39 protein-coding genes and 1 tRNA gene (1 of these 40 cut by a window edge) are annotated in these 57671 nt (G+C 69.8%); 17 read left to right on the top strand and 23 right to left on the bottom strand.

The window, feature by feature from the left end; translation table 11 throughout:
• The 3 genes from AA75_RS50540 to AA75_RS42010 all read left to right on the top strand — a co-directional run.
• Positions 1–470 carry the end of an endonuclease/exonuclease/phosphatase family protein gene (locus AA75_RS50540; RefSeq protein WP_033825789.1) on the top strand. The gene continues 589 nt to the left of window position 1, outside the view, so the window shows 470 of its 1059 coding nt (coding positions 590–1059); its start codon lies off the left edge, out of view; its stop codon occupies positions 468–470.
• A gap of 234 nt (positions 471–704) precedes the next feature.
• Positions 705–1343, top strand: coding sequence for a DUF5753 domain-containing protein (locus AA75_RS42015; RefSeq protein WP_051740754.1), 639 nt, complete (start codon positions 705–707; stop codon positions 1341–1343).
• 38 nt (positions 1344–1381) lie between these two features.
• Entirely contained in the window at positions 1382–2245 is an 864-nt protein-coding gene (locus AA75_RS42010) for a protein phosphatase 2C domain-containing protein (RefSeq protein ID WP_033825788.1), read from the top strand.
• 121 nt (positions 2246–2366) lie between these two features.
• On the opposite strand, the gene AA75_RS42005 is transcribed toward AA75_RS42010, so the two are convergent.
• Positions 2367–2858 (bottom strand): hypothetical protein, encoded by a 492-nt coding sequence (locus tag AA75_RS42005; RefSeq protein ID WP_033825787.1) that lies wholly within the window; start codon positions 2856–2858, stop codon positions 2367–2369.
• A 256-nt stretch (positions 2859–3114) separates the two neighbouring features.
• Here AA75_RS42005 and AA75_RS42000 point away from each other — a divergent pair, with 256 nt between their 5' ends.
• Positions 3115–3849, top strand: a complete 735-nt coding sequence (locus AA75_RS42000; protein WP_082527236.1) for a phytanoyl-CoA dioxygenase family protein — start codon at positions 3115–3117, stop codon at positions 3847–3849.
• 510 nt (positions 3850–4359) lie between these two features.
• Positions 4360–4929 carry a GNAT family N-acetyltransferase gene (locus AA75_RS41995; RefSeq protein ID WP_368666638.1) on the top strand — a complete coding sequence of 190 codons (570 nt, stop codon included), beginning with the start codon at positions 4360–4362 and terminating at the stop codon, positions 4927–4929.
• Here the strand turns inward: AA75_RS41995 and AA75_RS41990 are convergent.
• A complete protein-coding gene (locus AA75_RS41990) occupies positions 4901–6088 on the bottom strand; it encodes a hypothetical protein (protein WP_051740751.1) in 1188 nt (395 codons plus the stop codon). The two genes, AA75_RS41995 and AA75_RS41990, sit on opposite strands and share 29 nt — an antisense overlap.
• 239 nt (positions 6089–6327) lie before the next feature.
• Entirely contained in the window at positions 6328–6489 is a 162-nt protein-coding gene (locus AA75_RS41985) for a hypothetical protein (RefSeq protein ID WP_233289437.1), read from the bottom strand.
• Between the two features lie 299 nt (positions 6490–6788).
• Here AA75_RS41985 and AA75_RS48770 point away from each other — a divergent pair, with 299 nt between their 5' ends.
• The 5 genes from AA75_RS48770 (at position 6789) to AA75_RS41965 (ending at position 10756) form a co-directional block, all read left to right on the top strand.
• A complete protein-coding gene (locus AA75_RS48770) occupies positions 6789–7313 on the top strand; it encodes an XRE family transcriptional regulator (RefSeq protein ID WP_199520556.1) in 525 nt (174 codons plus the stop codon).
• A gap of 167 nt (positions 7314–7480) precedes the next feature.
• Positions 7481–7759 (top strand): helix-turn-helix domain-containing protein, encoded by a 279-nt coding sequence (locus tag AA75_RS54220; protein ID WP_082527234.1) that lies wholly within the window; start codon positions 7481–7483, stop codon positions 7757–7759.
• Positions 7759–9000, top strand: coding sequence for a site-specific integrase (locus AA75_RS41975; protein WP_033825785.1), 1242 nt, complete (start codon positions 7759–7761; stop codon positions 8998–9000). Before AA75_RS54220 ends, AA75_RS41975 begins: the two co-directional genes overlap by 1 nt.
• A 345-nt stretch (positions 9001–9345) precedes the next feature.
• Entirely contained in the window at positions 9346–9585 is a 240-nt protein-coding gene (locus tag AA75_RS41970) for a hypothetical protein (protein WP_033825784.1), read from the top strand.
• A 178-nt stretch (positions 9586–9763) separates the two neighbouring features.
• Positions 9764–10756 carry a hypothetical protein gene (locus AA75_RS41965; RefSeq protein ID WP_033825783.1) on the top strand — a complete coding sequence of 331 codons (993 nt, stop codon included), beginning with the start codon at positions 9764–9766 and terminating at the stop codon, positions 10754–10756.
• 214 nt (positions 10757–10970) lie between these two features.
• On the opposite strand, the gene AA75_RS41960 is transcribed toward AA75_RS41965, so the two are convergent.
• The 9 genes from AA75_RS41960 to pglW form a co-directional block, all read right to left on the bottom strand.
• Positions 10971–13733 (bottom strand): RNAseH domain-containing protein, encoded by a 2763-nt coding sequence (locus AA75_RS41960; RefSeq protein WP_033825782.1) that lies wholly within the window; start codon positions 13731–13733, stop codon positions 10971–10973.
• The gene (locus AA75_RS41955; RefSeq protein WP_149030342.1) at positions 13730–17095 is read right to left on the bottom strand and encodes a hypothetical protein; all 3366 of its coding nucleotides are present in this window, start codon (positions 17093–17095) and stop codon (positions 13730–13732) included. The genes AA75_RS41960 and AA75_RS41955 overlap by 4 nt, the downstream gene beginning before the upstream one ends.
• Complete coding sequence (locus AA75_RS41950) at positions 17092–18291, bottom strand: hypothetical protein (RefSeq protein WP_033825780.1); 1200 nt, start codon at positions 18289–18291, stop codon at positions 17092–17094. The genes AA75_RS41955 and AA75_RS41950 overlap by 4 nt, the downstream gene beginning before the upstream one ends.
• Positions 18292–18715: 424 nt before the next feature.
• Positions 18716–20830 (bottom strand): DEAD/DEAH box helicase, encoded by a 2115-nt coding sequence (locus AA75_RS41945; RefSeq protein ID WP_033825871.1) that lies wholly within the window; start codon positions 20828–20830, stop codon positions 18716–18718.
• 38 nt (positions 20831–20868) lie between these two features.
• Positions 20869–22215 carry a BREX system ATP-binding protein BrxD gene (gene brxD, locus AA75_RS41940; protein WP_051740746.1) on the bottom strand — a complete coding sequence of 449 codons (1347 nt, stop codon included), beginning with the start codon at positions 22213–22215 and terminating at the stop codon, positions 20869–20871.
• Positions 22215–24989, bottom strand: coding sequence for a BREX-2 system phosphatase PglZ (gene pglZ / locus AA75_RS41935; RefSeq protein ID WP_033825779.1), 2775 nt, complete (start codon positions 24987–24989; stop codon positions 22215–22217). Before pglZ ends, brxD begins: the two co-directional genes overlap by 1 nt.
• Complete coding sequence (locus AA75_RS41930; protein WP_033825778.1) at positions 24989–28927, bottom strand: DUF6079 family protein; 3939 nt, start codon at positions 28925–28927, stop codon at positions 24989–24991. Before AA75_RS41930 ends, pglZ begins: the two co-directional genes overlap by 1 nt.
• 62 nt (positions 28928–28989) lie before the next feature.
• Positions 28990–32667, bottom strand: coding sequence for a BREX-2 system adenine-specific DNA-methyltransferase PglX (gene pglX, locus AA75_RS41925; RefSeq protein ID WP_368666637.1), 3678 nt, complete (start codon positions 32665–32667; stop codon positions 28990–28992).
• Positions 32668–32812: 145 nt separating this feature from the next.
• A complete protein-coding gene (pglW, locus tag AA75_RS41920) occupies positions 32813–37318 on the bottom strand; it encodes a BREX system serine/threonine kinase PglW (protein ID WP_233289436.1) in 4506 nt (1501 codons plus the stop codon).
• Positions 37319–37498: 180 nt separating this feature from the next.
• Here pglW and AA75_RS41915 point away from each other — a divergent pair, with 180 nt between their 5' ends.
• Positions 37499–38806, top strand: a complete 1308-nt coding sequence (locus AA75_RS41915; protein WP_082527233.1) for a PQQ-binding-like beta-propeller repeat protein — start codon at positions 37499–37501, stop codon at positions 38804–38806.
• Between the two features lie 84 nt (positions 38807–38890).
• Here the strand turns inward: AA75_RS41915 and argS are convergent, their stop codons facing one another.
• Together argS and AA75_RS41905 are read right to left on the bottom strand one after the other, a co-directional pair.
• Positions 38891–40651, bottom strand: a complete 1761-nt coding sequence (gene argS, locus AA75_RS41910) for an arginine--tRNA ligase (RefSeq protein ID WP_033825774.1) — start codon at positions 40649–40651, stop codon at positions 38891–38893.
• 156 nt (positions 40652–40807) lie between these two features.
• A complete protein-coding gene (locus AA75_RS41905; protein ID WP_033825773.1) occupies positions 40808–41191 on the bottom strand; it encodes a DUF4440 domain-containing protein in 384 nt (127 codons plus the stop codon).
• A 332-nt stretch (positions 41192–41523) separates the two neighbouring features.
• On the opposite strand from AA75_RS41905, the gene AA75_RS41900 reads away from it, so the two are divergent.
• From AA75_RS41900 to AA75_RS41880, 5 genes are read left to right on the top strand one after another with little or no spacing between them, the layout of a single operon-like run.
• Positions 41524–41985 carry a cupin domain-containing protein gene (locus tag AA75_RS41900; RefSeq protein WP_051814353.1) on the top strand — a complete coding sequence of 154 codons (462 nt, stop codon included), beginning with the start codon at positions 41524–41526 and terminating at the stop codon, positions 41983–41985.
• 12 nt (positions 41986–41997) lie between these two features.
• Positions 41998–42687, top strand: coding sequence for a hypothetical protein (locus AA75_RS41895; RefSeq protein WP_051740744.1), 690 nt, complete (start codon positions 41998–42000; stop codon positions 42685–42687).
• The gene (locus tag AA75_RS41890; RefSeq protein ID WP_033825772.1) at positions 42684–44243 is read left to right on the top strand and encodes a hypothetical protein; all 1560 of its coding nucleotides are present in this window, start codon (positions 42684–42686) and stop codon (positions 44241–44243) included. The genes AA75_RS41895 and AA75_RS41890 overlap by 4 nt, the downstream gene beginning before the upstream one ends.
• A 4-nt stretch (positions 44244–44247) precedes the next feature.
• On the top strand, positions 44248–45291 hold the full coding sequence (locus tag AA75_RS41885) for an Ldh family oxidoreductase (protein ID WP_033825771.1): 1044 nt from the start codon (positions 44248–44250) through the stop codon (positions 45289–45291).
• A gap of 50 nt (positions 45292–45341) precedes the next feature.
• Entirely contained in the window at positions 45342–46703 is a 1362-nt protein-coding gene (locus AA75_RS41880) for a phenylacetate--CoA ligase family protein (protein ID WP_055731121.1), read from the top strand.
• A 6-nt stretch (positions 46704–46709) separates the two neighbouring features.
• Here AA75_RS41880 and AA75_RS41875 read toward each other — a convergent pair whose 3' ends face one another.
• Positions 46710–47564: an HpcH/HpaI aldolase/citrate lyase family protein gene (locus tag AA75_RS41875; protein ID WP_051740742.1), complete on the bottom strand. Its 855-nt coding sequence runs from the start codon at positions 47562–47564 to the stop codon at positions 46710–46712.
• A 57-nt stretch (positions 47565–47621) separates the two neighbouring features.
• Entirely contained in the window at positions 47622–49328 is a 1707-nt protein-coding gene (locus AA75_RS41870) for a proline--tRNA ligase (protein WP_033825769.1), read from the bottom strand.
• A 505-nt stretch (positions 49329–49833) separates the two neighbouring features.
• Between AA75_RS41870 and AA75_RS41865 the strand changes: the two genes are divergently transcribed.
• The gene (locus AA75_RS41865; RefSeq protein WP_051740740.1) at positions 49834–51042 is read left to right on the top strand and encodes a hypothetical protein; all 1209 of its coding nucleotides are present in this window, start codon (positions 49834–49836) and stop codon (positions 51040–51042) included.
• 87 nt (positions 51043–51129) lie between these two features.
• Here AA75_RS41865 and AA75_RS41860 read toward each other — a convergent pair whose 3' ends face one another.
• The 7 genes from AA75_RS41860 to AA75_RS53865 all read right to left on the bottom strand — a co-directional run bounded on the left by AA75_RS41860 (position 51130) and on the right by AA75_RS53865 (position 57606).
• Positions 51130–51843 (bottom strand): hypothetical protein, encoded by a 714-nt coding sequence (locus AA75_RS41860; protein ID WP_033825768.1) that lies wholly within the window; start codon positions 51841–51843, stop codon positions 51130–51132.
• Positions 51844–52509: 666 nt separating this feature from the next.
• Positions 52510–52583, bottom strand: a tRNA-Pro gene (locus AA75_RS41855).
• Between the two features lie 180 nt (positions 52584–52763).
• A complete protein-coding gene (locus AA75_RS41850; RefSeq protein ID WP_149038695.1) occupies positions 52764–54095 on the bottom strand; it encodes an MFS transporter in 1332 nt (443 codons plus the stop codon).
• A gap of 225 nt (positions 54096–54320) precedes the next feature.
• Entirely contained in the window at positions 54321–55109 is a 789-nt protein-coding gene (locus tag AA75_RS41845; RefSeq protein WP_033825767.1) for a DUF1684 domain-containing protein, read from the bottom strand.
• 101 nt (positions 55110–55210) lie between these two features.
• Positions 55211–56074 carry an acyl-CoA thioesterase II gene (locus tag AA75_RS41840; protein WP_033825766.1) on the bottom strand — a complete coding sequence of 288 codons (864 nt, stop codon included), beginning with the start codon at positions 56072–56074 and terminating at the stop codon, positions 55211–55213.
• Positions 56075–56293: 219 nt separating this feature from the next.
• A complete protein-coding gene (locus AA75_RS41835; protein ID WP_033825765.1) occupies positions 56294–57010 on the bottom strand; it encodes an alpha-ketoglutarate-dependent dioxygenase AlkB in 717 nt (238 codons plus the stop codon).
• Between the two features lie 101 nt (positions 57011–57111).
• Positions 57112–57606 carry a transglycosylase family protein gene (locus tag AA75_RS53865; RefSeq protein ID WP_199520555.1) on the bottom strand — a complete coding sequence of 165 codons (495 nt, stop codon included), beginning with the start codon at positions 57604–57606 and terminating at the stop codon, positions 57112–57114.
• Positions 57607–57671 lie beyond the last annotated feature (65 nt).

Genomic DNA, 57671 nt, shown 5'->3' with positions numbered 1-57671 from the left:
TCCGCTACCAGGCCCGCTTCGACCCCGACAACCCGACCGCCCCGCCCTCCTCCGACCGCTCCGCGACCACCCTCCTGCTCCAGCAGCCCGGCGGCCTCGTGGACACCGCAGCCGTGGCCGACGTGCCGTGGCAGCCCACCACCGGCCACTGGGTCGACGCCGAAGGACGCCGCGAGAGCTTCGGGCCCCGCCGCATCGACACCCTGCGCATCACCAGCGACCTGGCCCCCGCCGTCCGGGCCCACACCACCCACGGCGGGCCCCTCGGCGCCAAGCTCGCCGGCGTCGTCCACCAGCATGTCGCCGACGGCCACGGCTCGATCTCCGAGAAGGCGTCCACGGTGATCGCCGAGCACATGGCCACCGGCACGCTGTCGGCGGCCGAACGGGCCAGCGACCACCTGCCCGTCACCACCGACCTCGACCTCACGGCAATCTCTCCAACCGCCCGGGCCACGCCCCGCCCATGAGCCGGCGGACGCAGCTGGCCATGGGAATGCCGCCTCCTGGGCACCGTCTCCCATGGCCACCGGTCCGGTCACCATCCGAGCCGGTGCGGCGAGCCGGGTCACCGCCGGCCCGGCCGCACCGCCCACCGGCCGAGGTCCCTCACCGTCCGCCGACCCGTACCCGCTCCGCCGCAGTTGCCCCAACCCCGCCCTGCTGCCGCAACCCCGGCCGCACCCACACCACTTGGAGGCACCATGTCCACACCCGGCAGCCCCAACCCCACGTACACCCACGCGGTGCCCGTGTCCGCTCCCGACTGGCAGGGCTTGCTGCAGCAGGGAACCGGCCCGATCCAGGCCGAGTTCCGCCAGCTCGTCGAACAGACCACGCACTACCAGGGGGTCAGCCCCGACCTCGTCTGGGGCAACCTGCAGACCCGCGCATACGCCAGGGAGGTCCTGCGGCTGGTCGCCGACCTGCACGACATTCCCCGCGACATCGACGCCGGAGCCGCCGAGCGCGTTGCCCGTGCCCAGTACCTCGGGCAGGGCGGACGTACTTACCACGTCCTGCTGGGCGAGCAGGCCCTGCTCACCGGCATCGGGGGCCCGGCCGTGATGCGACCCCAGCTCAACCACCTCCTGGAGGCGATGGACCTGCCCGGCCTCACCCTCGGCGTCATCCCCGCCCGCGCCCGGCTCCTCGTGTACCCGGGTGACGGCTTCGGGATCTTCGACGGCGCCCGGGTCGAGGTCGAGGGCTACCGCGGTGGCGAGACGATCACCGACGACCGCGTCCAGATCTTCCAGCGAGCCTTCGACCGGCTCAAGCAGTCCGCCGTGTACTTCGACGACGCCCGCGCCATCATCACCACCGCCCTGCAGAACACCTGACCGCCCCCATCCCTCCAGCCTGCGAAGGACAACTGCCTGTGCCACCGACCCCTGCCCCGTCCCTCCGTACCGGCGAGCGGCCCGGCCGCAACGACCGCCCCAGCGAGGACCGCATCCTGGCCACGCCCTCCGGCGACGCCTTCGTGGTCCTCGACGGAGTCTCCACGCTCTCCGACGACCGGCCTCGCGGCGGCTGGTACGCGGACACCCTCGGCAAGCTGATCGTCGACCGCCTCGCCGCGGGCTCGGGAGCGGAGCTGACCGATGTCCTGCACGACGCGATCTCGGCGATCACCCGCGAGTACGCCCTGGCGCCGGGGGCCTCGCCCGCCGCAACGGTGTCCGTCGTGCGCCTGGGCGACACGGTGGTGGAGGCGGCCGTCCTGGGCGACAGCCCCGTCGTGCTGATCGGCCACGACGGCACGGTGCGAACGCTCACCGACACCCGTCTGGCCGAGCTGGTGGAGACCCGGCCGCAGGCCGCCGAGTACCGGCAGCGCCTGGCCGCGGGCAGCGGCTTCGACACCCGGCACCACCAGCTGCTGGTCGAGCTGCGCGACGCCCAGATGGGATGGATCAACCGGCCGGGCGGTTACTGGGTGGCCGAGGCCGTCCCGGAGGCCGGCCGCCAAGCGGTCACGGCCACCTGGCCGCGCGCCGAAGTCGCCCAGATCCTGGCCGCCACCGACGGGGTGTCCAGCGCGGTCGACGACTACGGCCTGTACTCGTGGACGGAGCTGGCCGCCTCCTGCCGCGCCGACGGGCCGCAGGCCCTGGTCGACGCCGTCCACCGGGCCGAGGAGCAGGACGCCGACGGCCGGGCCTGGCCCCGCTACAAGCCGAGCGACGACAAGGCCCTCGCCCACCTCGACCTCGCGCCAGGCGGGACACCCGCCGGCTGAGCCCGCGCACGCACCTGTCGGGCGCGAGCGACACCGCTCGCGCCCGGCAGGCCGCCGTGGTCGCGTGCCCCCGGCCCGGCCGGCAGGGCAGTAGGCTCCCCGCCGCCCGGGCGGATCGCGGTCACTGCCGGGCCGGCACCTGCGCGCCCCTGTCGTCCAGTGCCCAGGCCAGCCACTCCAGGCCCCACTGGAGCGGGGTTCCGCGCCGGTCGGTCAGCGCGGCCGGGACCTCGAACATGTCGGGCAGCGGGATGTGCTCGCGCAGCAGCGGCTCGGCCAGCTGCGCCAGCCACTCGTACCCGGGTACGCCTGTGTGGCCAGCGACGAACCCCTCGACCACCGCGGCGGCGCGCACCGGATCGGCGACCGTGGCTCGGATCTCCGTCTCGGGCACATCACTCACACGGCCGGCGTGCTCGTCGGCACCGGCCAGCAGGAGCAGCGCCAGCGCCTGCAGCCCGTGGACGGCGTAGGAGTCGTACGGGCCCTCGTCGTCCTCCCAACGCGGCTCGACCAGTTCGGCCCCCCGCCACAGCGCGTCCGACCATCCGGCCGATTGTGTCTGCGCCGCCAGCGCGCCGGCCCTCCACCACAGCCTCTTCTTCTTGACCACTCTCGTCCCCTTCTCGGCAGCCCTGCACTCACTATGCCCGACCTTCCCCCGCCGCCGGTCCGCCCATCCGGCAGCCTCGTGCTGGGGTCAGCGGCCGGGGAATCCGACTGCGCGCCGCACCCCGGCGCCGGGGCCCGGCTGCACGACCACCTCGCGCGGGCCCGTGCAACCCGCGCCTCGACCACGGGCTGCGGCCCTGCACGGGCCTACGAATATTCTGTTGCCGCCACCACCGGCGGCGCGCTTCCATCTACGGATGGAGACAGCAACTCCGCAGCACCTCAACGAGTTTCGCGACAATGGGTACACCGTGGTGCCCGACGCCCTCACACCCGGCCAAGTGGCTTCCTGGCGCGCGTTGGTCGCCCGGCACGTCGACCAGCAGCCGCCCGAGAACGGCCGGACCGGACCGTACTTCCTGTGGCCCGTACTCGCGCAGGACCCCGAACTGCGCGCCCTGTACGGCGGCAATGCCGTCGCCGACACCGTCCGTCCCTTTCTGCGGGAGGGCCTCGCACTGGCGGAGCCGGAGGTCGCGCAGCTGGCGCTCACCCTGCCCCCGCACCCGCGCTATCCCGGCGCCCCGCACATCGACGGCCTCACCCCAACGGGGGAGGACGGCCGACCGGGAACGTTCACCGTGCTCGCCGGCCTGCTCCTGACCGACCAGCGCGACCGCGACCGGGGAAACCTGTGGGTATGGCCGGGCACTCACCTGCGCACCGGGGCGTGGCTGCGCGAGCATGGCGCCGACGCGCTGGCCACCGCGGCGCCGTACCCGCCGGTCGAGCTGGGCAAGCCGGTCCAGGTCACCGGAGCAGCCGGAAGCCTGGTCCTGGTGCACTACCTCCTGGCGCACAACATCGGCGGGCACTTCGGGACCGCCCGCGACGAGCGGCGCGAGACCGTGTACTTCCGCCTGCGCGTAGGCGGCCACCGCGGGCACTGGCGTGAGGCCGTGACCGACCCGTTGACGGAGTTCGCCCGCTGACGTGCGAGGTCCGAGGCAGGACTGCGGTGTCCGCCACCGACTTCCGCATGGCCACCACCAAGCCCTTCAGATCTGCGACCGCCTGACCGTCAGCAGGACCCAGAGCACCAACGTCTGGGGCGCGAGCACCGTCAACGGCAGCAAGGTCGCAGCCTCCGCCGCCGGACGAACCCGGCCCGGCCGCCCCCGCCCGAGGGTAACGGCCGGCGGCCCTTCCGGGTGGGCGGGAGCGCCTTTCTGCCCGGCCGTAGCCGGATGATCCGCCCCTCGACATCTCACCTACCCTTGCATCGGGATGCTGCGCAGGTGCCAGGTCCTGCCCGACCTGGCACCGTCCTGCTGTTCGAGATCGCCACCGGCAAGGCCCTCTTTCCGGCCGCCTCTACCGTCGGCTCATCGCCGAGGGGAACTCAGCTGGCATCTCCTCCCCGCCCCATGTGAGGGGGGCGAAAACCCGTTGCCGCGATCATCCGACCGCGCGATCCTCCGGTCATGGACACTCCACCCGCAGTGATCACCCTGGCCGAGGGGCTGGTGCTCCGCCGCTTCAACGGCGAGGCGGACCTGCCTCAGTTGTTCCGCGTTATCAGCGAGTCCCAGGACCATCTGCGGCCCTGGATGCCGTGGATCGCCGAGCACAGCCCGGAGGCGACGCGCGCCTTCCTACTCACCCGCGCCGAACGCTGGGACAGCGGAAAGGCCTACACCTACGCGATCGTCGCCGACGGCGCCATCGCGGGCACCTGCCAGCTGTTTCGTACCGGCGCCCCGGCGGACGGGATCTTGGGGATCGGCTACTGGCTCCACCCCGCCGCGACCAGCCGCGGCCTGGCGACTCGTGCTGCCCTTGCTCTGGTGCGCGAAGCGTTCGCCCTCCCCGGCGTGAGCTGCGTCGAGATCGTCCACGACCCGGCCAACCGCTCCAGCGGCGCGGTTCCGGCCAGGCTCGGCTTCACCGAGCACGAGCGCCGGCCGGCCGAGCGCCTCGCACCCGCCGAGACCGGCGAGGAGCAGGTGTGGCGGATGCCCCGCGCGCGGTTCGAAGACGGCGCTACGGTGTTTCGAGGAGATCGGCCGTAATCCGGTCCCACGTTGGCCGGCCCTCGCCGATGCGGCGGACCACGGTCAACAGCCGCCCGTTCAGGTGGGTGTCCAAGGCCTGTTCGCGCCGCGCGCTGCGAGTGCGCCGGACAGCCGGCTCGGGCAGGCGGTGGGCGAGAACTCCCAGTAGGACCTCGTGGGTTGCGGGGCCGAGCCGATCCGCCGCCACCCATCGCCCGCGCACCAGGACGCCGCCAACCTGGCCCTCGACCTCACCGTTCGTCTCGAAGCGGCGCGTCAGCGCAGCGTCCGTCCGCGCCTCGGCCCGCTCCAGCTCCTCCCTCAGCGACGGTGCCCCGACATCGGTCGGCAGCGAATGGAGGAGCGGGCCTCCCGCGCCGGTGTCGTCGTCCTCTTCGTCCGTCGCTGGCCCGGCGGGAGCTTCACGGTAGGCGTCCCTGCGACGTTCCGCCCGAATGTCCCAGACCGCATGCCCCGGCTCCTCGATCCAGGACCGGTCCACGCCGCTGTCCAGGCCGTCAGCGGCGGGCAGGAAGATGTCGACGCCCACGCCCGCGTGCCCGATCCACACCCAACTCATGAAGTAGGCATGGCCGGCATGCGCAGTCGACCACTCGGCGAGCTGAAGGAGTCGGCGCCGCTGCTCGGGTGTCTCCTTCCCGGGGAATAGCTTCTTGGTACTGGTCCTGCGCCGTCCGCGCGCCTCCCCGGCGAGCGGGCCGGTGCCCAGCTGGAACAGCAGGTCCGGACGGACTCCACCACCGCCGTACTGCTTCACCAGGTGGCCGGGCAGGACATCGAAACTGTGCAGAGCGTCGCCCTCGGACCACCCGAGCAGGCACTCGCTGGCCGCGGTCATCACGCCCAGGCCAGCGGCTTCCGCGACGAACCGGCTGATGTGCCCGGAGCTGGCGAGGAGCGCAGGAACGTCGGCCGTCAGCGGGGCACCGGGCGTGCTCGAGGTGAGGTAGCTGAGCAGGAGCGCCACCTCATGGTCCCGCACACGCGGATCGACGATCTTCCGCGTGTCGCAGGCAAGGGCGTTGATGTGGACAAGCCTCGAGAGCGCCACGGGCAGCGGCCCCTGGCCGACCTCGGTGGCAACGACGTCCGAGGTGCCGTCCGGATTCGGCTGGACACTGAACTTCCACAGGCGGGCACGCACGCTGGTCGTCATGTCCTCAGCCTACGAAGCGCTACCGACACCCTCTGTGGCAGCCTGCCGAACAGCACACCTACAGCGCACCAGGCCGCCGCGGGCAGCTTGCCCGGCCCATGATGGTGCCACGGTCGGAGCGTCGGTCTTGGGACGGCTTCGTCCCGCCCGCGCGGGAGCGGCCCGCGCCCGGAAGCAGGCAGCACCGCCCGTTGGCGTGATCATCCCGCCGCCGCCACGATGCCCTGCGGCTCGGTGTCTTACGTCGCGCTTCGGGAGGTTCGCGGGCGCAGGAAGTGGAGGAGGTCCGCGGTGATCACGCGGTAGCTGCCGCCCACCTCCACGACGGTCACCGGGTAGCGGCGCTCGCGGGCCATGCGGTACCCCGCGGTCCTGCCGAGTGAGAGCAGCTCGTTGGCCACCGACAGCGGGATCGCCGGCGGGAGAGCAGCGAGAGCCTCCGGGGTATACCTCCCCGACCGGGCAGTCCGGACTGCGTTCACGGCAACATTCCCTCTCGCGCGATGTTCTCTGTGCGAGAAACTTCTATCACACCTGCCCTAGCCGCAGAAGACATCTCATGTATCCTCCCCTCATGGAAGAATCAAGTGAGCACTGGCCGGCCTCACTCACGGCGCGGATCGCCCGGGTCGTCAAGGAGCAGCGCGGTCGGCGAGGCATGACGACGCATGATCTCTCGGAGGCATGCGAGGTCAGGGGGGTGCCGATCGCCGCCAACACCATCACCAAGATCGAAAAAGGGCAGCGGGACTCACTCAGGCTTGAGGAGGCCATCGTTCTGGCCCACGCCCTCGATCTGCCACTCGTTGCGTTGCTCATCCCGTTGGAGGCCCAGGCCGACATCGACCTTCTTCCCAACGTGACCATTCCCGTGTGGGAGGCAGCGGCCTGGGTCACCGGCGAGGACCACCTGGGCGAGGCCCCGCCGCCCGGCTCGGCCCGTGCCGTACTCGGCACCTTCCGTGAACACGACGTCGATGTCCGAACCGCGCTGATCTCCACCCGCGAAGCCCACAGCCGCCGCGTTCAGGCCCGCCAGGCCCTCGGCTCCGCCCGCTACGAGCAGCTGGCCCGACAAGCGGACGAACTCGACCGCATGGCCCATGAGGACTGTGCGCGCCTGAAGACCGTCCGGGACCGGATGCGGGCCGACGGGCTCCAGCCGGCACCGCTGCCGGCCGCTCTCGAGTTCGTCGACGCTCCCGAAAGGCCGGCCTCCGGCTGACTCGAACGTCCTGGCCGGGGCCCGGCGCACACCGCCGCAGCTTCCCCCGGACATCCTTCCCACCGTCACACCTGACGGTCCCCGAGACGGCTTTCGCCTGGCAGCTTCCGTCCGTCCCGGAGACCCAGCCACCCCTTGGCCATCGACCAGAGAGGGCTCGCCCCATAATGCCGCATGCCCGCACACGGGCCGCACGCAGTGCGCTCCCCCCTTCCCCTCCGCCCACCCCAGGCTGCGCCTGCGCGCCCCCGGACGCTTCCGCACTTCTCCACACCGCAGACGAGGCCGCCGCGATCCTCAAGGTCAGCCCAGGAACGCTGCGCCGCTGGCGCCGCGAGAACACGGGGCCGGCCTACGTCAAGGTCGGCGGCCGAGTCGGCTACCGCCACCAGGACCTCGTCGACTACCTTGCCAGCTGCGTCGTGGTGCCGGAGGTGGCGGCCTGATGACGACGCCAGAGCGCATCGACGCCCCGGTCGGCGTCAAGATCTCCACCGACATCGAGTACCGGCCCGGCAACCCGAACCCTTACCGCGCCCGTGTCCGCTGGGTCGACCCGATCACCAAGGCCCGTCCGTCGCGCTCGACTATGTTCCCCACCGAGCCCGATGCGCAGGACTGGCTCGACCGCATCGCCAAGGCGGCCGGGCGCGGCGTCGGCGTCGACCTCGCCACGACGTCGCTCAGCGAGTACGGCGACTCCGTCATGGATCTGGCAATGCGGGGACTCGAACTCAAGACCCATGCCCCGTACATGGCCGGCTGGCGTCTTCGCGTCAAACCGACCGTCGGCCACCTCCAGGTCGTCGGTATCACGGCTGGCATCGCCGACCGCGCCCTCAACGCCTGGATCGCCGACGGTGCCGGAATTTCCACCCTCAAGAACACCATCGCCGTGTGGGTCAGGGTCATGGAGCAGGCCATCCGCGACGGCATCATCGAGATCAACCCCGCCCGCCTGAACGGCTGGCAGAAGCTGATCAAGACCGCCGAGGACGAGGAACACGACCCCCGCGGGCTGGCACTGCGCGACTGGGACACGCTCGACCGCCTCGCCGATGCCCTGGTGACCGCCTCCTTCAACCAGTACGACGGCTGGGGCGACATCGTCCGCTTCGCCGGCGGCACTGGCGCCCGCATCGGCGAGGTCTCCGGCGTCCGCGCCGGCGACATCGACACCGACAAGTGGATCTGGCGAGTCTGCCGACAGACCACCACCGCACCCGGCGGGCTGATCGACAAGGGCACCAAGGGCAAGCGCTCCCGCCTCGTCCCGATCATCCCGGAGCTGCGGCCCAACATCGCCTGGCGGATCTCCCGGGTCGGCAACCGGCCCGATGCCCGGCTGTTCACTGGCCCCCGCGGCGGCCGGATCACCACCGCGGTGCTGCGCGACGCCACCCACTGGGACGATGTCGTCGTCGGCCTGGGCTACGAGTACCTGCGCCGACACGACCTGCGCCACACCGCGCTGACCTGGTTCGCCGACGCCGGCGTCCCGCCCCACGTCCTCATGCGAATCGCCGGACACGGCCAGCTCACCACGACCCAGCGCTACCTCCACCCCGACCTGCGCTCCATCGAACGCGCCGGCGCCCAGCTCACCACCTACATCAACGCCTCCCGGGGCTTGCCCGGCCCGAAGGTCGAGGTCGAACAGATCCGCCAACTCGCCCTGACCGGCTGACCCTGGCCAGCCCCGATCAGCGCGAAGGTCCCCGTCCGACGGACGGGGACCTCTCCAGCGTCGGCATGGCGCAGCCGGTCCAGCACTCAACGTCCCTGACGCCGAGTTCGGGGCGTAGGAGTTGCCATGTCGAACAAGAAGTCGCGGCGCCAGCGGGACGCCCCTCGCGTCAAGGCGAATGAGGTGCAGCGGCAGTGCCTGGGCACCCGAGAGGACTTCCACGAGGCACGCGTCCGAACTACCGAACGGCACCTGACCCCCGCTTCGCGATTTACCCCAACTGCGTGGCGCCATCCTGCGATCATCGATTCGTCCCGGGCAAGCGACACGAACTGAGGCAGCACCATGTGGAACTACGCGGAACTCGCCACGGAGGCCAGCAAGCGTGGCGGCCCAGTCGCGTTGCGGTACTTCTATCGCGGGCAGGGCGTCGTCATAGGCGGCGTCCTCACCGGCGCGGCCGTGGCCGGGACTCTGCTCTACGACAAGTGGCGCGCCCGCCGCACCGATGCTGCCGAGCCGGCGCACGAGAGCACCACGGAGGTGTCGTCACCCGGCGACGCCCCGGCGACCGGGCACGCCTGACCCCCTGGCGGGTCAGTCCTGCTTAATCCGCCAACTCGCCCTGACCGGCTGAAGCTGGTCAGCCCTCACCAGCTGCGGAGGTCCCGTCAGACGGGCGGGAACCTCCCCAGCGTCGGCACGGCGCAAACCGCTGTGCCGCTAGGCTCCCCACAGCCGAGTTCGGGGAAGAGGAGCTGCCATGTCGAACAAAAAGTCGCGGCGCCAGCGGGACGCCGCGCGCGCCAGGGCCGACGAGGTGCAGCGGCAGCGTCTGGGCGCCACGGAGGGCTTTCACGAGGCACACGCCGGAACCGTCGCCGAACGGCACCTGGACCCCCGCTTCATCCAACGCCGCCACACGGACGAGGGCCACGAGATCTCCTGGCACCCGGACACGAAGACCGGCCAGGACCTCCAGGACTCGATCCAGCGCCAGCTCGATTCGTTCCGGGAGAAGTTCGGCCGGGAGCCTGGACCCGACGACCCGCTGTTCTTCGACCCGGACGCTGACGAGCCCCGCCCGATGCCCGAGGAGCGCATCAGCGAGCTGCTCGGCGAGATGGCGGTGATCGCCGAGCAGGCCGGAATCGACCCGGCTTTCATCCACGCCTGGCGGGACCTCGGGTACGTGGTCACCGAGGACACCCGGCACCTGTTCAGTGCCGCCGAGATCCAGGTGTTCTCGGACACCGTCAGGGCGTACCAGAGCGAAGGTGGCTCCCAGCCGGAGGAGCCCCAGGCCGACACCCCGCTGGAGAGCCTGCGGAACGTCATCGACGCCATCATCACGCGACGTGACCCGCGGATCGCCATGCGCGTCGTACTCGGCATCGACCAGGCAGGGGCAACCGAAGGCGAGGAAGCCGCCGGTCTCATGGCCTCCCTCCTGTTCGGCGCCCTCGCGGGCTGGCTCTCCGGCGCCCGCGAGGCCGAGCTCACCCCTGACGACGCCATCGTGGCCGTCGACTGGGTCCGCGAATCACTCGGCACGGCTCACAGCCGCAAGGTCATGCACATCGCTGGCATCCTCGGACACCCCGACGCATCCGGCGCCACCGTCAACGAGGCAGCCGACCAGCTCGGCGACGATTTCCTCCCCACGTTTATCTGGCTAACCGCAGGCGTGGTCGCCACCGCAGGGAAGGGCGACGTCCACTGGCTCAACCAGTTCGACATCTCCCTCGGACGCTGACTCCTACGCTGGCGGGAGTAGTCTCAACGGCTCCCGCCAGCCCATGTAAGCGCCCTCCACGGTGCTGCTGCAGGATCTCTCCAGAGTGCTGGCGCAGACCGAACAAATGGCTCGCGACGAACCCGTTGGTTCGACGCCGGCGTGGCTGCCGAAACGCTGCGATGGCCTGCGCAGTCCAGGTCCCCTGGCGTAGACGGAGAATGCCGGGCTCGGCTCACTCGACGACGGGCACGACTTCCTCGCCAACGGTGGCGTCTTCGACCGGGCCTCCGTCGACATCCTGGTCGGCCTCTGCTGTCCGCCGGTGGTAGGGGTGGCCAGCATCCATCCTGCGGGCAAGGTGCAGGGGGGTTGGGGTGCTCTGACGGACATCCGAGGTAATGCCCTGGTTGGTCAGGACAGCGGCGACGGTCCCGATCAGCTTGCAGTCCACCTCGTCGCGCTGGCTGATGATGGTGTACCGCGTCGCGGTGTGGGCGTAGCCGTTCTTGTTCTGGCGGCTGCTGTCGAAACGCGTTTCGTCCTTCCCAAATCGGCCGGTGACGCTGGCGGAGTAGGTGCGGGGTACGTTGACGAGCATGAAGTCGGGGTAGAGCTGGGTGCCGTCATCGTTGGCGAGTTGGAACAGGCCGTTGGTGGTGTCGGTGGCGCGCCAGGTGCCGTCGGCGGTGCGCATGTAGGCGCCGGTGGGACGGCCGATGCGTACCAGGTCGCTGATAACTCGAACGGTGGCGAGGGGGCGTTGGGCCCGGGGGAGGCTGTGGCCGGGTAGCCAGGAGGCCGGCCGAGGCAGGTCTGCCGGCGGGGTCTGGCCGAGTGCTTCGTCGGTGAGGCCCGTCCAGATGTACTCGGCCGCGTCTCCATCTACGTAGAGCACCGTCGGTTCCTGCGCGGGTAGTTGTGTACGGGCGGCGACGAGGGCTTGCTCGACCAGTTGCGCGGCTGCACTGGCCTGCTGTGTCTCGTTGCCGATGGCGGTGTAGGGGGTGACGTCCCAGGCGAGGTCTGCGGCGTGCAGGGTGGTCGTGGCTGGGCCGTGGGTCGTCCAGTGCCCGGCTTGGGGGCTGTAGGCCCAGATCTGCCAGGGGTCGTCGGGTCCGCAGACGGGGCGCATGGCAGTGAGGGTGACGGTGATCGGTGCGGGGGTGTTGGTGCGGCGCTTTCCGTACGCGCGGCGCTGGGCATGGCGGCGGACATGGATGCCGATGTGCCACCACGGTTCAAGGGGCAACTTGCCGAATGCGGCGCCGAGGCGGTGGTCGGTGGCACCGACGCCGGTGAGGATCTCGCGCAGCACGTTCTCGGTGGAGCTGTCGAGACCGCTCTGGCGGGACTTGACCTTGTCGGCTCGGTACTTCTCGTTGTACGGCTTGCCCTCCCTGGTGTGGGTGGGCACCGGCGGTGGGGCCTGCTTGACGTACTGGGAGGTTGCCCCGATACGGGCGAGGGCCTGCTTGGAGGGCCACTTTCCGTCCTCAGCCTCGGCCGTGGTGCGGGCCTCGACGGTGGGGTACCAGCGGTCGGGGTCCCAGTCGGTCTCGCCGATGACCGCGGTCCTGATGCCTTCGCCGGTGTAGGGGGCGAGCATCTCTTCCAGGATCCGCTGGCGTTCCTCGCTCGTGTGCGGTCCGTGGCTGAGGGCACCGGCCTTGTCGTGGAGGAAGACGACCTTGATACGACCGCCGGCCGCCGGTTCTTCGGTGCCTTCGGCCGCCTTCCATTCGGGGCCGAGGTCCCACTGGTCGGCGATGGCGGCTTTTACGCGGGCCCGGACCTCGTCGGTGCTCCACAGGACGACGACGAGGAGGGTGCTGATGCCGGCCGTGTCGAGGGCTGCGGGGATCCGGTCGGCGGGGATGGGGCCGGTGATGCGCGAGCCGCTCTCGGTCGGCGGCAGCTTGACTCCGGAGACTTCCAGGTAGCGGGGGCTGCGGTGGCTGTACTTCTCGCACTTGGTGTCGAGAAGTTCCTCGATGCGGCGGAACAGCTCCATGCCGTGGCCGCGGCCCAGCCCGGGGGTGCGGGTGCTGACCGGCGCGACGGCCCAGACCGGGCCGGGGGCGGTGTCGGCGAGGGCGTCGTCGGCGAGGTGCTCGGGGAAGGGCGGAATGTTCGCGCTCAGGCGGGGCAGGGCTGCCAGGCGCCGGCTGGCGGCGACCGCGGGTACGTTGAGGCGGCGCTGCCACGGCGGACCGTCGGTACGGGCGGCGACGACGAGTGGCTGGTCTGGGTTGGCGAGCAGGACCGTGGAGACGCCTTTCCAGGCGGTGGCGAGGAGGGTGGTGACGGCGTTCACCGTCAGGGCGTGGCGCCGGGAGTGTCCGGTGGCGGCGGTGCCGATAACAATGCGCGGGAGCAGGTGTCGGATGCGGCCATTCCGGTCGGGTGCGCTGGGCAGTTCGTGGCCGATCGCGGCGAGACGGCCATCGGTGCACAGGGTGAAGCGGACCGGGTCGGCGCCGTTGCGGGGCCAGTCGAGGGCGGCGAGTTCTTCCGCCAGGCGCCAGCGGGCGAGTTCGCCCGGCCACCAGCCGCGCGAGCGCCGTCCGGTGCGCGGTGGTGGGGGCAGTGTGGCGGGGCGGGGTTCGGCCTGGGCGATGAGGTCGGCGAGTTGCTCGCCGAGCTGCTGGCCGGCTGGGCCGGAGACGACCGCTTCGGCCCAGTAGAGGAAGACGTCGCGGCGGTCCTCGGCGCTGATCGGGGCAGCGGAGAGGAGTTCGTGCTGGCCATCGCTCCACTGCCAGCGCGCCCAGGTGCCGACGGCGGCCCGCAGGACGGCTTCGAGCGCGCGGTAGGGCGGCTGTACGTCCAGGCCGGAGCCGACGTTGCGCGTGTACTCGCGGGACAGTTCCTCTGCGAGCTGCGGCGCGGGCGGCGCGGGCCGGTAGGCGAAGACCTGCCCCAGGTCGCTCGGTTCGGTGCGGTAGCAGAGCAGGCGGGCCTGCTTGCGGGTGCTGTCGTCGAGTGGGCGGGTCATACGCGCTCTCCCAGGTGGGTGAGGAAGCCCGAGTGCAGGGCCGGGACCAGGTGCCCTGCGTGGGCGTACTCGGCGATCTCCTCCATGGAGTAGCCGTAGCAGCCGCCGAGCTGGGCGAGTTCGTCCTGGGTGTACTGCCCGAGCAGCCCGCGGATCAGGGTGGGCAGATCGGAGCCCCAGGTGGCGTCGTGGAACGCGCCGTCGATGAAGTGGAGTTCGACGTGGGTCTGCCCCCGGCGTCCGCGGCCTCCGAGTTGGATGGTCTGGCCCAGGAGGGTGGCGACGAGTTCGTGCTTCAACTCGTCGGGGAGGGCGGAGAAGCGCTTGGGTGCGCCGAGGTTGAGGCGCAGGTGCGCGACAGCCAGGTCACGGGCGTGGGCGAGGACGGCTGCGGGATCGCGGCTGGGGACCAGGTCGCGCCAGGCTCGGGCGGCAACGCTGGCGGCCAGGACGGCGGGATCGTCGGCCGGCATGACCGGCCTGATGGCCAGCCCGATCAGGGTGACGGCCGAGACGGCGACGCCGTTGAACACAGTGAGGACGTTCAGTCCTCGCTCGGTGCGTGGCAGCGGTGCGATGAGCACCTCACCGTCGAGGTCGGCGAGTTGCGCGAAGCGGTCGCGCGTGAGCAGGCCGATGCTGTCGCAGACCGGTGGGAGGGCGGGGTCGGGCTTGTCCGCGACGGCGACGTAGATCCGTAGCTTGCGGCCGGCGGCGAGTGCGGTGTCGTGGAGCGCCTGGGCGAACAGGCGGGCCTGCCGGTAGGAGTTGACGGCGATCAGAGCCCGTGCTCGGTGCGCGGTGCGGCGGTCCGCGGCAAGGCGGGTGAGATCGCGAACCAGAGTTGGGGCGTATCCGGTGGCCAGCGCGATGACCCGCTGGTCGCGTTCGTGGAAGGGAGTGCTGCCGACGGCGAGCAGCTTCCCGTCGGCGACGGGGGTGCTGTTGAAAATGGTCAGGCCGCCGCGGAGAGTGTCGGGCATGGCCCAGTCGGGGCGGGCGAGCAGGTGGGTGCGGGCTGCTCCGGGCATGAAGCCGGTGGCGGACATGCCGAGGACGACCCGCTGGTGACCGGTCAGGGCGAGGGCGACGATGTCGCCGAGGTACTGCGTCTCCGTGTGGGGATCGCCGCGCAGGACCTCCATGCGCAGGCTCGCGGGCGTGTTGGGGTCGTCCAGCCCCTCGAAGCGGAACCCTCCCAGCTGTCGGCCCAGCGGGCCGAAGGGTACGACGGTGCCGACGCCCTGATGGCCGATGGCGTCAGCGAGCTTGGAGGCCGCCTCGATGCCGTGCCCCGCGAGTTCGCCGGCCCGGTCCGACAGGTCGAACATGGTGTGGGTGAGGGCGGTGAGCCATGCCTTCATCATCAGCGCGTGCAAGACGCCCGCGGTGACCTCGTCGTGCGTGGCGGCCGAAGCCGGCTTGGCCGCGCTGCTCGCACGCGGGGCCGGGACCGGCACGTCCTCGGGAGTCGTGCGTTCGGTTCCGACGGGGCTCAGAGCCGAGATGGCCGCGGCGAGGGCATCACGCAGCTCGTCCTTGAGGACGGCCAGCTGCCACTCGCCGCCTTCGTCGATCGTGAGCATCCGCTCCAGCAAGTTCGGGACTGCGCGCAGCCGCTGGGGCAGCACAATGGCGGCGGGGCGGTCGGCCGGGCGGGTGGCAACGCGCGGTAGAAGGGCCTGCAGCAGGTCGGTCTGCTCGTCGGTGGCTGTGCTGGAGGCGCCGACGCCGATCAGGTACTCCAACAGGTGGCGGTCCCACTGGTGGGGCTGGTACCAGCGCTTGCGGTCCTGCAGGATCCGGCGGGTACGGCGCGGGTCCTGCCCTCGGGCCATGGCCCGTGCCTGGCCGACCTCGGTGCAGATCTCCTCGCCGGCCACCAGATCGAGCAGCTGCTCCGCCAGGAACACCGCGCGGGTCAGGGTGCGGCGCACGGCGACCGCCAGCCGCGGCGGCGCCCGGTGCAGACCGTCTCGGATTTGCCGCAGCACCGTGTCTGGGTGGGAGCGAGAGGCGAGCTCCAGGTGACCCGACTGGTCGAACGCCTGGGACTGATAGGCGTCGACCTCGTCGATGACCACGAAGGACGCCAGGCGCAGGAGGAACTCGCGCACGCTGATGCTGTTGCGGATCTCGCCGTCGACGTCCACCGGAACCTTGATCATCCCGGACTGGAAGCACGCGTGGGTGGTCACGATGATCCGGGCCGTGGTGGCGGCCTGCACGTGGTCGAACTTGCCGCAGGCCGACACGAACGGGCACAGCGCGCGTTCCGGACGGTCGAAGAAGCCTGATTCCGTGACCGTGCACGGCTCCTTGCCTCCCTTGAAGGCGTCGCGGCCGTCGAGCTGGGACTGCACCGCGCACCCGTAGGCGGAGTGGTCGAGGCGGAAGGCGATGTCGGCGGGGGCCTGTGAGAGGGGAGCGCCGCTGCCGTCCATCTTCGCGGCCGTGCGCAGCGCGAAGTCGTAGCGGCTGTTGGGTGCGATGAACGGGGTGGCCGTCGCCTTGACGCCCAGAGCCCGAAGCTCAGCCTGCAGGGTTGCGGCCTCCCCGTAGACGTCGCCGTTGTCGCTCACCACCAGCACGGTGGTGTACCCGAGCCCCGCCTGCTGGATCGCCAGTGCTCTGCCGAGAACGTTCTTACCCACGCCGGTGGGTGCGCTCATGAGGTGGATGCGCCCCGGCGGCAGGACGCCCGGGTCGCGGGGCCGTCGTCCGCCTCCGATGGTGCCGCTGAGCAGCAACGCGATCTGCCGATCGCGAAAGGCGGGACCCTCCATGAACAGGTCGGTGTCCCGGCTCTGCCAGCCGAGCTCGTCGGCGTCGAGGACCAGGTCAACGGGTGGCGCGGTCGTGATCCGGTGCGGGATGTACTCGCTCTGCTCGTCGGGGAAGGTGAGCTGGACCAGGCCACGGGAGGTCACCGCCGACCAGCCCGGTCCACGGGCGGTCCGCAGCGGCCGGCGCCGTCGGGCCGTTGCGAGAAGGCGGTCCGCGACATCGGCCGGAGTCTGGCCGTGGCCCGGCACCATTTCCAGGGCCCGTCCCCGCTCACTGCGCGCGACGCTGTAGAGGGCCAGCAACGGGTCATCGGCCTGGGGGTCCTGGAAGATCTCGTGAACGGCTCGCTCGATGTGGTGCAGCAGCGCTTCCTCCCGGCGCCGCACGCGCAGCAGCGCCCCGACCCGCTGCTTGTCCTCGTAGGACCACAGCTCCCAGTCCTCCACGATGCGGGGGGCATGGCCGGTGAGCAGGGCATGGGCATCACGGACGAACACCACTCGCTGCCCGTTGCGGAAGCGCGCAGGTAGGAGGTGTTCGGTGAGCGCAAACGCCGCCGCCAGTGCCGTGCTCAAGCCCTCTTCACCTCCGCCAGCAGGTCCGTGTCAGTCAGCACCCGCGCTCCGGTGCCCTGCACACCCCGGCGAAGGACGGACAGGTAACCGCGCAGGTGCTCGGGCACCACGATGCACAGGTCCCCGGGGTCGTCGGGGTCGTCGCGCAGATTCTGGGCCAGGCCGTACGGATCGGCCCACGTCTTGACGTCAATGCGCCACCGCCGTGGGCTGCCGGGAAGGGTGACGTGCAGGTCGTAGGAGTCGCCGAACGGCCACAGCTCGACCGTCGCTGCCATGGCGACCAGTCGGTCGTGCAGGTCGATCTCCAGCAGGCCCGGCAAGGTGACCCACAGCCACAGCGCATACGGCAGAGCTACGTGGCCGTCCACGGGCAGCAGTTCGGGCACCGTGCGAAGCTCGCCTTGCGCGGTGAGGCGCCAGCCCTCCGCCGAGGATTCGGCCCGGTAGCGTGCACCCAGGAGGCCGTGGCGCTCATCCTCGCATTCCAGTCCGACAGTGCCGTTCGGCCGGTAGGTGGCCCGCATGGTCCACTGGCACAGAGGGCAAGGGGCCCAAAAGCCGTCGAACTGCCTCGTCGGGGAGATGGCGGTGTACGCGCCCAGCTCGGTCAGGGCCGCGTTCCGGGACAGGGCGCGGCGGCGCAGGACAGGTGTCCGCACCATGGCCTCGCGCCCACGGGTGTACTCCTCGAAGCCGGCGGCGCGGAGCGCACGAAAGACAGCGTGCTGGACGGTCTCGCCAGAGATCCGGGACAGCCGGGCGCCTTCCGGAAGCAGGCCGACGGCGCGCAGGAGGCTGTACATGTGGCGGATATCGGCACCGATTCCCGGCGCCTGATACCCGTGCTCGCTGGCTTCCACCGCCATCCGGTTCAACGCCGGGCTGGGCGTGCCGTCTTCTTCGAGCAGCCGCAGCTCCCCCAGGGCGAACTCTGATGGTCTCCGCGGTAGGAGGTCCGCCAAGTGGCTACCGCGAAGCCGCTTAACGAACGTCGGGTACGGCGGCGCCGGGGTGAGCACGCCGAACGCAGCCACATAGCGTCCGAAGCATTCCATCAGAAGCCGGGCGCGTGCCTCGCTCTCACCCTCAGGACTGCTCAGAGCCAGCGCCGCAACCACGCATGCGTCCAGCGCCGCGAGCTGGTCCTCGTCCAGCTCTTGAACAGCCGCAGCTGCAGCGGCAAGCGCCAACACCTCAGGCCTCCTCATCGCGACTGGTGGACTCACCCTCAGCAACCGGCAGACGGGGTTCCAGACACGTGGCCCTGGGGAAATTCACACGATCTGGCTACCACCCAGGTCGTTCAGCGGCGTTCGATGCTGAAGCCGCTGCTAGCAGAGCGTCGGTTCACACGGACCGGTCGAAGCACTTGGTGATGTCCGACTTGATCGAGGTGATGGTTGCCATCCGGGCCTCCCAGTCGTAGCTGGCGTCCCCGCGAGCGCCTTCGCACCCCTCGCACCCGTCCTCTCCGTGGAGATGACCGACCGTCCAGGCGTTCAACCCCGACACGCGTTTGGCAGCAGCACCAGTGCCGTGGCCGATGCCATGGACGCCGTGACAGTCACCGCCTGTCGGGAGAGCTGCTCCCTGACCCCTCCCGGGTCCGAAACAGTTCTACTCTGCTCGAAGTGAGAACCTGACCGGTCCGGACAACACAGTCGTCGCCGAGTCGAGGTCTGCCAAACGAGTCGCGAGCGTGGCCATGGCCAGACGTTCGGGGAGGGCCTCGTGAAACTTCAACCCGCGCATCGCCTTGACGTCGACGTCCGGAAGGCACAGCCGTGAGACCGCATCCGCCGTGCCGGCCTTCCACATCTGCGGTGTGAGGTCGGTACGCAGGCGCAGGTATTCGTCGGAGAAGCGCTGGCGCTCGTCGGTGACTCCCGCGAGGGTGGCGGTGAGGGTGGCGTTGGCCCGGTATCCGGCCCAGGTCCACCACCGGATGTCGTCGCCGGCTCGGGTGATGACGGTGCCGCCGGGGTGAACGGTGTCGACGTTCTGCTCTCGGACATGGGCGAGTTGCTGGGTGGCGCGTCGGGTGAGTTTGACCTGCGGGTCGGCTCCGAGCAGGACGTCCCGGGCGGCCTGGTTGAGGGCGTAGGAGGTACCGCTGTACCCGGTGCCGAACCAGCGCGCGCGGCCGGTGAGGTCGGAGGCTTCGACGTAGCAGCGGCGTCTGGTCCAGTCGATCCAGGTGACCTTCCAGCTCCTTCCGCCAAGGAGCAGGACCCGTGGTCCGTCGATCTTCTCGGTGAGGAGCATGGGGTCGGTGCGGCCGATCTCCTGGCGGCCGGCGAGGACGGTGAACTCGGGTGGGGCGGTGAAGACGGCGGTGATGCCCATGAAGTGGCGGCGGCCGAACTTCTCCTCGGCGGCCGGGCCGATGAACAGCAGTTCACCGTCCTGGTCGAGGAACCCGTGGTCGACGAGGTGTCGCAGGATGGGTTCCGCGCTGCGGTCGAAGGGGGGAAGGCCGCCCCAGCCCTCGTCCCACAGCCCCTGGGCGATCTTGTGTTCCTGCAGGCTCAGGGCGAGGAGCTGCTGCGCGACGATGTGCCTGGGCTCGGGCGGCGCGGTGACGGGTTCGACGTAGCCGCGGCCCCAGAGGACGAGGAGGGCTGCGGCGCCGAGGAGGGCCTCGTGGCTGCGTGCGAGGAACAGGCAGTTGCGGTTGGAACCGGGGCGACGGCCTGTACGGCCGATGCGTTGGAGGAAGGAGGCGACGGTTGTGGGGGCGTCGATCTGGATCACGCGGTCCAGGTCGCCGACGTCGATGCCGAGTTCGAGTGTGCTGGTGGAGACGATGACGCAGTCGCGGGCTTCGGCGAAGGCCGCTTCGGCTCGGCGTCGTTCGTCCAGTGAGAGGGAGGCATGGGAGAGGAAGGTGGTCACGCCTGCGGCCCGGAGTGCGGCGCCGAGCTCCTCGACGAGTTGCCGGGAGTCGCAGAAGACCAGCCGTTTCTCCCCGCGGTGCAGGGCGGCGATGACCTTGGCCGCGTTGGACGTTGATCCGACGTAGTCGAGTTCGATGTCCCCTGGCGGCGCCGCGACCTCTGCGCCGGCGCGTGGTGTGAGGTCGACGCCTGGGGCCACGACGTGGGCGGGGCGCTGTCCGCGGCCGGATCCCTGGAGCCAGTGGAGCAGCTCGTCGGGGTTGCCGACGGTGGCGGACAGGCCGATGCGCTGGATGGGCCGGCCGGCCAGGCGTTGGAGGCGTTCCAGGACGGCGAGCAGGTGCCAGCCCCGGTCGTCTCCGGCGAAGGCATGGACTTCGTCGACGACGATGGCGCGGAGGTTGGCGAAGAGGCGGTGCTGGTCGACCTTGGTGCTCACCAGCATCGCTTCGATCGACTCGGGGGTGGTGAGCAGGATGTCGGGTGGGTCGGTGAGGATGCGGCGCCGTGCGGTCTGGGGGATGTCGCCGTGCCAGAGTGCGGCGCGGCGCCCCAGCCATCCGGCGTACGTCTCCAGGCGCGGCAGGAGGTTGTTCAGCAGCGCCTTGAGTGGGCACACGTACAGCACCGATAGGCCCGTCCAGCGCCCCTGCTCCATCGCGGATAGCAGCGGGAAGGACGCGGCCTCGGTCTTCCCGCCGGCGGTGGGGGCGAGCAGGACGGCGTCGGCGCCGTCCATCAGCGGGGCGATGGACTCCTGTTGGAGGGGGCGCAGGTCGCGCCAGCCGAGGGAGTTGACGATGTGGTGGACCAGCGCGGGCTGGAGCCTGCTCATCGCGGCCGGGCCGCCAGGTCCGACCGTGCCGGCGCTGCTCACAGGTCGAGCTCGATGTCACCGGCGGAGGCAGCACTGCGTTCCGCCTCGCTCAGCTCCGTGGCGGAGAGGGTGAGTGCGTAGTGCTGTCGGGGGTCGAAGTCCTCGAAGTCGTCGACGCGGTCGAGGATGTCGGCGACGAGCTTGCGCAGGAACACGCGCGGGGCGATGCCGACCTGGCCGCCGAGGCCTCCGGTGACGGCGGTGGCGAGCTCGGCGATGTAGGCGTTGTCGACGCGCTCGCCGATCCGGTCCGGGTTGCGGGCGGCTCCGGCGTAGAGGTCTCTGACGCTGCGGCCGAGTTCACCCAGCCGCTCCAGGTCGAAGCCGGCAAGGCGCAGTTGGACCGCGCGGGGTGAGTCGAAGCGCGGGTCAGTCGTGAAGTCGGTGGCCAGGCGCTGGGCCAGCGGGGGAAGCCGTTGCGCACCCTGCTGTCCGTCGTAGAAGGCGGGCGTGCCGGTGATCACCAGGAACAGGCCGGGGAAGCGCCCGGCGTCGATCTCGTCCAGCAGCTGCCGAAGGGCATTGAGGCCCTTCTCCCGGATGTCTCCCCGCACGCGCTGGAGGGTCTCGATCTCGTCAAGAACGAGCAGCAGCCCGGGGTGGCCGCAGTCCCGCAGCACTGTCAGCAGGCCCTGGAGGAAGCCGAGGGCAGCGAAGTGGTCCAGGTCGCCGCGAACGCCCGCCGTCCGGCGGGCACCGGCGGCTACGGACTTCTGGCCGCCGAGCCAGGCGATGAGCGCTTCGGCGGTGGCGGCGTCGCCTGCGGCCTTGGCGTGGCGGTAGCCGCGCAGGGCTGCTGCGAACGCGGGGGTGGTGCGGGCGACCTCGGCGAGGCGGGATTCCATGAGTGCGTCCACGGCCTTGCCGAGGGCTTCGGTGTCGTCCTCCGACACGTCGTCGGCGTCGAGGACTTCCTCTTCCAGGGTGTAGAACCAGGAGTCGACGATGGCGCGTAGGGCGCTGGGGGCGTGGCTTGCGGTGGACAGGCGTTCGGTCAGGCGCCGGTAGACCGTCTCCAGCCGGTGTAGCGGCGTCTCGGTCTCGGAGATCTGGATCTCGGCCGTGGCGAGGCCCATGCGCTTGGCCCGCTCGGCCAGCCATCGGGCGAAGAACGTCTTGCCGGATCCGTAGTCGCCGCGGACGGCGTGGAAGGCGGCGCCGCCTCGAGTGACGACGGTCAGGTCGTCGTCGAGGGCACGCTCGAAGCGGTCAAGGCCGACGGCGAACAGGTCGAGCCCGAACTGGGGCACCGTGCCGCGGCGCAGGGCATCGACCACATCGCGGCGGCGGGCCGCGCTCACGGTAGCCGCGTGACCACCGGAGGGGGGCTGGATGGTGCTCATCAGCTGTCCACCTGGAACTGTTCAGCGGCGAGCGGCACGTTGAGCCGCAGCCTGGTTCCGTTGTCGCTGAATTCCAGCACGGGGTAGCCCTCTACGTTCATGAGTCGTTGCAGTGTGGCGGCGAAGCCGTCGGCGTTGCGTCCCGCCTTGCCCGCTGCCGCCGCGACAGCCGTCAGGGACAGAGCGCCGTCTGCCGCCACCAGCGCGTCGACGACGGCGGCCATGACCTCGGGCTCGGGCGGCTTGCGGACGTACTTCCGCTGGAAACGGAAGGTCTCGGACGCCACCAGCTTCGCCCCGAAGGAAGAGCGGTCCGCGGTGGTACCCACCGTGGTGGCTTCACCTGTCTCGTCCGCAGCCTCCTGGCCGCTCGTGTGGCCGGCCGCGCTCGACGGCTGTTCGCTCTGCTCGGCGGTACGTACCGTCTGGCCAGCGGGGCCGCCTGCGTTCCACCAGCGCGGGGTGATGTCCTCCGGTGCGAGGAGGTGCCAGTCCCTGGGCGGGTCCGTGTCCGCGGGCAACAGTGCGAGGACCGGCACGGTCATCTCGGCGAGGGAGGCGCCGCCGTGGTAGCCCGCCTTGCGGGGCGTGTAGCGGATGTCCTCGCGCCAGGGCGCGACGATGCGGCCATCGCCTTCGAGGACGCGCGGCCCGGTGAGCAGGACCTCGCCGGCGTCCGGCTCGCCGCGGCGCCAACGCGCGGCACCCGCGTTACCAGTAGCTGTCGGGGCGTCGAGTCCCTCGCCTCGTTCGAGGACATGGCCGTGGTCGGCGACGATGACGACGGGCCGGCCGTAGAGGCGGGCGGCGGCGAGGAGCTCCTCCAGGTAGGTCACATCGGACAGGCGCCAGCGGGTGCGGTCGCCCTGGGCCGCGTGATCGAGTGAGTCGTCGACCGTGTTCAGCACGACTCCGACGACCGCTTCGCCAGCCAGCTCTCGCTGCAACGGGTCGGAGAGCCGCTGCCCGGCTGCCCCTCCTATGTCCGCCTTGTGGAAGAGCACACCTGACCGGCGCTGCCGGGACCAGAACGCCTCGAAGCCGGGCTTCTCCACGGACTGGCCGCCCTGAGTGAGGCTGCCGGTGAGGAGTGAGGCCCGGCTGATGCGGGTGAGTGAGGGGATCGCGGCGACTGCGGCCGTGCGGCGGCCCCGCGTGGGGCCGGTCTCCAGCCAGCCGCGGCGGGCGAGTTCTTCGCCGAAGCCGACCGCGACCTCGCTGCTCATGCCGTCGACCAGCAGGATCAGCGGTGCCCGGCCCGACTTGCCGGCGAGCTTGACCGCGATGGTGTCGAGCACGTTCTCCACCAGGAGCGCGCCGCCGGGCGTTTGGCTGGAGGCGGTGCGCGTCCAGTCGCGCAGGTACCGGGCGAAGATCTCGTCGATCACTGCGCGCCGCCCACGGGCAGCGTGATAGATGCTGTGGTAGGCGGCAGTGACCGGTTCCTGGGCTTCGGCGTCGCCGGCCCACAGGACAGTGAGAGCAGCATCCACCCAGCCCCAGTCGGCGAGGTGCTGCTCGACGGCGCCGGCGACAGAGCTGACCGTCGGGTGAGGGCCGGCCAGCCAGCGGGCGAGACGCACTGCGGCCTCAGCCGTGCGGACACGTGCGCCCCGCAGGCCCGCGAGATGGTGGCGGCGCAGGTCCTCGAGTGCCGCCTCAACTGCGGCGAGGTCGTGTGTGCGGGTACCTGATTGGTCGAGGACGGAAGCCAGTGCGGTGAGGCGCGCCTGGAATCCGGAGGGAAGGTAGGCGTTGCCCGCGAGGGCTTCGGTCAGGCCGGCGTCCTGGGCCTGCCGGTCTGCCTGTTCGAGGACGTCCAGAGCCCGGTTGCGGGCCGCGTGCTGGTCCGGGCCGGCCTGCTCGGCCTGCAGCAGCCAGCGGATCAGCGTTCCTTCGACGGCGAGAGTGAAGGGACGCAGATCGGCGGGCTTGATCCGGATGGTGCCGAAGAGTCCGCCGAGCGCGAGGCCTGTCTCGGCCGACGTGGCGGGGCCGGCCACCGCGGAGCCGACGACGCCGAGGGCCATGGCGTCCTGGCCACGGCCTGCGGCGCAGAGGTCGAGCAGCAGCGATGCCGCGCTTCCGGCGACCTTGGTCAACCAGGCCTTGATGCCCTGCTGCTCGTCCGTGGTCAGTGCCGCGTACGCGGCGGGTCCGAGCGGGCTGCGCGACCACGCCAGCAGGGTGTCAGCGTCCAGCGGGGTCTCACGCCGTGCTTCGCCGCGGGTGCCGGCCATGTCCGGGGACGCTTGGCTGATCGACAGCCTGGCCTCGACGAGTGCGCGCATCGCCGCGTCCAGGGTGAGCACGGAGCCGAACCGCGGCCAGCCGCCGTGGGGCTCGCCTTCGAGGAGGGCGTTCACGAGCCAGGATTCCGCGCGGATGCGCGGGTCGAGGCCGGTGGCGCCGAACCGCAGCCTGACGATCTCCGCCCGGTCGACGCTGAGGACCTGGCGGCGCAGGGCGTGGCCGAGGACATCCCAGCCAAGCTGCTCGTCCTCGACCGTCGTGGCGACCACCAGCACCGCGCCCGGGACCGCGGCTTCCTCCTGGTAGCGGTGCCAGGCGTCGGAAATACCGAGGACGGAATGCTCCTCCATAACCTCGATCCGGCGCTTGTCGTCGGCCACGGAGCTGGTGAACTCAGCTGCCGCACCGGCTTCGTAGCGTCCGTGGACCAGGACGAGGCGGCGCTCCGGTTCGTTGGGGAGCTCCAGGCGCAAGAGCGCCTCGATGACCCGGCGGTTGACCAGGGGTGGCTGAGCCGACATCAGTCCGCCGTCCTTTCGCTCACGGTACCGCCCGTTCCGGGCTCGTCCGCAGGCCTCCACCCGATCTCGATCTCCGTGTCAGGGTTGGTGGCGGCAAACGCCCGGATCTCGCCGAGCAGATCCGCCAGCGCGCGTTCGAACACGGTCTCGCCGGCGCGGGCTGCCACCCTGCGCGTGGAGCGACGCGGCACACCGGTCCCAGGACCAGCCGGAGTGGTCGTGCCGGCGGGAGCGGTAGGGCTGCTCGGCTCCCCGGGGGACGTCGGCAGAGGAGGCTGGCCGTGGAACGTCAGACTGACCTGCCCGGCCTCGGTCGGCGCCTCCTGGGGAGCAGGCGAGGTCACGGGCGGCGCGGCCGGGGGTGCCGCCGGTGCGGCCACGGCGGCCAGCCGGGCGGCGTCCCTGATGAGTGCCAGCGCCTGCGGCTGGATCCCGTCCAGGACAGGCGCGAGCTGACGGGCGAACTCGTCCTCGTGAGCGGCCCGCTGGACCTCGGCAATCAGCCGCTGTGCGCGGTCGCCGATCCCGTCAGTCCGCCCGGTGTACTCGCGCACACTCTCCAGCAGGTCCCACTGCGTACGGTCGAGCGCAGAAAGGACGGTCTTCGCCGAGCCAAGGGCAGCCCCGAGCTCTTGGTCGGTGATGTCGTAGGCGACCGCGGCAAGTTCCTTCACCAGCGGAGTGTCGTCCTGATGCCGCGTCAGCCGCTGGACGAGGTCAGCAGCATGCCGGGCCGCCAGCAGACGGGGCGCACGCGGGTCGGTCAGGCCCAGCGCCTCGGCGCGCTGCGGCTTGCCGAGAGAGCTGCGCACTCCCTCGACGGACTTCTCCATTTCCTCCGCCTTCGTGCGCACCGCAGCCGCGAGCTTCGCGACGTTGCGGGCGAACAGCACAGGCGGCACGCCCGAGACGCCGAACAGGGCAGCCGCACGCTCCCGCGCGGTCGCGAACTCGGCCTCGCTGGGCTTCTCCTGGGCCCGCAAGACATGGCCGGCCCCGATCGACTGGAGGGGAGGTGCCGCCGATTCGGCCTTCCCGTTGTAGACCCAGGACCGGTCGGCCAGCAGCGCGTAGGTGGCGATCAGCAGACTGCTGACCTGCTTGTCCAAGCCAGTCCAACCCAGCTTGGCGATCCACTGGCGGATGTCCTCCACCTTGTACTCACCGGTGACCTGCTGCTGAGCCGCGTACTGGTCGATCCGCCGGCGCCACTCGGTGCTGAGAGTCAGCGGACCGTCGTGGACCTCTCCGAGCTCCAGCGGGTGCACGATCTTCTTGACGACGGCCATCTGCCCGCGGTCGAGTTCCACGCGCCCGGAGCCGTCCTCCATGGCCTTGGTGATCCAGCCGAGCACGGTTTTCAGCTCGGCCGGGGTGATCGCCTTGCGGTTGCCGGACGGGTCGAAGTTGGGGTGCTTCGGGTACAGCTCCTGGAAGACCCCGTCGGCAATGCGGAGCATGTTGCCCGCGAAACCGGCCGCGGCCTCCAGCCGGGGCCGGTGGCCAGGCAGCATCGACAGCAGGTGGCCGTCCTCCCCGACCGGGGCGCCGGCGTTGGCCTCATCCAGGCGGCTGATGCCGTACAACTGGGCCAGCGTGACAGTGATCTGGGACGTGAGATTGTCGCGCTGCGCCTGGAGCTGGTGGCGCATGCGGATGCGGTCCTCGGTGGAGTAGTTGACCGCGAGGTCATCGAGCCGTTCCCGCTCCAGCAAGTAGTTGATCTTCAGGAGGCGCCCGAGCTGGCCGGCCCGCTGACGCGAGAGGTGCGCCGGCAGCCACACCACGGTGGGCTGGCGGTGCCGTTCGTCCCGCAGCAGCTGACGAACCCGTGCAGCGTCATTGCTCGGGTACTGACCTGCGACATCGAACGGGTAGTCGACGACGAAGCGCACCCGGCCGTCCACCGAGGGGATGAAGTGGTCGTCCGGGATCTCCTGGGCGTCGCGGACGTTGCCGAAAACGAACTCGGCGGTGCGCTTGGTGCCGCGCCACACGATCTCGTGCTCGCAGACGAAGCCCTCGGTGTCCTGGATGCCCAACGCGCCCCAGAGGGCCTCCTTGATCCACACACGCCGAGCGCTCACCCGGTCGACCTCACCGACAGCATCCAGCAGCGGCTCGACGTCGAGGTCGGACAAGTGCAGCGCGAACACCGGGTCGTTGCCGCCGTCCGAACGCAGCTCCCCGCCGAACTCTCCCTGCAGCTCCTCCAAACGCGCCAACGCCACCTTGTCGTCGGTGATCGTCCGGGTGCGCTTGACGGAGCCGTGATTGAGGTCCGCCAGCCGGCGCGCGGTCAGCCGGGCCAAGGCCGGGACCTCGGGCGTTAGGTAGGCCAGCAGGAGGGTCTTGACGAGCCGGTCGGTGGCCCTGAATTCGGGGCTCTCCTCACCCTGGTAGCGCTCCAGCATCCAGAGGCGGACCTTGCCGTAGAACCGGTTGGCCTGCTCGCCCTCCTTGCGGAGCTTCTCGGTGAACGCGTCGCCCATGCCGCCGGAGAGGACGTCCCACAGGTCACCGAGCGGGATGATCTGGCCGACCTTCATGTCCCCGCGGCGCCGCCACAGCAGCTCCTGGAGCAGTTTGAGACCGGTCCGCTCACGCTGCAGCGCGCCGGACAAGGCCACGAGGACGTTCAGCAGGGCCGGCGTCAGCGGGTATACGTCGCGGAAGTCGGACCAGTCGGCCTGCGTGGCGCCCTGGGAGTCGAGCAGAGCGTCCTTGACTCGTGCGTTGGCCTGCTCGAAGTCGGCGAACGCCGCATCCAGAGCGGCCCGCGCTTCCGGGGATCGGGGCTTCAGCACGCGCTCCTTGATGATCGCCGGGAGGTTCCTGTCCTCCAGGCTGATCACGTCGAAACGCTGGGCGAGGTATCCGACCTGGGACTCCAGGTTCTTCACCTCGGCGCCGGTGACGTCCTCGCCGACGAGCTGGGAGAGGTTCCTCTGCCGCGAGACGAAGGAGATGATCGGCACCGGCCGGTCCGCCACACCCGATTCGATGATCTTGACGAGCTTGCCGACCTCGGTCTTCACGAAGTCCTGGTCGCTCATCCTGGCCTGGAGCCAGAGGACCAACTCGTCGAGGAACAGCACAATGCCGTCGTAGCCAAGTGACTTCGCGTGCCGGCTGATGACGGACAGCCCGTCCTCCAACGGGATGAAGGCGTTGGCATCACCGCTGGCACCGCGTGCGTAGGACTTCATCGGACCGCTGAGCAGCGCGGAGACCAGCGCCTCGCGGAGCGGATCACCGGCTGGTGCCGTAAACGCCCGGTCCAGGTCCTCGCTTGTCCAGCCGGCAGCGGGCGCCTCGGCTTCCTCCAGCGGCACCAGGTCGTCGTCCGCGGCACCGGGGTGGACGTTGCTGTCACCGACAGCGCGGTCCCCGAGCTTGCGGATGAACAGCTCGTCGCCCTCGATGTTGCGGTTGTAGCGGGCGTCATCCAGCATCGCATCGGCGCGGTATACCGGCGGCGTCGGCGCGTTCGGGTCTATGCGGCGGATCGCGCGGACGTATCCGCCGAGCAGTGCGGAGTCCAGGTCGGCTGCGCCGACCAGGTGGTACGGGACCATGAGGAATCGGCGGTCGCGCAGCCAGTCGTCGTGCTCGGCGATGACCTCTTGCAAACGCGGCTTGGAGCGGGCAGCCGGCTCGTTGTTGAGCACCGCGTGGAGCACCGACATGAAGTGGCTCTTACCGGAACCGAACGAGCCGTGCAGGTATGCGGCGTTGGACGAGCCGTCGCGGACGGAGCTGCGGACGAGGGTGAGTGCCTTGCCGAAGGCTTCCTTCAGCTGATCGGTGACGACGTACTCGTCGACCAGGCGCTGGGTCTCCTCGAACCCGCCGGACAGCTCGACCTTGAACTTACCGGCGAGGACCGCGTCGGGGATGTCCAGGACGTCCCGGAGGAAGAGCTCAGTGCTGGACATCGCGGGTCGCGGTTCCCTTCGTCGTGGAATTCATGTCGGTGCGATCGTGCAATGGCTGCACGTTACTTGGCCGCGCCCCTGCTGCGCTTGGGCGCGGACGGACGCCAGGAGAGCAACGCATCCGTCGTGACGCCGTGCTCACGCTGCTGGGCTTCCAGCCACTCCTGGCAGTCGGTCGCGGGAACGCCGTCCCAGTCGGGATCGAACCCACCGTGCCACTGCTTCAGCCACGGCAGCAGCTCCAACATCCCGGCAAGGAGCGGAGCCAGTTGCTCACCCTGCCAGTTGTCCCGCTCCACGCGATCGGCCGCGAGGTTAATGATGGCCTGTGCCTGGTCACGGTGGTCCCAACCAGCCAAGCCGAGAACCAGCTTGGGATCAGCCTCCGGTCCGGCATCCGGGTACGAGATGAACCGCTCCTTCGGCATGTCGAGTTTGCCCCGATTCGACCAGTACGACTGCTTCAGGAAGTCCGCACTGGAGTACTTCGGCGGCACAGCGATGTCCAGCCGCTCGCCAATCCGGTCCTCCTCGCGCTGCCGCTCCCACACCTTCTCCCACTGCTCACGCTTGCGAAGCCCAGAGTCCTTGTAGCGCAAAGCGGAGAGGTAAGGAACGTGCTCGTCGGCGACGATCTCCCGAAGCACATCAGCAAGCCGGAGATCCGGCTTACCGAGGTGATCCGCTGCATAGAGCTCAGCAACGGCGTGAACGTCGGAATCACTGGTGAGGAGGTCCGCCAACTGAGCAGGGGTAAGCGTCCTAGGCTGGCGCATGCCATCGCGGTTATGGAACCAGAGATCCTCTCGCTCACAGCGGCCCAGGAGCCATGCCTTAAGGGCCTCGGCTTCCTTCTTCTCCCAGCTCTGCGGCGACCAGCGCCGCTTGCATTCCGGCCGCTCGATGAGCGCAATATCGCGGCGCTTCTTGATGGTGTCAATTCGACGCTGAACGATCTCCCGGTACCATTCCGGCCACCGGGCAGGGATCTCCAAGCTAGGCATGGAGCCGTGCCGATCGAACCAGGCAGAATCCGCTTCACTGTCGATCCCCCTCTGAGCGAGGAAGATCTCGAAGGCGCGCTCACCCAGGGCAACGTCGGGGACATCATCAATGTTAGCGACCACGAGGGACTCGGCTTCAGCGTCCGTGAGTAGCCCGTAGGACCCGTAGACCTGCCAGTCCAGTTCCTCCTGAAGCGCGATCATGCGATGGCGAGTCGCAGTGTTCACGGCGCGAGCACTGTTGAGATCGGCACGAGTCGGTACTGCAGAGGCTGCGGCCACGGCGGCGGCCTCATGGCCTACAAGCTGCTGGGCAAGCGAGTCCAATACGCCACCCAGTTGAACCGGGAGCACCGTAGGGAGCGGCAATTCCTGGAGTTTTGCTCCAGTGAACTCATAATACTCTTCCCACTCCCATCGGCCCGTTGAGCGCTCCCCGCCCCGGTTGCCCTTTCCTTGGCAGACCTGCTTCAACCAGAAACACGTCGCCGACGAGTTCAGTAGGCCAACCAGCGCCAGGTGCTCCTCCTCCGATGCCCCATCAGGCAGCTTGATCACTGGCGCATGAGCATCGAAGACCTTGCCTCCCCGATCAAGCGCAAAATGCAAGTGAGTGGCTACATTCGAAAACACGATGGAAAGAGGGGTTGCGTACGCCGATCGAGTGTGCTGCATGTACTCCCACCACGCCCGGCCCGCGTCTTCCATTACCCCCTGAAAAGTTCTGCGTGCTGCTAGGTGTGTGCGAAGTGACCAGAGCTCATTCCGAAGATCATCATGAACTGAACCATCCTTGGCATACGGATACCAGATCAGCCCAAGGCCGGAGATGCCCCAGTCTCGAACATTTTCGCCGCGCACGATTGGCCGCAACGCTTCAAGTGGAGCCCGCGCACCCGCCATTGATCGATTTGGTCGACTAAAAGCCTCATCGGACCCAATTCGAACAGCGCGCCCGATGGGTGGATCGATCGCCTTCGTGAGAGCCTTATTCGATCGCCCAATGGTCCGCATGACATCAGTTGCGACACCGCCGCCGAGCGTCCACGGGTGTGCGGTGAAACGAATCCGCGAGACGTCTTCAGTAATCACCCAATCTGTTTCAACCGGCGGCCTTTGGGCATTCTCCACAATCGCGCGCCAAACTTTGCCTTCTGCGGCTACCAGCGGCTGCCCTGACTCCCCACGTACGCCCATCACCGATCGAACTGGCTCCGCCCAGCCCCGATCCGTGTTTCGACCAATGAGGATCACGGTCGGGGTTCCATGTCCGGGAATAAATGCCCCCGAGGTGTCAATGACATGGGTGAGCTTCACTGTGCGAAAGAAGTCCTCGATGAGCTTCTTTCCGAACTCGCGCTTCATGAATGAATTTGCGGTGATCTGACCAGTGAATCCTCGATCACCTCGCGTGGCCAACTCGAAGATTCGCTGAGCAAATGGCACCGACAATGCATAAGTTCCCGCACAAGCGTCGTAGATGCCCCGATAGTTCTCGTTCTCTTGCTTGTCCTTGACCGTGATGTAGGGCGGATTGCCGACGACGACGTGGTACGAGTGTTGCCCCAGCAGGTCGCAGCTACGGACGAACTCGTTCACATCCTCCGTCGAGTACGCGAACGCCCCCTCCGACTCCTCCTCATTCCCGTTATCGGCCAGCCCCATGGCCGAGAATAGGTCGTCTTCCGACTTCCCCTTCTGCTTGCGCCTGCCGACCCCCCGCCCGTGCAGCAGTGAGTCGCCGACCGCGACGTTGATCGGGAACTTCGGCGCCTGGTCCAGCTGCTCGACCCCGGCCTCCTTCAGCGCCGCAACCAGCAGCCGGAAGCGGGCGATGCTCACCGCGAACGGGTTCTTGTCGCATCCGTGCACTGCCTCCAGTGCGGCCCGCACGTTCGCCCAGTCGTCGACGCCCGGCCCTGCCTCTTCCCGGTACTTCGCCAGCAGCCGCTGGAACATGCCCAGCAGGAAGTGCCCGCTGCCGCACGCCGGGTCGATCGTCCGCAGCCCCCGCCGCTCAACGACACGCGACTCGCTCTCGCGGATGGTCAGCTCGGGCCAGAGCCCGAACTCCTCCACCGCCGGCTCCAACGTGAGGTCGAGGATGAACTCCTCCACGAACTCAGGCGTCTGCAGCAGCGCGTACGTCTTCCGGGCGTGCTCACTGAGGTTCTGGTACAGGTCGCCGAGGAACCGGGTATCCCAGCCCTCGCTCCCGAAGAGGTGGACAGCCTCGCCGTCCTTGTCCCTGCGCCGCCAGAACACCAGCAGCGCCCGCGCGGCCTCGTAGCTCGGTGTGAGCCCCCACAGGGGGTTGTGGTTCCGATCGAAGAGCCCGCCCGCCGTCTCGTTCGACGCCGCGAGGTGGTCGAACGCGGCGATGATCCAGTCGCGGTCGTTCTGTTCCGGGTTATCGCGGAAGTAGGCCTCGTGGCGCTCCTCCGCGATCTCCAGCCGCTCCCCAGGGCCGGCGAGCCACGGCCATTCGATCAGCCCGTTGTCCTCGCAGAAGCGGATGAACACCGTGCCGAGGACCCAGGCGACGGCGGCCTGGGTGATGCGCTCCTCGCGCCAGCTCTCGTAGGTGGCTGCCGTGCGCTCAGCTGCCCGAGCGCGTTGGTACTCGTCGTCCAGCTTCTCCGCGAACTCCGGTACGTCTTGGCTGCGCTCTCGCAGGTCGTCCTCCAGCGCTGCCACCTGCTTGCGCAGGTCCTTCAGCAGCTCGTTCTGGTCCACTCCCCGACCGGTCACAGCGCCCGTCCTTTGTCCGTCCATCCGTCGGTCCCGGCGGACCGTGCGGTTCCCCATTTTGCCAGTTCGGCGCACCCGAACGATCGGCCGTTCCGAAAGGTCGATGTCCCCTCCGCCGCGGCGCGTCTCGTCAGGCTGCGGTACGCCGTGCTCGGAGCTCGTCCAGGAAGTCCTTGATCAGCACGGCCCGCTCCGCCTCACCGAGCACCTCAACGATCATGCCGTCCAGTTGCGGGCTCTCGTGGGGCGCCTCCTGCGGGCAAAGCAGCCACAGGCCGTGCGGGGCATCGAACTCCCGACGGGCCGCGTTCTGCAGCGTGACCAGCAGTTCCCGCCCGCCGGCATCCTGGTATCGAGCAGCCAGACCGGCATCGTGAAGGAACAGCACGCCTGTCGGCCCAGCAGTCTCGAGTCGCTCGCGCAGGCGTTCACCGACGCGGGCCCAGGTGCCCCTGACGTACGACGCCAGCCCTCGCGGCAGTTCGCCGGACTCGGTGAACTTGGTGTCGATGGTCAGGACACGTCCCCAGTCCGTGCCGTGCTCGGTGGCCAGCGCGCGGAACTCACGGAGGAAGAGCCCGCCCAGCGAGACCGGCTCCACGCCGTACGCGGCGGCAAGGAGGTCGGCGGCCCCGGGGAGGTGCTTGCCTCGCAGAGTCAGAGCTAGAAAGCCTCCGCGGCGCAGGGCGTCGTCCAGCTTGGCCCCGAGGAGTGCCTTCGGGTCTCGGCCGGCCGCCGCCGACGCTGCGGCTACGCCGGCCGCGCTCGGGAACAGCGTGGTCGCGGTCGCCGATGCGGTCATGGAGCGGACGCCCTCCGGAACCGGCGCGCGGAAACGCTTGGTTTCCGCGTCGTATTCGAGGACGAATCCCGCGTGCTGAAGCGCCTGCTTCATCGCCTCGGCCAAAGCCTCTTCCAGCTCGACCGCGGTCGGCTCGGCCAGATCCAGATCAGGGAAGCGGAGTCGCACCTTGGCGAGCAGCTCATCCGCGGTTGCACCCCGGTCGCGCCGGATACCGGCGGCGGCCTGCGAGATACGGATCGCCTGAGCGAGGCCGAGCCCTCTCGGGTAGAGCTCGAGACGCGGTGAATACAAGGCGTCCTGCGCGGCTGCCGAGGCAAGTGCCACCAAGCGCCCATCCGACACCGGAGTCATGCCCGACGGCACCGGTACGGACCGCAGGTCGCGAATCACGACGGCGCGGTCCGGCAGTGGTTCGGTCTGGGCGAGCCGATCTGCCTGCTGTCCGAGCGCCCGTGCATAGTCCGCGAGCTCGGGAGCGCTGGGGTCGCTGGTCCCCGAGAGGGACTCGCACACGATGAAGACACGTCCGCTGCGCCGGAGCACGGCGAGCCGCGGCTGGTCGCCGTCTGCGTCGTCAGGCGGCCAGGCTTCTGCCTCGACGGCCGCGCGCACCACGGCGAGCGCCAGTGCCTCGGCACGCTGCGGGTCCTGCTCCCGAACGCCCTTGCGGATTCGCAGGTCGGTAGCCGCTTCCTGTGCGGTGACCACGCGCCCTGCCCCGGTGACGAACGCGACAATTTCCTCCCTGAGAGTCGTCAGGAGAGGGTCAGCCACCCAGGACTGGATCGCGGCCACGTGGCTCCGCGAGACGGTCGCCTGCGAGATGGGCAGAGCCTTGGCGATATCCGTCTGGGAGCACCAGGGCGGCAACGTGGAGGGCGCTCCGTCCACGCCGGGCAGGCCGAGCGTGAGCCGGATGATCTCGCGCCTGCGCGAGCCCTTGCTGTTCGGGCCCGGGTCAAGGTGAGCAGCGATCTCGTCGATACTGGCGCGGGCAGCAATGTCCACCGGCAGCTTAGCCAGGTCCATCCGCGGGGCCGTGGACGCACTCTCCGCATTCCCGGCGGGCTTCGCGGCAGGTGCTGCGGCCTTGCGGAGCTTCGCCGTCCACTGCTTGTGCCGACGGTTGAGCTCCTTGCGGATCACCGCGCCGGCGCCACGTGCCCGGGCAATCTGGTGCAGCGGAACGTTGAGAAGCTCCCCGACCGTGGTCGCACCGAACGAGTTCGCGACGGACTGCGCGCGCGGCGAAAGACCAGCGTCCTTGAGCAGGGTGTCCGGCGCGGCCTGCGCGGCGACACGATCGCGAGCGGCCTGCAGGTCCTCCGTCTCGTCATCCTCGTCATCCGGCGCCATCGCATCGGCCTTGGCGAACACGGACTCCCAAGCCTCGTGCATCTGCCGCAGGGTGTCGAAGCGCCGGTCGGCGTCGCGATGAAGCGCCCGCCGGAAGAACGCCGTCAGTCCGTCCTTCAGGGCAGGCTCGAACACATCCTCCGCGATCACCGGGTACTCGTCGTCGGTGGTACGGGGATCGGTCATCTCGTCGCCCCAGCGAGGGCGCTCGCCGGACGCCATCTCGTGCAGGGTGACCGCTGCGGCGTAGTACTCGGCGTGGTTGTCGAAGACCGATCGGCGCGGTGTGTCGAGGAACGGGTCAAGGTAGCCGCGGGTACCGGCCTTCACATCCCGTTCCGACACCTCCGCAAGGGAGAAGTCGAAAAGCACCAACTGCCAAGACCGATCGGCCCGTTGGAGCACGCCGAAGTTGTCGGGCTTGAGGTCACGGTGCCACACCCCCTTGCCGGCAAGCTGGTCCAGGGCGGTGAAAAGGTCCCGGCCGAAGCGCTCCAACTCGTGATAGGTCAGGCGCCCGTCTCCACGCAGTCGGGCTCCGAGTGAACGCTCGCCTGCGTACTCGAGGTCCAGTACCGTCCGGTTGTGGATCTTGCGCGGGCCTGCGAGAAGCCGCACAACGGCGCCCCCACCGACCTTGGCCAACGCGTCCGCCTCGGACTCCAGGCGGTCGTCGCGGGTCTCATCCAGGGAAACCTTGAGCACGCGTCGTTCGACCCGGATCGTGCCGCCGAGATCTTCCACTTCGCGCTGGACTAGCAGGGCTCTGGCCGTGGCGCCGGTGCCGAGGACCTTCTCGACGCTCCACTCCGCGTCAACGCTCTGTCCCGCCATCGCGATAAGCGGGTCCACGCCAACGGGTGCCAACGCTTCCGTGGCCGCTGCGTGCTCGATTCGGTCGAGCTCGTCCAGGAACCGGTCCACCGAGTCGAGCCGTTCGGCGACGTCTGCCCGGGTTGCCTGATACACGAGGCCGTCGAGCTCATCCGACACGGCGTCCGACACAGCCGAGGGGCGCAGCCCACCGTCGTTCGTCAGCCGCTCGATCATGGCGCTGCGGCGCTCGGCCGGCGGTTCGCCGCTCAGGATCAGGTGGGCGAGGGCGCCGAGGCCGAAGATGTCCAGATCGACTGGGTCGGCGAATTCCATGTCGAACTCCGGCGCCAGGTAGACCTGGGCGGCGTTCTCGACGTGGTCGCCGCCCGCGCTCGGGGTCCCGAGAGAAGGGTGCGAGGAGCTGTCGAAGTCGCGGGCGGCGACCTGCCAGTCGACGATGCGCACGACCGGGCTGGACCCGTCGGGCTTGCAGGAGACGTACACCGACCGGGCCGCGAGAGCGCGGTGGTAGAGCGAGCGCTGGTGGGCGTAGCGCAGCGCGTCGGCGATCTGGCGAACGAGCTCGAGTCGGGTCTCGTGGGTCAGCGAGGCGCCGTGGGTGGCCAGGTAGGCGTCCAGGCGCAGGTCGGAGGCGCGGTGGTTGAAGAGGATGGCCGGGCCACCCTGGTGGTCGCGGAACTCCCGGGCTTGCGCGATGCCGCGGTGGCTGATGCCCTGGAGGACCTGGTACTCGCGCCGGGCTGCTCGTTCGACCGAGTTTCGGGTCTCCGCGGTTGCCTGGAGGCTCACCAGGTAGACGCGGACGCGGCCTTCCTCGCGGATGGGCTGCTCGCGGATGGCGAGACGGTCCTCCCACGTGGGGCCGCCGTCGAGGGGGCGCCCGGCGAGGTTCCAGCCGTCACCAAAGCTCAGGTGGGCAGTGGATGCCCGGACGCCGATCCTCTTCATGAGGTCGGGCAGCGCCCGTGCCAGGTCGAGTCGCTCGCGCCGGGCAGCCTCGGAGTCCCGCTGCGGGGGCAGGCCGAGGAAGTCCTGCCAGATCCGGGGCAGGCCGCTGACGCCGTCGTCGCGGCCGTAGACGTTGGTCTGCTGGACGGTGTCGAGCTCGGATCGCAGGCTCGGAGCGGACAGGAACACTGCCGGGGAGATCCACGGGATGCGCACGCCTGCGTTGGAGGTCTGTGCGGCCCAGGTCAGCCGGGCCCGCAGTTCCTTGGACTTGAGGTCGGTCAGGTGCAGGGGATTGTTGATCGTGCGGACCCGGTCGGGGCCGTGGAAGTTCCAGGTGCTCCCGTTGTTGACGAGGCGCCCCGGGTGCGCCTTGAGCTCCACGAGGAACAGGCCGCGCGGCACGAGGATGAGCAGGTCGCACTCGTTGGTACGCCCCGAGGCGGCCGTGAACGAGAAGGTCGCCCAGGCCCGGAAGGGCTCCGCCTGCGGCATCAGTGCCTTGACGTGGTCGAGCGCTTCCTGCTCGTGCGGGAACGGGGAGGGGCGTTCTTGAAACCAGCGCTGCACACGCGGCGGTGCAGGCTTTGGCCGACGCGCCCCCGAGTTGCCGTCCTTGCCCGCTGCCGACACCCCTGTACCCTCCTGGTCCTTGCTGCCCGGCCGCGGACGAACCATGGCCTTCTCCACGGCCTTGACCCTATCGGTCGGGGCCGACAGGTGGAGGCGTGTAGTCCTTCCCGTGATCAAGCGGGCCATGGATCACGGTGCGCCGGCGCCCTGGGTCGTCCCCAGGCATGCGGCATTTCGGAGCCAGCTGATCACTGTCAGGTACAGTCTGCACTGCTTCGGTGATCAAGCAAAGGGGGAATGGTGATCTTCGCAGCTCGCGGGCACTGCCAATGGGTCGGCGCTGCCGGCCTGGTCTTGGCACTGGTCGGCTCGTTGTCCGCCTGCAGCAGTTCAACTCCGTTGTCCGCGGACGGGGTCGCTCCTGCTGCTTCCCGGCATCTCCAGGCTTTCGACCCACCGACGTCATTCGACTTCGGCGATGGTCCGGGCACGGGGGACGCACTCGACGAGGGGGTGCAGCCCTCGACATCAAGCCCCACGCGGCAACGTCCGGCGATCTCTCTGAAGGACACGACCGCGTTCGTGACTACCGAGGATGGTCTGAAAGCCGTCGATGTCGTCACCAGGAACACGCTCTGGAGTGCGGTCAGCACCATCCCCGCTTCGAAGAGCGGCTTCGGCTCCGAGACGGCCGCGCCGCTGCCTGCCCATTTCCACGGCATTGACGCCGTGCTCGTGGCGTTCTCCCGCTACGTCCCGGGCACCGGGACGGGCCGGGGTCGGAACGTGATCGAGATCCTGGCCGCCGACTCCACGACGGGCAAGACGGTCTGGAGCGCGCAGGTCGACCTCGTGGAAACGCCACTGAGCCAGCAGGCTGTGACCCGCGACGAATCGCTGCTCGCCGACGGCATCAGGGCGGCCCAGGTGGTGGCGGTGGACGACCAGAACGTGGTCGTATCCGACGACGAGACGACCTACGTGGTCGACGCGGGATCCGGGCAGCTCCGATGGACCAGGGCGAATTTCCACGCGATGCAGCTTGTCGATGGCATCGTGGCCGGCGCCGAGGCTCCGACGTACGGCGAGCGTCAGCTCGCAGGCTACGGCGCATCAGACGGCAGTCCCCGGTGGTCAGCCGTCCACACGGAAAGCCGAGCGGTCGCATCTTCCGCCGGCCCCGGCCTGCTCGCGATGTCGGCCTCGGACGGGTTCGTCATCGTTGACGCCCGTACCGGAGCGGTCCGCGCCCACCCGGGGCCAGGGGCGTATGTGCACCCCTGGCACTGCGACTTCGATGGAACGTCCGTCATCCTCTGTAACGACCAGTTGTTCGGCCAGACTCACTCGATCGCGGCCTTGGACGCGACGTCGATGAAATGGCTCTGGTCAATCACTGCCTCGCAGGGCGGGCGACTCGTTCCGCAGGTCACCGCGGTCTGGCACGGATTGGTCTACGGCAACACCACCAATGGGAATGTCATCCTCGACGCGCGCACCGGAGCTGACCGGGCAACCCCGAAACTGGCTCCCTTCCTTGTCAACGCCTACGTCGGCATCGAGAACCGAGGCCGCAGCGTCACCCTGATGCGCACCACTGGGTAGCAGTACACCAGCCCAGGTGACCCGCTTCGACGCCGAAGCCTCCGGGTGGGCGGCCAGTGGCCGCTCACCCGGAGGCTTGCCCGGCTACAGGCGTTCGGGCGTCCCGATCCCGAGGAGGTCCATGCCCTGCCGGAGGGTCTGGCCGGTGAGCTGGCACAGCAGCAGCCGGGTCTCCATGACCTCGCGAGTCGGCGCCTTGAGGACGGGGCAGTGCTCGTAGAAGGTCGTGTAAGCCGATGCCAAGTTGTGTAGGTAGGCGCAGAGGCGGTGGGGTTCGAACGTCTCGGCGACGAGGTCGACGGTGGCGCCGAACTCGTCGAGGAGGAGTCCGAGGGCGCGTTCGGCCGGCTCCAGGGCCAGGTCCCGGTGGGCGGTCGGGGTGACACCTTCGGGGGTCTTGCGCAGGATGGACTGAATGCGGGCGTAGGCGTACTGGAGGTAGGTGCCGGTGTCGCCGTTGAGGGAGACCATGCGGTCGGCGTCGAAGATGTAGTCGCGGGTGCGGGAGGTCGACAGGTCGGCGTACTTGACCGCGCCGATGCCGACCTGCTTGGCCCGGTCTTCGAGTTCCTCGCTCGCGAGCTGGGGGCTCTTCTCGGAGACGACGGTGCCGGCGCGGTCGACGGCCTCGTCGAGGAGGTCCATGAGGCGGACAGTCTCGCCGGAGCGGGTCTTGAAGGGCTTGCCGTCCTTGCCGAGGACGGTGCCGAACCCGAGGTGCAGGGCGCGCACGTCATCGGGGAGCCAGTCGGCGCGCCGGGCAGTCTCGAAGACCATCTGGAAGTGGAGGGCCTGGCGGCTGTCGACGATGTAGAGGAGCTGGTTGGCGCCGAGCATGCCGACGCGGTCGCGGATGGCGGCGAGGTCGGTGGTGGCGTAGCCGTAGCCGCCGTCGCTCTTCTGGACGATGAGCGGGGTCGGTTCGCCGCCCTGGCCCTTGATGTCGTCGAAGAAGACGCACAGGGCTCCGTCGGAGCGGACGGCGACACCGGAGGCTTCCAGGTCGGCGCACACGTCCGCGAGCATGTGGTTGTAGTAGCTCTCGCCGATGGCGTCGTTGTCTTCGAGGAGGACGTCGAGGTTCGCGTAGACGGCTTCGAAGTACAGCTTCGATTCGTCGACCATCCGTTGCCAGGAGGCGACGGTCTCCTCGTCGCCGGCCTGGAGGTCGACCACGCGCAGACGGGACCGGTTGGCGAACTCGGTGTCGCTGTCGAACAGAGCACGCGACGCCTTGTAGAGGCGGTTGAGGCGGGACATCGACGGACCGGAATCGGCCGACTCCTTGCCTTCGTCGAGCTCGCCCGGGTGCTCGAGGAGGTACTGGATGAGCATGCCGAACTGGGTGCCCCAGTCTCCGAGGTGGTTGCGCTTGATGACCGTCTCGCCGGAGAACTTCAGGATCCGCACCAGGGCATCGCCGATGATCGTCGAGCGCAGGTGGCCGACGTGCATCTCCTTGGCGATGTTCGGCTGGCTGTAGTCGATCACCGTCACGCCAGGTGCAGCGCTGCTGCCGACGCCCAGCCGGGTGTCCGCCGCGCGGGCGGCCAGCCGCTCCAGGATCGCGGCATCTGTGACCGAGACGTTGATGAACCCCGGGCCCGAGACCTCCAGGTTCGCGATCACCTCGTCCGCGGCCAGGTTCTCCAGGACGCGCACGGCGACCTCACGCGGATTGGCCCGCAAGGGCTTGGCGAGGCTCATGAAGCCGTTGGCCTGGAAGTCCGCGCGGTCACTTCGTCGCAGCTGAGGGTCGCTGTCCGCAGCGTCGGGGAACGCGATGGAGATCGCCTGCGCGAAGCGCTGCTTCACCGCGTCGGCGATGGAGAGGACCGTAGCCATAGATCGAAGGACCGCTTCCTGAGACGTGTTGGGGCCGCGTGTCGGTCGCCGAGCTGCATCACGCCTGCGCGGCGACCGGAGCTGCAGTCGAGCATCTCATGTTCGTATGCGGCCGAGCTCCTGAATATTGCTCACCTGTGGGAGCTGACGGCGATGTCAGCCTTGTTGGGACGGCGGCACAGGGGTCGCCTGGTGGTAGTACAGCTTCCATTGGTGCCCGTCCGCGCTGCGACGCCAGAGGGAGCTGCGACGCGCGCGGTGCCCCGATCTGGTCGTCTGATAGGTCAGGTGCACAAGCCCCGGCGCAAGCAGCACACCGGACATCTCCGTGGCCAGGTAGGGGTCGTCGCCAGCGCCCGGTAGATCGGGTAGGGCCGCGAGCATGTCAGTGCGACTCCAACGCCGCCCGGACGAGCCGACTTCCACGAAGTCCGGGTCCAGCAGCCCTGCCGCCTGCTCGCTCGACAGGCGTACGTGTGGATCGATCAGGCGCAGCTCTGAGCGGATTGCCTCGTTCACATCATCCGCGGCGTTGTCCATGCGGGCATGGTCGCATGGACAACGCCCGCTGGGCAGTGCCGGTCTCGGAGCGACGGCGTCAGCGGCCTGTTCGTGATCGACGCCCGTTGGCGAAGCGGGTCAGCGGGGAGCTTGGACTCCGAAGCTCGGCGTCCTGCCGGGGCCGGTGGCGGGCGGGCGGCTGGTCGGTCCGCTGCAGGTCGGGCAATTCGCTAATTGCCTCGAACGCAGGGTCACCGAGCGGCTACGGTGGCATACCTTGCTGCCTCCCGTCGCGGGCTGGCAGCGGTCTGCCTCACGGCACCACCAGTGAGGCCACTACGTGCGCTACGACAGAGCGAAGGAGTGGCATCATGGTCAACTTTGACCCCGCGCGGCACATTCGGAACGTGCTCGCCGAGGCCAGCACCGTACTGACCCAGTCGGATGGCACTGTCCTGGAGGGCATCAGCGGTCGGCCGGGCGCCGGCGAGGAAGCTCTCGCCGGGATGCGCATTGGAGTCGACCGGATCGTCCTGGAGCCTGGTAGCGAGTTTGAGCTCCACACCCATGAGGGCGACCACATCCTGTATGTCCTCGCCTCGGAGGGCTTCATCCATGTGGACGGGACGGACTTTCGGATGCGGGCGGGCGACACCGTGTATGTGCCAGCGAAGTACCCGCACGGCGTCAAGACGGACCCTGCGGTCGAACTGCCCCTGGAAATCCTCGCGTTCGGCGTTCCGCACGCGCCCCTGGACTCTCCCCATCGGATGACACTGGTCGGCAATGGCGAGATCCGCGAGTCAGCGGGTCACCCGGACGCGCAGCGATAGGAGCCGGGCGACGTGACCGAACATGTGCGCATCGCGGTGTGTGGGATCGACGGGGGTGGCAAGTCCACGTTGTGCCAGGCGCTGCAGACGGAGCTCGAGACGCGGGGCACGCCTACGCGGGTCGTCGGGAACCTGCCCCGTGCTTACCGGCAGAACAACACCGGCATCATCGATCCCAGCGATCCGTTCCTTTCGTCCTTCTTCTTCAACTACGCGGCCGAGCACCACGGCGATCCCGGAAGTGCCCGATTCGCCTTTGACGCTCGGTATGTCGACTACGTGATGGCGCTGGAGGAGGTGCGGCTCGACCGCGCGGCGGCCAGGACGGTCGGACCCGGGACGGTGCTCCTCCATGACCGACACCTCCTCGACCGGCGGGTCAACGCCTACCGGGCCGGGTGTCCCCGTGCCGACATCGACGTGATCTTGAGCCACGCTCCGGCTCCGGACCTCACGGTCGTCCTCGATCTTCCCGCCGAACTGGCGGTCGAGCGGGTTGCGCTGCGCGGCCGACCAGGGCGCGATGAAAACGTCGCGGACCTGGCCGAGTACCGCGAGCTGTACCTGTCCTGTGCACAGGCCCAGCCGAACGTGATGGTGGTCGACGCCGCCCGGAGCCGCGAGGAAGTGTTCGAGGTGGTCATATCCCAGGTCGAGGCGGTCTTAGCCAACGCGGGCGCGACGTCCGGGAGCCTGCGGTGAGCGGGCCACAGGTCAGCGCCGCCGATGTCGAGACACTCTGGACCGGCGATTGGGAGCCGAGCCTGTCTCTTCAACCGCAGGGTCGCCTGGAGTGGCAGGAGCCGGCCCGCAGCACTCGCCAAGTGCTGGCGCGGGGGCCGTTCAACGTCGGTGACTTCACCCGGGTGCTGCGCGAGGCGCAGATCCTGGACAACCGCGCGATCGATGCGACCGGTGCGGCGGTGGTCCTGCCGTACGGGGTGGCGCTGATGGAGCGGTTCCGGCACCTGGTGCGGGCGGCGTACGAGGACGCGGGCCTCGCCGAGCACGAGTACCCCCACACCGTGCCCCTGTCCGTGGCGGAACCCACCCGGGAGGTCGTGGACCTCCACGACAGGCTGCTCCTCGTCGGCACGGACACCGACCTGGCACAAGGCAAGCCCCGGCTGGTGCTCACACCGACCGGGGAGATGGTGATCTACTCCCACTGGTCTCGGGCCGTCTCCGGACGCGGTGATCTTCCGATCCGGATGTACCAGCGCGCCCGGTACTTCCGGCCGGTGCGCGGTGGGCGGCACGGCGGCCGGGGAGTGTTCCACACCACCGAGCACGACGATGTCTTCGAGTTCCACTGCGCCCACGCCGACCGGGCGGCGCAGCAGCAGGACCTGCGGCGGCTGAGGGACATGGTGGCAGGTCTGATCGGTCGCTTCCACGTCCCGGTGGTGTGGAGCACGCGGCCTCCGTGGACCAATCGGGCCGAGGTGGCGGACCTGGCGGTGGCGGCCGACGCGCCGCTACCGCTGGGGGCGACGGGCCAGATCGCGTGCCTGTACGACCAGGGCACGCGGTTCTCCCGCCCGTACCGGATCGGCTTCCGGGAGCAAGGCGCCTTCCACCTCAGTCAGCAGCTGGCGGGGTACACGTCGCGGCGGATGCTGATGGCCCACCTGATGCTGGGCCTGCATGGGCGGCAGCAGCTGTTCATCCATCCCGATCTGGCGCCGGTCCAGGTGCTCATACTCGTGCGCGCCCAGGCCTCGTCGCCACAGGGCGGCAGCGCCCTGGCCCGCGGTCTGGCGGGAAGTGGGGTCCTCGTCCGGGAGGTCGTCTGCGAGAGTGCGGGTGCGTTGACGAAGGCTCGGCGGGAGTGGCAGCCGCGTGGAGTGCCGGTCATGGTCCAACTGTTCGAGCCGCGCACTGCGGGCGAGCAGTGGAAGGCGGTGATCAGGCGCGCCGACACCGGCGAGGAGTGCACCGTCCATTGCGGCGATCCGCTGGAGGTTTCGGCAGAGCTGCGGGCTCTGCTCGCGGACCTGGGTTCCGCCTTCACAGCAGGCGCGTGGGAGTTCGCTCGCAGCCGCCTGGTGCCGGCTACGGCGTCCGACCTGCCCGAGGTGCTGGCTCAGCGTCTGGTGGCGGTCTGCGGCTTGTCGGTCAGCGAGGAGGCCGTGCGCGAGGTCGCGGCGCTGCGCCGCGGCGAGGTGCTCGGCTTCTGCCGCACCGGCCGGTCGCAACCGTGCGTCGTGACCGGTAAGCCGGTGGAGACGGTCGCCTTCGTCTCGCCTCGGATGTGAGCGCATGAGCGAGATGTCCGGCGAGCGGCCGGAGACGATCGAGCTGCAGCCGCGCGAGGCACTGGACGTCGGGCGGCGTGCGCTCCTGCGGATAGGGACACCGGCCGACATCGCGGAGCGGGTGGTGGGCGATCTCGTCGCCAACGAGGTCGGCGGCGTGCGCTCGCATGGGATTCTGCGGCTGACGGACTACGTGCAGGACGCTGCGGCCGGCCTGCTCGATGTCGCTGCCCGCCCCACCGTCTGCGCGCACAGCAGCCAGGTGCGGGTCGTCGACGGGCAGGGCGGGTTCGGTGTGCTGGCCGCGGACGCCGTGACGGCGAACCTGTCTGAGCTGCTGGAAGCCCATCCCTTGTGCGCGGTTGCGTTGGCCGGCGCCGGGCACATCGGGCGCCTGTCCGGGATCGGCAGGGCGGTGGCCCTGCGCGGGGGCGCGGTGCTGGGCTTCGTGAACTACCTCGGGGCCGGGCAGCGCGTCATGCCCTGGCAGGGCGAGGACGGGCGCTTGTGCACCAACCCTCTGCTGATCGCCGTACCCGCCGAACCGGACCCGTTCGTCCTCGACATGTCGACGAGCACCGTCTCCGAGGGCAGGATCCGGCAGCACTGGCTCGACGGAACCCCGGTGCCTGGCGAGTGGCTCGTCGATGCGGCCGGGTCAGAGGTGACCGACCCGGGGCGGTTGTACAGCGACCCTCCGACCGCGTTCATGACCCCCCTCGGCGGCACCCACGGGTACAAGGGCTTCGCCCTCGGGGTAGCAGTCGAGCTCCTCGCCGGGGTGATCTCCGGGGCTGGCTTCGTACGGGACGACGCCGACAAGCGCGGTAACGGCGGCCTCTTCATCGGGCTCTCGCCCGCTCTCGCGGGCCGCGCCTACGAGGAGGTTCTGCAGGACATGCAAGCCGTCCGCTCCCACGTGGAAGCCTCCTCTCCCACCGTCCATTGGCCCGGTAGTAGTCGTGCCGACCTCGGCGAGACGATCCGCATGAGCCAACGCCAGTGGCTGGCCCTCCTCGACCTTGCCGACGGAAAGGACCTCCTGTGAACCCCCTTGCGCCTGACGCGGCCCGCCTCCTGTACTGGACTAGCCAGGCCATGCGGGGAGACTCGGACGTGCGGCGGCGCCTCGCGCTCCTGGAGCACAGCCAGCGCTGGGAGCCGACCAGGGTCCGCGCGTTCCAGTTCCGCAAGCTCCAGGCGCTTGTGGCGCACAGCTACGAGAACGTTCCCTACTACCGGGCGCTGATGGACCGGCACGGCCTGCGCCCGGAGCGGATCCGTGACGCCGAGGACTACCGGCGCCTACCCGTCCTGTCGCGGGCAGCCCTGCGTTCCGCGGGCAGGACCCTCATTTCAAGCACCGCAGCCAGCAGCCCGTTGCAACGCAGGCAGAGCAGTGGCTCCACCGGGGAGCGGGTGGAGTTCTGGCAGGACCGCGACTTCGACCGGTGGTGCCGGGCCCACCAGCTGCGCACCTACGCCTGGTGCGGCAACTGGCGCCTGGGAGAGCCGTTCGCACTCGTGTGGGGAGCGCCCACCTACTTCGAGACCCGAAGCCGGCGCGACCGCCTCGACAATGCCCTGACCAACCGGATCGAGCTCAACGCCTTCCGGCTCGACGACGAATCCCTTCACCGGCTCCTCGAGCGCCTGGTCCGTCACCGGCCGACGTTGATCAGCGGCTACGCCACCGCCCTGTACCTGCTGGCGCGCCTCGCCCGCGCGCAGGGCGTGCGGCTGCCGGGCCTGCGAGCGGTCCAGCCGAACGCTGAGCCCCTCAACGCGGTGATGCGGGCCGAGATGGAGGAGGCATTCGGCTGCGAGGTCTTCGACAAGTACGGCAGCCGCGAGACCAACATCATCGCCCACGAGGGACGCGACCACGCGGGCCTGCGGATCCAGGCCGAACACAGCTACGTCGAGATCCTGGACGACACCGGGCAACCCTGCCCGTCCGGAACGGCCGGCCGGGTCGTGGTGACCACGCTCAACAACCGCGCCATGCCGCTGCTGCGCTACGACACCGGCGACCTCGCCACGCCCCTGGCCACTCCGGCGACCGCCGACTGCGCACTGCCCTCCATGTCGCAGGTCATCGGGCGCAGTCAGGACCTGCTGTGCACTCCGGAAGGCGGCCTGGTCCACCCCCAGCTGTTCTCGAACGTACTGCGCCAATTCCCCGACGTCGACTGGTTCCAGGTCGTCCAGCACCGCGAGGACGCGCTGCTGGTCCGCATCGTCGCACACAGGGCTGTGGACGACTCCGTAACGATGCAGGTCGCCGGCCTGATCCGGGAGCTGGCCGGTTTCCCCTTCCAGGTCACCTTCGAACGGCTCACGCAGATGCCGTCCTCGACAACGGGCAAGTTCCGCCTGTGCATCTGCGACCTGCCCGTCAACAGGCAGGACCGCGGCTTCGGCGCGCTGAACGCCTTGCGGCAGACCGATCCCGGTTGAGCGGTGTCAGTCTGCGCCGCCCGACCCTTCGGGCAGCGCCGGTCCGCCGGGCGCGCGAACCGCCGCGAGAGTCTGCTCGATACCCTCGCGCAGGAGCTTGATGTCGTTGCCGACGGCGATCATGTCGAAGCTCTCCGCCCGGTACCCCCGGGCCAAAGGAAGTGAGTAGGCGAACGCCCCTGCGAGCTTGCCGTGCCTGCGGGCGGCCTTCAGGACCTGTGCGCGGGTCTCGTCCATCAGCGGGCCGGTCGTCACCCCTGGCTGGCCAAGGTCCATCGCCAGGTCCCCCATCCCGAGGAACAGGCCGTCAATGCCCGGTACCGCCGCGATCGCCTCGGCGTTCTCCACTGCCGTGCCCGTCTCGATCTGCACAACGCACAGAACCCGTTCGTTGGCCTGCTCGAAGTAGCCGGGCAGGTCACCGAAGTAGCCGGAGGCACGCACCGGGTTGACCCCGCGGTGCCCTGCCGGCGGGAAGCGCGTCGCTGCGGCCACCGCCTCGGCTTCCGCCAACGTACTGACCTTGGGCACCATCACGCCGTCGGCCCCGATGTCCAAGGCGTGCTCTATGGCCTGCTGGTCATGTGAGGGGACTCGCACCAGAACCGACACTGGCCGACCTGCGATGGCCTGCGTCATTCTCAGGACTTCGGGCCTGCCGAGTGCCCCGGCCTCCATGTCGATCACGACGAAGTCGAGCGGGAGCAGGCCGCACAACTCGGCGATGCCGGGCTCGCTCCAGAGCAGGAACAGGCCGAGCAGGCCCGCATTCGCTCCGTCCCCTGGCTGCGGCTGCCGAAGGAGCTGTAGCCGGCTCAGGAGCCCGTTCGGTGCGCTGTGATGTTCAGACAGGCCAGTCACCCGCTGGACGCTACCAGCGGGTGACTGATCATCAATCTTCTTTGACGAAAGGTGCTTCTACTTGGCCGAGTCGATGCCCTTGCGCACGCAGGCGGCGATCTCGTCCAGCGGGATCCGCTGCGTCTCGCCCGAGGCTCGGTCGGTGAGTTCCACGACGCCGTCGGCGAGTCCGCGCTTGCCGACGGTCACCCGCAGCGGGATGCCGACGAGCTCGGCGTCCTTGAACTTCACGCCCACGCGCTCGGTGCGATCGTCGATCACCGTCTCCACGCCCGCGGCGAGGAGCTGCTGATAGACCTGCTCGCCGGCCGAGGCAGTCGCCTCGTCGTCGGGCTGGGCCACGGTGACGACGGCTTCGAACGGCGCGATGGAGACCGGCCAGACGATGCCCTTGTCGTCATGGTGGCACTCGACAGCGGACGCGATCGCACGCTCGACGCCAATGCCGTAGGAGCCCATGATGATCTTCTTGGGCGTGCCGTCAGTGTCCAGGACCGTCACGTCGAAGGCGTCGGTGTACTTCGTGCCGAGCTTGAAGATGTGCCCGACCTCGATAGCCTTCTGCACCTGCAGCGGCTCACCGCACTGCACACACGGCTCCCCGGACGCGACCTCACGCAGGTCGGCCCAGGTGGAAACGGCAATGTCCCGCTCCACGTCCACGCCCCGCAGGTGCACGCCGTCCGCGTTCGCGCCGGTGAACATGTCCGTCCGCCCGCGCAGGGCCTCATCCGCGAGGACGGTGAGCGACGTGACACCGACTGCGCCGAGGCTGCCCGGCAGCGCGCCGAGGGCTTCCTGGATCTCCTCCGGACGTGCGGGCCGCAGTGCGTTCGCCCCGGTGGCATCCGCGAGCTTCTGCTCCGCCAGGGCGTGGTCGCCACGCAGCAGAACCAGCGTCAGCTGCTCGTCCAGCACGTAGACCAGCGTCTTCACCTGCCGGTCCGCCGACGCGTCGAAGCGCGAGACCAGGTCCTCGATGGTCCGCACACCGGGGGTATCGAACCGCTCGGGAGCACCAGGGCCGGCGGCGTCCGCCGCCGAGGCCAGCCGGGAAGTGGCCTTCTCGATGTTGGCCGCGTAGCCGCAGGAGGGACAGTGGACGACGAAGTCCTCGCCGACCTCGGCCGGGCACATGAACTCCGTCGATGCCGACCCGCCCATGCTGCCGCTCGACGCCTCCACCGGAATGGCGGGAATTCCCAGACGGGCGAAGATCCGCACATACGCCTCGCGGTGCAGGTCGAACGAGCGGTCCAACCCGTCCTGGGTGAGATCGAAGCTGTAGGAGTCCTTCATCGTGAACTCCCGGGTCCGCATCAGGCCGCCCTTGGCACGCGGCTCGTCACGAAACTTCGTCTGGAACTGGTACCACATCTGAGGAAGCTCGCGGTACGACTTCAGCTCCGCCGCCAACGACGTGAAGATCTCCTCATGGGTCATCCCCAGAGCCAGATCAGCACCCTTGCGGTCCTTGAGGCGGAACATCTCATCGCCCATCACCTCCCACCGGCCACTGCGCCGCCAGATCTCGGCGGGGTGCATGGCCGGCAGGGTGAACTCCTGCGCTCCGATGGCCGCCATCTCCTCGCGGATGATGGTGATGACCTTCGAGCGCACTCGGACGGCGAGCGGCAGCAGAGAGTAGTGGCCCGCCATGAGCTGACGGATGAAGCCCGCGCGAAGCAGCAGCTGGTGGCTTGGCGCGTCAGCTTCCGCCGGGTTCTCACGAAGGGTGGGGATGTGCATCTGAGACCAGCGCATGACCAGCAACTTTCGTTCGAGCAGCCGATGGATTGGGGCGACCGTCGCCTAGGGCTCTTGGCAGGACACGGATTGTAGTGCGTTGCGCCTGGGCGCGGCGGCCCATTAGCGGCTGCCGGTCAGCCCCAGCCGGCGCCCACTGCGTGACGACTCGCGAGCCCGACCCACCGGATCAGCTGAGGATCTCCACGGCAACGACCGGACGCACCGGGAGAACTCACGCCGATTCTAACTGCCCATCAGCTGAGAGCCGCTCGCCATAACAGTGCAACGGTTCGACGGCCCACCGGCATGCCGAGAGCGGCGTCGTCGGCGTCGTCCGCACGTTTCTCGGCTCGACCTCGCCTTGCCAGCCTCGGAGGTCGCGCAGCTGGCGCTCACCCTGCCGCCATACCTGCGCCACCGAACGGCGGCTCGGACATAGCGAACGATCAGCCCGAAGAAGTTAGCTGGTTTCCCACGGAGCTGGCGCTCCTCGGTGGGAGCCGTTGGCTAGCCTGCACCCATGCCCCTCGACCCACGCAACTACCGCCTGGACCTCGGCCGCGTCCTCAGCACCGACGTGCCGCTCGGCCCCTTGGCGGGCATCCCTCTGAGCTGCTTCACGGCCTCTTCCCGGAACGGGAAACTCCACGGGAAGAAGACCTGCGGATCGCTCCGTTCCTCCCGGACCGTCGAAGCAGTAACGGTGAAACTGGGCGAGGCGGCGGAGCGGTTGTGCGGCACCTGCTTCTGGCCGATGCCTTTCGGTGATCCGCTGGTCACATTTACTAACGCGGTCCGGGACGTACTGGGAGTGACGTCGTATACCGGCCCGGATCCTTCGCCGGACGTGGACTTCGACCCCTCCAAGGAGGCTGACGCCGCTGCCGTGCTCGCCCAAGGCGACTACCCCCGAGGAGACGAGCACGACGAGGCGGAGTCGGACCGGTACGCACGCGCCCGTTTCATCCGCGAGCGTCACCACGGACACTGGCGCCACCTCCACGACTCCATGCTTGAGAGCAACTCCGCCGTGGCGGCCCACCCTTGGCTCGCAACATGGGCGAAGCCGACCCTGGACGCGCTCGCAGCCGTGATCGAATCCGAACGGCATGCCTTCGCCGCGCTACTGCGCCCCGACGCCCTGCTCGATTCCGCAGCCATCACCCGACTTGAGCCACCTCACGACCTCGCGTCGAAAGAAGGCTTCACCGGCTTGGGGGATCAAGCCGCGCCAGTACTGCGGAGGGCCTGGGACGATTGGGCCGCGGACACGGCCCGCTCGTGGCTGGCGCTCGAGGACGACCGATCCTCAGCGTCACTGGTCCTGCACGGCGCCTTCGGCCAACGCCGCAAGGGCCGCGACGAGGCATACGCTGCGCTCGACGAGCTGGTCGCGTCCTGGTGCGCGCAAGCCCGCTCCGTAGTCGACATGCACAAGGCGGCGCCCCGGCGGCTACTGGCCGTGTCGGTACCGCCCACGACGTTCGACAGCTACCTCGGCCGCTCCCGGGATCCGCTGAGCCAGTGGGAAGCGGGGGTTCTCGCCATGTACCAGGTGGCCACGAACTGGCCGGACGGAACGGTGGCCCTGCTCGTCCCGCAGCTGATCGCCGAGCGGCTCATCTCTGACACCGATATCGCTATGCCAGTCACTGCGCTCGACACCAGAGAGGCAGGGTTTCCAATCGACCGTTTGCTCGTGCAACTGGGCCCTGCGGCAAGCTGGTAGGCCGTGGCCAACGCCCGGCCAAGGTCGGCGCGCAGTCGGCGAAGGAGCGGGTGGTGTGGTGCTTCACGGCGACCTGGCCTGCGATCATCACCGCTCAGGGGTCGAGCCTGCCCAGGAAACGGCGCCCGCGCGTAGGTGGTCATCGCCCGCTCTGACGACCCCCGGACGGCGCCACCGAGCCAACCGAGGTGTCTGCGGTTGGCGTAGGTCGGCATACCGGACCACTGCTTGAGGGCCGGCCGTGCGCACCCACAGCGGAGCCCCGACAATGATCCGCTGGGTGCCTTCAAGGTTGGTGCCGTCGAAGTCCCACCGCTCGGGGTCGAGCGTGACGTCGCTGTAGATCACCGCGAGCCATTCGACGTCGGTGGCATGACCGAGGGCCCACGGGCGTGTCCACGGTTCTTCCGGCGAGCCGCCCTGGGCCCCTTCCCTGCCCCCGAGTGCGATCTTCAATGCCTCGATGGCGAGTCCTGGCTCGTCCCACTGCGAGGTGGTCCGGGTGCCTCGGCTTTCGAGGAGTTGGGCGACGGCGGACCAGGCGGACGAAGAGCTCCCCTCGACCGCCTCGCCGGCCCGGAAGTCGACTGTGTTGTCCACGCTGCCGAACAAGCACAGGTCGACCCTCCGGCCAGAGCTGCTCTCGGTACGGGCATGGAGCACGACACCCTTCTCCCGGGCAGGTCCGTCCGTGAAGGCCGAGAACGCGACCCTACCCAGCCCGCTGGCAAGCAGCACCTGGGGCTCGTCGTAGGTGACGGCGATCTGATCTCGCAGTGCCCTTACGAGCCGGTCGGCCACGTGCTTCCGACTCCGTTCGCGGCCTTCCGCGTGCTGGAGGCCGACCGCGGGAAGCGAGATGCCGAATAGGGAGGATGGGGTGCTTGCGGTGGAAACTGCCACGCGGCCTCCAGGCGGAGGCCATTGTCCCGCCCAAGGGCGCGGATCTGCCGTTCCGACCAGTACCGGTACCTCGTGACCTCACTGACCCGTCGCACTGACACCTCCTCAGGCCACCGCGAGCCTACCGAGAACTTCCACGGCCACCCCGCCTTCGGCGCCTTGCCCCGTTCGGGGAAGAGATCATCACAGAGAGCCACCAGCCCATGCACATGGCGCGCCGTTGGGGTCGCCCGCGCTAGTCGGGCCGGGGGGATTGTGTCGGGCTAGACACGGTCACGCCACCTGAGGGGCGGTCAGGCGTGGCCAACTTTCGCCACACAAGCCTGATTTCCGCCAAGAACGTGACCGAAAATCGACTATTACGGCTTGACAACGGTCACTTAGAGTAGCCAGGAAAGCGGGCATTTCGGGCCCACGCGCACCCGCCGGAAGGGCTCCAGGCTCCGCTGGTCCCAAAGTGGTCCCAAACAGTACGCGAACCAATTCCCTTGGTTCCTGACGGGTCGTCATGCAAAAGGCCGCTGACCTGGGTGTTAACCCGGCCAACGGCCTTTCCGACTTACGTCGGGACGACAGGATTTGAACCTGCGACCCCTTGACCCCCAGTCAAGTGCGCTACCAAGCTGCGCCACGTCCCGTGGTCTTGGCGCCTCCGGTCACCTTGCGGTGATCTTTGGCTTCTCGACCTTGTCCCCGGTCTCCCGGCGACGTGGAAAACAATACAGCACGTGGAGGGGTGCTCGCTGCCAGGTTTCCGTGGGCCCGGGTGCGGCGTGGTGAGGGTGTCGCCCGGGCCGGGGTCTGGGGGAAGGAGCAGGTCAGGGGGTGGGGTGGCGGGCGTCGTAGCGGAGGAAGGCGGGGCGGCGGGCGGCGAGGAGGAGGACGGCGGCGACGCAGGCGAGGCCGCCGGTGACGACGGAGACGGTGGGTGACCAGAGGGAGGCGACGGTGCCGGACTCGAAGTCGCCGAGGCGGGGGCCGCCGGCTACGACGACGATGAAGATGCCCTGGAGCCGGCCGCGCATCTCGTCGGGGGCCGCGACCTGCATCATCGTGTTGCGGAAGATCATGCTGACGGTGTCCGCGCAGCCCGCCGCCGCGAGCAGGAGCAGCCCGAGCCACAGCTCGCGTACCAGCCCGAACGCCGCGATCGACAGCCCCCAGGCGCAGACCGCCGCGAGGACGGCCAGCCCGTGCCGGTGCACCTTCCCGATCCACCCCGAGAACAGGGCGCCCGCCAGCGCGCCCACCGCCGGTGCGGCGACCAGCAGGCCGACGGTCCCCGGGCCGCCGCCGTAGAAACCGACGGCGATGGCGGGGAACAGGGCGCGGGGCAGGCCGAAGATCATGGCGGCGAGGTCGGCGAGGAAGCTGGTCCGCAGGTTGGGCTGGTCACGAAGGAAGCGCAGCCCGTCCAGGACGGAGGCCCGCCGACGCTCCCCGCCCGAGGCGTCCGCCGCCCCGCCGTCGGCCCTCCCACCGTCCGCCGCCCCGCCGTCCGCCGCCAGCGGTCGCATCGCCGGCAGCCGCCACATCGCGTACAGCGTCGCGCCGAACGCGACCGTGTCGACCAGGTAGGCCGCGCGGACGCCGTACGCGCCGATCAGCATGCCGCCGAGCATGGGGCCGACGGTCATGCCGAGGTTCATGCTGATGGTGTTGAGAGCGTTGGCGGCCGGCAGTTGGTGACGGGGGACCAGGCGCGGGATCATCGACGACCGGGCCGGGGAGCTGAGCGCGAAGAAGGCCGCCTGCACCGCCACGGCCGCGTACAGCAGCGCGACCACGCCCAGTCCGAGCAGTGCCTGCGCGGCCAGGAACGCCGAGACCACGGCCAGGCCGGCCGAGCCGATCAGGCCGAGCTTCCGGCGGTCGACGCGATCGGCGACGGCGCCGCCGTACAGTCCGAACGCGACCAGCGGGCCGAGCGAGAACAGGCCGACCAGGCCCGTGGCGAAGGTGGACCCGGTGAGGTCCCACACCTGGACCGCCACCGCGACCGCGGTCATCTGCTGGCCGATGGCGGAGACCGACTGGCCGAGCCAGACCCGCCGGTAGTCGGGGTTGTCGCGGATCGGGCCGATGTCCGCGAGGGCGCCGCGGGCGGCTGCGGAGAGCCGGCCGGTGCGTGGGCGCCGGTCGGCTGTCAGGTCGGGGTGGGCCCCTGGTTCCCCGGGGCCGGCAGGGGCCGCGGGTTCGGGGGAACCGGCGGGGGTCTCAGCGGCGGTTGGTTGCTCTGTCGACACAGAGACTTATGTTCGTCCACCCGCCCATCGGCGCCCACGCCGGGGTCGTCCCGGAACGACGACCCGCAGCGCTCGGCCACCCCGGACGGACCGGAACCGTCGCGGACACCCCGGCCGCCCCGCCCGCGGTCACTTCGAGAGCACCTGCTTCTCCCCGGCCTCCACCGCGACCGTCAGCCGGTTCCCCGGCGGCGGGAAGGGGCAGACGAAGTGGTCGGCAAAGGCGCACGGCGGCAGATAAGCGTGGTTCAGGTCGAGCACCGTGCGGCCGTCGGCATCCGGGGCCGGGAGGGTGATGAAGCGGAAGCGGTAGGTCTCCCGGCCGCTGGTGCCGTCGGCGATCACCCCGGACAGCCGGTCGCCGGAGCGGCTGACCGTGAGGGTGTGGTCCTCCCCCGCCAGGCGGAACGCGATCCGGCCGGCCACGTCCAGCGGGCGCTCCCGGCCGTCCGCGTTGGGGACCACCACCGCCTGCTGGTCCTCGAACGGAGTGAAGACCGCCTGCACCGCCCACTCCGGCGCGTACGGGTACACGGTGATCCCGGCGAACGCCGCGCGGGCCGGGGAGGCGGGGTCGAACACCCGCAGCGCCAGCTCGCCCTCCCGCTCGATCGGGACGAGCCGGATGTCGCCGTAGGTCAGCGGCTGGGACCCGGGATCGGTGTCCGGGAGCAGCGTGACCTCGCCGTCGAGGGCCGGCCCGTCCTCGGCGGCGCCCTCCGGCCGGATGCCGTCGGCGGCGGCGAGGCTCACCTTGACCGCTCCGTCGGCGGCCCACCAGCGGCCCGGCAGCCCGGGGATCGCGGCCGGTTCGGGCTCGAGCCAGTGCGTCCCGGTCAGCGCGAGCGGCCCGTGCGGTGCGCCGGCGGCGGCCGTACGGGCCTCGGTCCAGTGCTTCCAGTCCTCGGCGGCGGTCATCGGACCATCCCCTCCCAGCTGTGGCTCGATCGGTTGGACGGATTGCGCGGGTGCTCGGTCTGTACCTCTCCGGCGCCGGCCCTGACCCCGGGGGCCTTGGCTCAGCGGCCGGCGAGCGGCCGGAACAGCCCTTCCTGCATGACGGAGACCACCAGCTGCCCGCTGCGGTCGTAGATCTCCCCGCGGGCCAGGCCACGGGCGCCGTGCGCGATCGGCGACTCCTGCTGGTACAGCAGCCAGTCGTCGGCCCGGAACGGGCGGTGGAACCACATCGCGTGGTCGAGCGAGGCCATGTCGAAGTTCCGCTGGCCCCACAGCGGCTCGACGGGCGCGCGGACCGCGTCGAGCAGCGTCATGTCGCTGGCGTAGGTGAGCGCGCAGACGTGGATCAGCGGGTCGTCGGGCAGCGCTCCGTTGGTGCGCAGCCAGACACCACTGCGCGGCTGGACGCCGACCAGCTCCTCCTTGGTCCATCTCAGCCGGTCGACGTACCGGATGTCGAAGGGCTGGCGGCGGCTGATGAACGGCGGCAGCTCGCCGAGCTTGGAGCCGACCTCGTCCAGCGCGCTCGGCAGGTCCTCGGGCGCGGGCACGTCGGGCATGGCGTCCTGGTGCTCGATGCCGCCCTGCTCGGGTAGGTGGAAGTCGGCGGTGAGAGCGAAGATCGAGCGGCCCTGCTGGATGCCGAGGACCCGGCGGGTGGTGAAGGAACGGCCGTCCCGGATCCGGTCGACCTGGTAGACGATCGGCACCCCCGGCACGCCGGGGCGCAGGAAGTAGGCGTGCAGCGAGTGAACGGGTCGCCCGTCCTCGACCGTGCGCCCCGCGGCCACCAGCGCCTGGCCGGCCACCTGGCCGCCGAACGTCCGCTGCAGGGCCTCCTCGGGGCTGCGGCCCCGGAAGATGTTGAGCTCGATCTGCTCCAGGTCCAGCAGATCGACGAGCTGGTCGACGGGCGTTCCCATGATTTCTCCCTCTCCGGGCCGGGGTTCCCGGCCCGCGGCCGGCCCCGGATGGCACGCTCCACCCGGTCCCGCCGCCTTCGTCTACCCAGAAGTCTGCGCGCCGCCGGGGAATTCCCGCCGTCCGGGTGAGCGGCCGCCGGGGCCCGGGCGGAGCAGCCCGGGCAGCGGCAAGCCCAAGGCGGCGGCAGCGCGGGCAGCGGCAGCTGCGGGGCTCCGGGATCAGCTCAGCCCGGACTGCCGGACGGTGATGTTCAGCCGGCCGCTCAGCCCCAGCTCCGGATCCGCGGTGCCGGGGAGGGTACGGACCACACCGTGGTACGCGAACCGGGACGGGCCGCCGAAGACCAACAGGTCGCCGCTGCGCAGCTCCAGATCGGTCCAGGGACGGGTCCGGGTCTCGGTGTTGCCGAGCCGGAACAGGCAGCTGTCGCCGAGCGACAGCGAGACGACCGGGGCGTCGACGCGCTCCTCGCGGTCGCGGTGCAGGCCCATCCGCGCGCCCTCGGCGTAGTGGTTGACCAGCGCGACGTCCGGCGCGTACCCGGCTGCCCCGGCGATCTCCGGCCGCGCTGCCACCGGGCCGGCGGCCTCGTGGTCCAGGGCGTGGGCGCCGGCGCCCGGGCCGTACGCGTCGGCGACCGCGCGAAGGGCGAGGGTGCCGAGCAGCGGCGGGAAGGGCTTCACCGGTGAGCCGTCGCCGTCCACCACGGTGCGGGCGTAGCCGTACGGGTACCAGTGCCAGCCCAGGCAGACCGTACGGACGGACATCTCGCCGCCGGTCGGGAGGCGTACCGTCCGCAGGCCGGCCGGCGGGCGCGCCCACTCGCGGCAGGCCGCGACCAGCTCGCGCTGCTCGGCGAAGGTGAGCCAGTCGGGCAGCAGGACGGCCCCGGGGGCCGGGTCGGAGCGTTCGCGGGGGAACAGTTCGCCTGGCACGCCCCCATCCTCGCACCGCCGGCGGGACCCGAACTGGTCTCCCGGGCAGGGCTCGAGGGCAGGGCTCGAGGGCGGGGCACGTGGGCTGGGCTCCAGGGCGCTCAGTCCGGCAGCAGCCCGAGGTCCGCGGCGCAGCCGGGCCAGGCCTCCCAGCCCTGCTGCCGCAGGATCTCCTCGCCGACGGTGATCTGTTCGCGGCGGGTGGCCAGGTCGGGGCGGGCCGCGAAGCGCAGGCCGTCGGCCTCGCGCCAGGTCGGCGGCCAGATCTGCAGGCCGCCGTAGTAGCCGTTGCCGGTGTCGGCCTGCCAGTCGCCGTCGCTCTCGCACTCGGCGATCCGGTCCCAGACCTCGTCGGGGGTGCGCCGCACGGCCCGCACGGTGCCACCGGCCCGTACGACGGGGACGGACCGTACGGCGCCGACGGCCCGTACGGAAGCGGCGGCGGTGCGGACGGCGGTCGAGGCCGGCTTCGCGGCCGCGGCCACGGCCTGCGGGGTAGCGGCCGCCGGCAGGGGAACACCGGCAAGCACGGGAACGGCGGCGACAGCGGTGGCCACGACGACCGCAGGCACCCGGTTCAGCGCAGCTAGGCCCATCCACCGACGGTAGGGGCGGCCGCTCCGGGACGCCTGCGGCGACGGCCGCAAAGCGGCCGTCCGGG

The organism is Kitasatospora sp. MBT63 (genome assembly GCF_000710465.2).
GTDB lineage: Bacteria > Actinomycetota > Actinomycetes > Streptomycetales > Streptomycetaceae > Kitasatospora.
The sequence above is the reverse complement of the archived record's forward strand: the minus strand, read 5'-3'. Positions and strand labels throughout refer to the sequence as shown.

Coding starts and splice junctions, on each gene's coding strand:
- AA75_RS42015 (WP_051740754.1), top strand. CDS start 705: ATGTCCACACCCGGCAGCCCCAACCCCACGTACACCCACGCGGTGCCC.
- AA75_RS42000 (WP_082527236.1), top strand. CDS start 3,115: ATGGAGACAGCAACTCCGCAGCACCTCAACGAGTTTCGCGACAATGGG.
- AA75_RS41990 (WP_051740751.1), bottom strand. CDS start 6,088: ATGACGACCAGCGTGCGTGCCCGCCTGTGGAAGTTCAGTGTCCAGCCG.
- AA75_RS54220 (WP_082527234.1), top strand. CDS start 7,481: ATGCCGCATGCCCGCACACGGGCCGCACGCAGTGCGCTCCCCCCTTCC.
- AA75_RS41975 (WP_033825785.1), top strand. CDS start 7,759: ATGACGACGCCAGAGCGCATCGACGCCCCGGTCGGCGTCAAGATCTCC.
- AA75_RS41970 (WP_033825784.1), top strand. CDS start 9,346: ATGTGGAACTACGCGGAACTCGCCACGGAGGCCAGCAAGCGTGGCGGC.
- AA75_RS41965 (WP_033825783.1), top strand. CDS start 9,764: ATGTCGAACAAAAAGTCGCGGCGCCAGCGGGACGCCGCGCGCGCCAGG.
- AA75_RS41960 (WP_033825782.1), bottom strand. CDS start 13,733: ATGACCCGCCCACTCGACGACAGCACCCGCAAGCAGGCCCGCCTGCTC.
- AA75_RS41945 (WP_033825871.1), bottom strand. CDS start 20,830: ATGAGCAGGCTCCAGCCCGCGCTGGTCCACCACATCGTCAACTCCCTC.
- brxD (WP_051740746.1), bottom strand. CDS start 22,215: ATGAGCACCATCCAGCCCCCCTCCGGTGGTCACGCGGCTACCGTGAGC.
- pglZ (WP_033825779.1), bottom strand. CDS start 24,989: ATGTCGGCTCAGCCACCCCTGGTCAACCGCCGGGTCATCGAGGCGCTC.
- AA75_RS41930 (WP_033825778.1), bottom strand. CDS start 28,927: ATGTCCAGCACTGAGCTCTTCCTCCGGGACGTCCTGGACATCCCCGAC.
- AA75_RS41915 (WP_082527233.1), top strand. CDS start 37,499: ATGGTGATCTTCGCAGCTCGCGGGCACTGCCAATGGGTCGGCGCTGCC.
- argS (WP_033825774.1), bottom strand. CDS start 40,651: ATGGCTACGGTCCTCTCCATCGCCGACGCGGTGAAGCAGCGCTTCGCG.
- AA75_RS41905 (WP_033825773.1), bottom strand. CDS start 41,191: ATGGACAACGCCGCGGATGATGTGAACGAGGCAATCCGCTCAGAGCTG.
- AA75_RS41900 (WP_051814353.1), top strand. CDS start 41,524: ATGGTCAACTTTGACCCCGCGCGGCACATTCGGAACGTGCTCGCCGAG.
- AA75_RS41885 (WP_033825771.1), top strand. CDS start 44,248: ATGAGCGAGATGTCCGGCGAGCGGCCGGAGACGATCGAGCTGCAGCCG.
- AA75_RS41880 (WP_055731121.1), top strand. CDS start 45,342: ATGCGGGGAGACTCGGACGTGCGGCGGCGCCTCGCGCTCCTGGAGCAC.
- AA75_RS41870 (WP_033825769.1), bottom strand. CDS start 49,328: ATGCGCTGGTCTCAGATGCACATCCCCACCCTTCGTGAGAACCCGGCG.
- AA75_RS41865 (WP_051740740.1), top strand. CDS start 49,834: ATGCCCCTCGACCCACGCAACTACCGCCTGGACCTCGGCCGCGTCCTC.
- AA75_RS41845 (WP_033825767.1), bottom strand. CDS start 55,109: ATGACCGCCGCCGAGGACTGGAAGCACTGGACCGAGGCCCGTACGGCC.
- AA75_RS41840 (WP_033825766.1), bottom strand. CDS start 56,074: ATGGGAACGCCCGTCGACCAGCTCGTCGATCTGCTGGACCTGGAGCAG.
- AA75_RS53865 (WP_199520555.1), bottom strand. CDS start 57,606: ATGGGCCTAGCTGCGCTGAACCGGGTGCCTGCGGTCGTCGTGGCCACC.